Source organism: Streptomyces sp. NPDC111507, assembly GCF_055638955.1.
The window spans coordinates 110,421-161,618 of sequence record NZ_JBVKBU010000021.1; the positions used below are offsets into that span (position 1 = coordinate 110,421).

Here is a 51,198-nt window from a genome sequence, read left to right on the forward strand (position 1 = left end):
GTCAGATTCGTGGTCGCGTCGCTCGGCGCCCTGTCCTTGGTCCTGGCCATCAGCGCCTCCTCGCGCCCGGCCCCTTCTTGATCGTACGTTCGAGGGTTGCGGATAGCATCCGGCATATGGAGCCGCAGCTGCTGCACAGCGTGGGCGACGGGGTCGCCACCGTCGTCATTCACCACCCGGCCAAGCGCAACGCCATGACGGCCGACATGTGGAGGGCACTGCCGCCCCTGCTCGACCGGCTCGCCACCGACCCGGATGTCCGCGTCCTCGTGCTCACCGGCGAGGGCGGCACCTTCTGCGCGGGGGCCGACATCTCGACGCTGCGGGGCTCCTCGGACGAGGCGCAGGGGCTCGCCGTGAACGCCGAGGAGGCGCTCGCCGCGTTCCCCAAACCGACGCTCGCGGCGATCCACGGGTACTGCGTCGGCGGTGGATCCCAGCTCGCGGCGGCCTGCGATCTGCGGTTCGCGGAGGAGGGCGCGCGGTTCGGAGTGACGCCGGCGAAGCTGGGGATCGTCTACGCGGCCTCGGCCACCCGGCGGCTGGTGTCGTTGGTGGGGCCGGCGACCGCCAAGTACCTGCTGTTCTCGGGCGAGCTGATCGACACCGAACGGGCGCTGCGCACGGGTCTGGTGGACGAGGTGCTGCCCGAGGGCGAACTCGACAAGCGGGTCGGGGAGTTCACCCGCGTCCTGGCCGCACGGTCGTTGCTGACGCAGGCGTCCGCCAAGGAATTCGCCCATGGACGGACCGACCGGGACGCGTACTGGGCCGAGCAGGCGCGCGGGAGCAACGACACCGCGGAGGGCGTCGCCGCGTTCCTGGAGCGCCGGCCGCCGCGCTTCACCTGGACCACACCGGCCTCCACCGCGACCACTCAGTCCTCCACCGCGACTACTCCATGATGAAGCGGCTCTTCGCCCGGAACTCCGCCACGAGATGTGCGGGAGCCTTCTGGGGGGACCCTGCATCGTAGGGCGGCTGCGGGTCGTACTCCGTCAGCAGTTGTACGGCCTGTGCGTGTTCGTCGCCCGCGATCCGTCCGAGCAGGGCGAGCCCCATGTCGATGCCGGACGACACGCCGGCCGCGGTGACGTACTTCCCGTCGAACACCACTCGCTCTCCGGTCGGCTCGGCACCGAAGCGCTTGAGGTGGTCGAGGGCCAGCCAGTGCGAGGTGGCGCGACGGCCTTCTAGCAGCCCCGCGGCGGCCAGCAGCAGGGAGCCGGTGCACACGGAGGTCGTCCAGGTGCTCGTGGCGTCGGCGGCGCGCAGCCAGTCCAGCAGGACCCGGTTGTCCATCTGCGGGGTCTGGCCCGGTCCGCCGGGGACCACGACGATGTCCGGGTGCGGCACCTCGGCCAGGGTCCTGTCGGCGGTCAGGGCCAGGTTGCCACTCTCGTTGCGGACGGGGCCGGTGTCCTCGGCGACGAAGACGGTCTCCGCGTCGGGCAGGCGGCCGAGGGTCTCGTAGGGGCCCACGGCGTCCAGGGCGGTGAAGCGGTCGAAGAGGACGATGGCGATCTGCATCGGGTTCCTTTCCACGGCTGGGTGGGGCAGGGGTGTCAGGTACGGGCCGGCCACCGGGTGGGGGCGGGGCGGAAGCGGCGCCGGTATTCCGCCGGTGCCGTGCCGAGCGTCTTCACGAAGGCACGGCGCATCGCCTCGGGGGTGCCGTAGCCACAGGCGCGGGAGATCTCCTCGACTCCGTCGGCGGTGTCCTCCAGGAGGCGCCGGGCGTGTTCGAGGCGGACGCGGTCGACGTACCGGCCCGGAGTCATGCCCGTCTCGGTCTGGAAGGCGCGGGCGAAGTGCCGGGGCGAGAGCCGGGCGCGGGCGGCGAGCGACTCGACGGACAGGTCGTCGCCGGGGTGCTCGGTGATCCACTGCTGGACCTCGCGGAGCGGTTCGCGCCGCGCCGTCTGCGCGGCCAGCTGGGCGCTGAACTGGGCCTGGTTGCCCGGGCGCCGCAGGAAGACGACGAGGTGGCGGGCGACCGTCAGGGCGGCCTCCCGGCCGAGGTCCTCCTCCACGAGCGCGAGGGCGAGGTCGATGCCGGAGGTGACGCCGGCCGAGGTGGACACCTGTCCGTCCCGCACGTAGATGGGGTCGGGGTCGACCTCGACGGCCGGGTGGTCGCGGGCGAGCTTGTCGCAGTACGCCCAATGGGTCGTCGCGCGGCGGCCGTCCAGGAGGCCCGCCTCGGCGAGCGGGATGGCACCGGTGCAGACGGACACCAGGCGCTCGGCGCGCGGCCCGTGCGCGCGCAGCCAGTCGGTCAGCCGGGGGTCGGGGCGCCGGGTGCCCCGGCCGCCCGGGACCAGCAGGGTGTGCGGGGCGGGCGCGTCGGCGAGGATGTGGTCCGGGATGAGGGAGAGGCCGCTGGTGGTACGCACGGGTGCGCCGTCCAGGGAGGCGGTGTGGATGCGGTACGAGCCGCCGCGGAAGGCCTCGGCGCCCGCGAAGACCTCCACGGGGCCCGTGACGTCGAGGCTCTGCACTTCGTCGAAGAGGACGACCAGGACGGTTCGCATGCTCTCGATTCTTGGCGAGCGGGGTGATGGCCGCAATGACGGGTACCCCACCTTTCCTGCCATCTCCTCTCCCACCTTCCCCGCGTACCGACCAGTCGGTAACCTTCGGTCATGAGCACACCTCTGCCGGAGCGCGCCGGGCGGCGCTGCCACAACGTCCTCAACCCGCTGCACTCGACGCACTACTTCTCGCCGGACCTGGGCCGGGAGCTGGCCGCCGTCGGGATCGAGGACAGCAGCGGCGCGTACTTCGCCGTGCGGGCCGCCGCCATGGGGCCGGTGGGTCCCGGCACGGTGACAGCGACGTTCTACAACTTCCGCCACGAGCTGGTGGCCCGGCATGTGCCCGGAGTGTGGAAGAAGGCGTCCCCGGAGACCGTCCTCGCGGCACGCGCGCGTGCCGTCGACGCGACCTGGCGCCGGCTCCTCGGCGAGGACGGCCTCGCCTCCAAGGAGATGGCCGAGGCCGCGGAGCTCGCCCTGCGGGCGGCCGAGGCCTGCGCCAGAACCGCGCGTCCGCTGTACTCCGCCCACGCTGACCTGCCCGTGCCCGACGCGCCGCACCTCGCCCTCTGGCACGGCGCCACCCTGCTGCGCGAGCACCGGGGCGACGGTCACCTCGCGGCGCTGCTCGACGCGGAACTCGACCCGGTCGAGGCTCTGGTGAGCCACACCGCGACCGGCAAGGGCATGGCCCCGAAGTGGGCACTGGGCACGCGCGGCTGGTCGCGGGCGCACTGGGACGCGGCGGTCGAACGGCTGCGCGAGCGCGGACTGCTCGACTCGGACGGAGAGTTGACCGAGGCAGGGGTGGCCCTGCGCCAGGAGATCGAGGACCGCACGGACCGGCTGGACCATGCCCCGTACGAGCATCTGGGCGCCGCGGGCGTGGAGCGCCTCACCGAGCTGGCACGGGGCATCCTGATGCGGGCGCTGGCGGCCGGCGCGTTCCCCGAGGGCATGACCGGCAAGGGCTGACAGCGCCGATCGGCGCCCTGATCCCCCGTTGTCGGTGCCACCTGCCACAATTGCCGCGCAACCTCAGTGGAGAAGGCGGTACGGGATCGTGACGACACCCCTCGTAGGGTCCATCGAAGGCAGGATCGCCGAGGAGCTCGGCGTACGGGAGCGGCAGGTCAAGGCCGCCGTCGACTTGCTCGACGGCGGGTCGACGGTGCCCTTCATCGCCCGCTACCGCAAGGAAGCGACCGAGATGCTCGACGATGCGCAGTTGCGCACCCTCGAGGAGCGGCTGCGCTATCTGCGGGAGCTGGAGGAGCGGCGCACGGCGATCCTCGAATCGGTGCGCGAGCAGGGCAAGCTCGCCGAGGAGGTCGAGGCGCAGATCCGTGGCGCCGAGACGAAGGCGCGGCTCGAGGACATCTATCTGCCGTTCAAGCCGAAGCGGCGCACGAAGGCGCAGATCGCACGCGAGGCGGGCCTGGAGCCGCTGGCCGAGGGCCTGCTCGGCGACCCGTCGGTCGACCCGCTCGCCGCGGCGACCGCGTTCGTCGACGCGGACAAGGGCGTCGCCGACCCGCAGGCCGCGCTGGACGGCGCCCGGTCGATCCTCACGGAGCGGTTCTCGGAGGACGCCGACCTGATCGGCGAGCTGCGCGAGCGCATGTGGGTGCGCGGGCACCTGGCCGCCAAGGTGCGGGACGGCAAGGCGGAGGCGGGCGCCAAGTTCGCCGACTACTTCGACTTCGCCGAGCCCTTCAAGGAGCTGCCCTCGCACCGCGTCCTCGCCATGCTGCGCGGTGAGAAGGAGGAGGTCCTCGACCTCGTCCTGGAGCCCGAGGAGCCCTCCGAGCAGCCCGGTCCCTCCTCGTACGAGGGAATCGTCGCCCACCGCTTCCAGATCGCCGAGCGCGGTCGTCCCGGCGACAAGTGGCTCACGGACACGGTCCGCTGGGCCTGGCGGACCCGCATCCTCGTGCACCTCGGCATCGACCTGCGCCTTCGGCTGCGCACGGCCGCCGAGGACGAGGCGGTGAACGTCTTCGCGGCGAACCTGCGGGACCTGCTGCTCGCCGCCCCGGCGGGCACCCGCGCGACGCTGGGCCTCGACCCCGGTTTCCGTACGGGTGTCAAGGTCGCCGTGGTCGACGCGACCGGCAAGGTCGTGGCCACGGACGTCATCTACCCGCACGTCCCGGCCAACAAGTGGGACGAGGCCATCGCCAAGCTCGCCCGCCTCGCCAAGGAGCACGCGGTCGAGCTGATCGCGATCGGCAACGGCACGGCGTCCCGCGAGACCGACAAGCTCGCCGGTGAACTCATCACCAAGCACCCGGAGTTGAACCTCACCAAGGTGATGGTGTCCGAGGCGGGGGCGTCGGTGTACTCGGCGTCCGCGTTCGCCTCGCAGGAGCTGCCCGACATGGACGTGTCGCTGCGCGGCGCCGTCTCCATCGCGCGCCGCCTCCAGGACCCGCTGGCCGAGCTGGTGAAGATCGACCCGAAGTCCATCGGCGTCGGGCAGTACCAGCACGACCTGTCCGAGGTGAAGCTCTCCCGGTCCCTGGACGCGGTGGTCGAGGACTGTGTGAACGGCGTGGGCGTGGACGTGAACACGGCCTCCGCCCCGCTGCTCGCCCGCGTCTCCGGCATCACCTCCGGGCTCGCGGAGAACATCGTGGCGCACCGCGACGCCAACGGCCCCTTCACGTCCCGTACCACCCTCAAGAAGGTCGCCCGGCTAGGTCCGAAGGCGTACGAGCAGTGCGCGGGCTTCCTGCGCATCCGGGGCGGGGATGACCCGCTGGACGCGTCCAGCGTGCACCCGGAGGCGTATCCGGTGGTGCGGAGGATGGTGAAGACGGCGGGCAGCGAGGTCGCCTCCCTGATCGGCAACACCGGTGTGCTGCGCTCGCTCAGGCCGACCGACTTCGTGGACGAGACGTTCGGTCTGCCGACCGTCACGGACATCCTGAAGGAGCTGGAGAAGCCCGGGCGCGACCCGCGCCCCGCCTTCAAGACGGCCACTTTCAAGGAGGGCGTCGAGAAGATCTCCGACCTGACCTCCGGGATGGTGCTCGAGGGGGTCGTCACGAACGTGGCCGCGTTCGGGGCCTTCGTGGACATCGGCGTCCACCAGGACGGTCTGGTGCATGTCTCGGCGATGTCGAAGACGTTCGTGAAGGACCCGCGTGATGTGGCGAAGCCGGGTGACATCGTCAAGGTGAAGGTGCTCGAGATCGACATCCCGCGCAAGCGGATCTCTCTCACGCTGCGGCTCGACGACGAGGCGACCGGGTCGGACGAGCAGGGTGGGGGTGGGCGTCCGCAGCGGGGCGGGCGGCCTCCGCAGCAGCGCCAGCAGCAGCGTCAGCAGCGGGGCGGGGCGGGCGGAGGCGGTGGTGGCGGCGGTTCGCGGCAGGCCGCTCCGCCGCCGGCCAACAGTGCGATGGCCGACGCGCTGCGGCGCGCGGGGCTTGTCGATCCGAAGAAGGGCAGGCGCTGAGCCACCGAGGGGGCGGGGGGAGCTGCGGGTGATCAGTGGCTGAGCGCGCCCACGCGGCGGAGCCGCATATATGTCACTGCCCCGCGCCCCTTTCGGGGCGCTGTAAGGGCCCCGGATCCTAAGGTGACCGTATGGTCGGCTCGCGTGTCATCACCTGGGAAGTCACTGAGAGCAAGGGGCTCGAGACCTCTTGGATCACGTCCGGCGCCCGTTCGTTGCGGGCGCGCGGGCGTGCGGTCGGGACGGTTCCCGAGCCGTACTGGATCTCTTACGAGCTCGACACCGTCGACGGGTTCGTGACCCGGCGGCTGTGTGTGAGCGCCGAGACGGCCTCGGGCACCCGCTCGCTGGACCTGCGGCACGACGGTGAGGGGCACTGGACGGCGGACGGTGACTGGCTGCCCGACCTCGGTGGAGCCCTCGACTGCGACCTGGGCCTGTGCCCGCTCACCAACACGATGCCGGTGCTGCGCCACGGGCTGCATCTCGGGCCGGGTGAGCGGGAGTTCCTGATGGCCTGGGTGTCGGTGCCGGACCTGGCCGTGCGGGCGTCGCAGCAGACGTACACGCATCTCGGGCGCACCGGGGACGGCGGGCGCGTGCGTTTCTCGTCCGGTGACGACCGCAGCGATCTGGAGTTCGACGCGGAGGGGTACGTCGTGGACTACCCCACGATGGCGCGACGGCTGGTCACGGCGTAGGTCAGCGCTCCGTCACCTTGCCCGCCGCCACTTCCAGTCGGCGCGTGGTGTGGACCGCGTCGAGCATGCGGCGGTCGTGGGTCACGAGGAGCAGGGTGCCCTCGTACGTCTCGAGCGCCGCCTCCAGCTGTTCGATCGCCGGGAGGTCGAGGTGGTTGGTCGGCTCGTCGAGGACGAGGAGGTTGACGCCACGGCCCTGGAGGAGGGCGAGGGCCGAGCGGGTGCGCTCGCCGGGAGAGAGGGTGGCCGCCGGGCGCAGGACGTGTTCCGCCTTGAGGCCGAACTTGGCCAGCAGGGTGCGGACCTCGGCCGGTTCGGTGTCGGGGACGGCGGCGCTGAACGCGTCGAGCAGGGACTCGGAGCCGTGGAAGAGTTTGCGGGCCTGGTCGACCTCGCCGACGACGACGCCGGAGCCGAGGGTCGCGTGACCGGCGTCCAGCGGGACCCTGCCGAGCAGGGCGCCGAGCAGGGTCGACTTGCCCGCGCCGTTGGCGCCCGTGACGGCGACCCGGTCCGCCCAGTCGATCTGGAGGGTCGCGGGGCCGAAGGTGAAGTCGCCGCGCCGCACCTCGGCGTCACGCAGGGTGGCGACGACGGCGCCGGAGCGCGGTGCGGCCGCGATCTCCATCCGCAGCTCCCACTCCTTGCGCGGCTCGTCGACGACGTCCAGGCGCTCGATCATGCGCTGGGTCTGCCGGGCCTTGGCGGCCTGCTTCTCGCTGGCCTCGCTGCGGAACTTGCGGCCGATCTTGTCGTTGTCGTTGTTCGCCTTGCGCCGGGCGTTCTTCACGCCCTTGTCCATCCAGGAGCGCTGCATCTGGGCGCGGCCTTCGAGGGCGGAGCGCTTGTCGGCGTACTCCTCGTAGTCGTCGCGGGCGTGCCGGCGGGCGGTGTCGCGCTCCTCCAGGTAGGCCTCGTAGCCGCCGCCGTAGAGGGTGATCTGCTGCTGGGCGAGGTCGAGTTCGAGCACCTTGGTGACCGTGCGGGTCAGGAACTCGCGGTCGTGGCTGACGACGACGGTGCCCGCGCGCAGCCCGGAGACGAAGCGTTCGAGCCGCTCCAGGCCCTCCAGGTCCAGGTCGTTGGTGGGCTCGTCGAGCAGGAAGACGTCGTAGCGGGACAGGAGCAGGGAGGCGAGTCCGGCGCGGGCCGCCTGGCCGCCGGACAGGGACGTCATCGGCTGGTCGAGGTCGACGCCGAGCCCGAGGGTGTCGGCGACCTCCTCGGCACGCTCGTCGAGGTCGGCGCCGCCCAGGTCGAGCCAGCGCTCCAGGCTCTCCGCGTACGCGTCGTCCGCGCCCGGCGCGCCGTCGACGAGTGCCTGCGTCGCCTCGTCCATGACACGCTGGGCCTCGGCCACACCGGTGCGCCGGGCCAGGAACGCCCGGACGCTCTCGCTCTCGCGCCGCTCCGGCTCCTGTGGCAGATGGCCGACGCTCGCCGACGGCGGGGACAGCCGCAGCTCCCCCTCCTCGGGCGTGAGCAGTCCGGCGAGCATCCGCAGCAGGGTGGACTTGCCCGCGCCGTTGGCACCGACGAGTCCGATCACATCGCCGGGCGCGACCACGAGGTCGAGCCCGGAGAAGAGCGAGCGGTCGCCGTGTCCGGCGGCGAGGTTCTTGGCGACGAGAGTGGCAGTCATCAGGAGGCCGATCCTAACGGCCCGGCCGCCCCGGCCGCGCCGCCCGATTCCGTGCGGGGCCACGTCCCGGTTTCCGTGCGGGGCCGCACCCCCGTGTCCGTGCGGCCCGCTCAGTGGGCCATCGCCTCCACCAGCACACTCCCCGAGGTCCGCGCCACGAGGAAGGACTCCCCCTTCACGGCCTTGGCGTCCAGGGCGATCCGGTGTCTGCCCGCCTCCAGGATCCCGTCGAAGACCTCCTGCGTGTGCGTGCGGTACAGCCGGTCGAGGCGGTACGCGGTGATCTGGACCCGGCAGGTGGAGGTGACCTCGATGCCCGCCTCGCCGTCGGCGGCGACCAGGCGGGTGAGGCGGCGCAGCTCGTGGGGACTGCGGTCCAGGGCATTCTCGATCTGCGCGACGAGGAGCGGAACGACGGGGGCCAGGCCGTCGACGTAGGCGACCTCGACCCCGGCCCGCTCGAAGGACCGCCGTACGGCCGCGCGCTCCTGTTCGCCGACGGCGCGCCCGAAGGCCACCGCGCCGTATCCGCGGAGTTCCTCGGCCGGGACGTCGGTGGCGTCGCGGGTGATGTCGGCGCCGATGCCGATGGTGCGCAGGGCAGCGGCGAGCTTGGCGAGCACGGCGACCCGGGCGCCGATGAGCAGGACCCGGCGGCGCGCCCCGGGGTCGCCGAGGAGCAGCGAGTTCAGGGCGCTGCGGTACTCGGCGCCCTGGAAGCGGAACGGCCCTATCCCGTGGTAGCCGTTGAGCTCCAGATCGGCGTGTTCGCCGGTCTGCCAGGCAAAGTCGCGCCACACGTAGTCGTCGCAGGAGTCGTCCTTCTCGATGACGGCGGTCACGGCACCGCATTCGATGCCCTCGCACTCGGGACAGCCGTAGATCACGTAGCGGCCGTCTTCGAGCGGCGCCTCGGCCTCCAGGAGGAGGCTTCGGACCTGGGCGGTGAAGATGGCGGGTGGTACGTCGGAGGCGAGCGGGGACACCGCGTCGAGGTCGGAGAGCTGGTACAGCAGCGGGCGGCCGTCGACGATGAAGTCGACGAAGTCCCGGTGCACTTGGTAGTCACCGTTGGCGAGGACTCCACCGGCACGCATCGCCGGTGCCAGGCCGAAGGTCGCGTACTCGGCAGACATGCTGTGAGTATCCCCAGACTGGGAGTGATGTGAGCACGGCATGACATATTCCGCTAACGTCCCTGCATGGACAACGCGCCCAGCGGTGACGTGATCGTGGTCGGAAGCGGTGTCGTCGGGTTGACGACGGCGATCGTCCTGGCCGAGCGCGGCCGGCGGGTACGGGTGTGGGCGCGGGAGTCCGGCGAGCTGACCACCTCGGCCGTTGCCGGCGCGCTGTGGTGGCCGTACCGCATCCGGCCGAAGGCGCTCGCGGGCGAATGGGCCCTGCGATCACTCTCCGTGTACGAGGAGTTGGCGAGCCGCCCGGACGAGACGGGCGTACGCGTGGTCGAGGGCGTACAGGGTGAGACGCGGCTGGACGAGCTGGAGCCGTGGGCCGCCAGGGTGCCGGGGCTGCGGGCGACGACGGCCGAGGAGTACGCGGGTACGGGGCTGTGGGCGCGGTTGCCGCTGATCGACATGCCGGTGCATCTGGGCTGGCTGCGCGAGCGGTTCCTGCGGGCGGGCGGAGCCGTCGAGACACGGACAGTGACGGATCTCGCGGAGGTCGAGGCGCCGGTCGTCGTCAACTGCACGGGGCTGGGTGCCCATACGCTCGTACCGGATCCGGCCGTACGGCCCGTGCGCGGGCAGCTCGTGATCGTGGAGAACCCCGGGGTCCATACCTGGCTCGTGTCGACGGACAGGGACGCCGGCACGACCACCTATGTCTTCCCGCACCCGGACCGGCTCGTGCTGGGTGGCACGACCGACGACGATGACTGGTCGCTCACGCCGGATCCGGCGGCGGCCGAAGCGATCGTGGAACGGTGTGTGGCGCTGCGGCCGGAGATCGCCGGGGCGCGCGTGCTGGGCCATCGGGTGGGGCTGCGGCCGGTGCGTGACACGGTCCGGCTGGAGCGTGAAGTACTGCCCGACGGGCAGGTGTTGGTGCACCACTACGGTCATGGCGGCGCGGGCGTCACGGTGGCCTGGGGCTGTGCGCGGGAGGCGGCCGGGCTCGCGCTGGGCGAGGAACCGGCCGCCGTGCGCCCTTGAGGGAGTCAGTGGGTCAGCGGGACTCCCCCGGGACCCGGAGGGCACTGCTCGGATCGCGTACGCCGTCGAGGCCGGCCGTGCTCGCGGCGGCGGTGGAGCCCGCCGTGGCCCTGGCGAAGGCACCGGCGCCGCCGACGAACGGCACACGGGCGGACGTACGGGACAGGTCCAGCGTGAGGGTCGGAGTGGTCGACGGGGGGTCGATGAGGTCCTTGTCGGTGCCCGCGACGATCAGGGCGAGCCGGTGTCCCGCCGGGACGACGTGGTCGGTGGCGGCCAGGTCGAGCGTGATCGTGTACGCCTTGCCCGGGGTGAGCGGGACGCCCTTGAGGTCGGAGGCGTAGTTGCCGAGGTCGGCCCAGCCGCGGCTGAAGACCGTGGCGGCGACGTCGGTCTTCTTCGCCTGGGTGACCTTGTAGCAGGAGCTGTCGCCGCTCGTGCTCGGACCCCAGCAGGTGCGGTCGGTGAGGGTGGTGATGCCCTCACCGCCGTCGGCGTAGTCGCGGATGGTGTCCGGGCCCAGGTCGACCAGGACCGCGGAGAGGTGGGCGGTCGAGGTGGTCGGCGTGGCCGTGACGATCACCTTGGAGGAGCCGGACAGACGCAGGTCCCTGGTCAGCGGCTTGGTGACGAACCCGGTCTTCTCGGAGGTGGACCGGTCGATGTGGGCCGCCCAGTCGGTCTCGCTCAGCTGCGGGTCGTCGGTGAAGGCCTCGGTTCCGGAACCCGTACGCAGGCCGAGGGTGCCGACGCCCGCCTGGGTGCCCGTGCCCGGACGCAGTGTCGTCGTCTGCGTCCCGCGGGGCGGCCAGATGCCGGAGGTGACCCACTGGTCGGGGTGGCGCTCGATGTCGGCCATGGGCTCGTCGTCGATGCCGTTGTCGTAGCCGAGGAGTTCGTGGTCGAACCAGCGGTGCAGGGTGTCGACCCAGGCGGCGCGGCGGAAGTCGAAGGGGTCGACATGGCCGGTCTGGGAGAGCCAGATCTTGCGCTCGACGCCGTTCTTGGCGAGGGCGCTCCACCACTGGCCGAAGTTCTTGGTGCGGACGTTGAGGTCCTGCATGCCGTGCACCAGGAAGACGCTCGCCCTGACCTTGCTCGCGTCCTTCACGTAGTCGCGCTCGGTCCAGAACTTGGTCCAGTCACCGGTGCGCGGCGCCCCGTCGACGAGCTTCTGCTGCACGGCGGCGCACTTGGCGGTGGCCTCGGGGCTGTCGACGTAGCCGGAGAGCCAGTCCGGGCCCGAGTCGTACAGCGGGGCGCCCTTGGCGAAGTAGTAGTCGTACCAGGAGGAGATGGCGCTGATCGGCACGATGGTCTTCAGGCCCTTGACGCCGGTCGCGGCGACACCGTTGGCGATGGTGCCGTCCCAGCTCTTGCCGATCATGCCGGTTCTGCCGTTGGTCCAGGTCGCCTTGGCCCGGTCGGCGCCGGTACGCGTCGTGTAGCCCTTGGCCCGGCCGTTGAGCCAGTCGACCACGGCCTTCGCGGACTGGACGTCGGAGCGGCCGCCGACGTCCACGCAGCCGTCGGAGCGATTGGTTCCGGCCAGGTCGACGCCGACGAAGGCGTAGCCGCGCGGCACGAAGTAGTTGTCGTAGAACAGCGGCATCTGGACGACGTCGCCGTTCGCGTCGTACGTCTTGAGCTGGCTCTCGTTGCCGCGCCCGCAGCAGGAGTAGTACGGGCTTGCGTCCATGATCACGGGAACCTTGCGGCCCTGCTGGGCGAGTTCACGGGGCCGGACGATGTCGACGGCGACGCGGTCACTCTTCCCGTCGCCGTCGCCGTCGAGGCCGGTGTCCACCCAGACGGCTTCGCGGATCGCGTTCTCGTACGAGTAGACCGGGGTGCTCTCCCGGGGCGCGCCGTGTGCGGCGGCGGGGGCGAGGAAGACGGCCATCAGGGCGGCGGTGACCGCCGTCGCGAGCGATCTCCAGGTCGTGAAGCGCATACGGCGCGCTGGTTTCGGCATGCGCGGAAGGTACCCCGGTCAACTCCGGTACAAAAGAGGGTCGGTGGAGGCAGCCGGGCCCGAATCGGTCATGTCGGCCGAATGGCGATCGTGTGACGGGAGGGGCGATGGACAGGGTGACGGCACAGGGAGTCAATAGGCTCCGAACTGTCCTCGTTCCCCCATGACTTGGAGCTCCTCGTGCACCGCAGACTCATCGCCCCGGGCGCCCTCGCCGCCTCCCTCCTGCTGGCGATCCCGGCATCGGCGGCGGACTACACCCCCGGGGCGCCCGGTATCGGCGACCCCTACTACCCGGCCTACGGCAACGGCGGATACGACGTCTCGCACTACGACCTGCGGCTCCAGTACCAGCCGGCCACCGACGAGTTGCAGGGAACGGCGACCCTCCTGGCCACCACCACGCAGGACCTCTCACGCTTCGACCTCGACTTCCTGCTCGATGTGAGCGAGGTGCGGGTCAACGGGGCGAAGGCCTCCTTCACCACCTCGGGCCAGCACGAGCTGGAGATCACCCCGGCGACTCCGCTGCCGAAGGGCACGCCCGTCACGGTCGTCGTCCGTTACAGCGGGGTGCCCTCGACGAAGAGCGCGTACGGCTTCTCGACCTGGCACCGCACTCCGGACGGGGCCGTCGCGGCGGACGAGCCCGAGTCGGCCTGGTGGTGGTTCCCCAGCAACGACCACCCGAGCGACAAGGCCACCTATGACGTCTCGGTGGCCGTGCCGGACGGTACGCAGGCGATCTCCAACGGCACGCTCCAGTCGACGAGTTCACGACTCGGCTGGACCCGCTACAGCTGGCGGTCCAACAAGCCGCAGGCGACCTATCTCGCCACGCTCGCCATCGGAAAGTTCGACATCACGACGGGCACGACGTCCGGTGGCGTCCCGGTCGTCAACGCGTACAGCAAGGACCTCGGCGACAACGACGGGGCCGCGCGGGCCAGCGTCGAGCGGACCGGGGAGATCGTCGACTGGCTGACCGGCTACTTCGGCCCGTACCCCTTCAGCTCGGTGGGCGGATACGTGCCGAACACCACCACCGGGTACGCGCTGGAGACCCAGACGCGCGTCTACTACAGCCCCCGGCAGTTCGCGAACGGCTCCAACACCTCGGTGGTCGTCCATGAGCTGGCGCATCAGTGGTACGGCGACGACGTGTCCCTGAAGGGCTGGAAGGACATCTGGATCAACGAGGGCTTCGCGCGGTACGCACAGTGGCTGTGGTCCGAGCACGAGGGCGAGGGGACGGCGCAGGAGCTCGCGGACTACGTGTACGCCTCGCATCCGGCGGACGACGCCTTCTGGAAGGTCGCGCCGGGTGACCCCGGTCCGGACAACCAGTTCGACACGGCGGTCTACGACCGGGGGGCGGTGGCGGTGCAGGCGCTGCGCAACGAGGTCGGGGACGACACGTTCTTCGCCATCCTGAAGGGATGGCCGCGGGAACACGCCTACGGGAACGCGTCCGTCGGGGACTTCCAGAAGTACGCGGAGAAGGTGTCGGGCAAGTCGCTCGCCACGCTCTTCGACACCTGGCTGTTCGAGCCGTCGAAGCCGGCGGCGCCCGCGGCGCGGGGTGCGTCGATCGCGGTGGCCCCGGCCACGGCGGGGGCCCCGGCGCAGCCCAGGTCGTGGAAGAAGATCGCGGCAACGGATTCCGTCCACTCCGGCTGAACCGGCACCGCGGGCCCCGCAACGGGGCCTCAGCCCACGCGCCCGCCCTTCCGTCTCTCAGGGCGGGCGCGTGGGGGCCGTTCGCGAACGGGCGTCAGTTGGCCTGCTCCACCGGGGCCGTGATCCGCTCGCCCACGATGCGGCTCGCCAGCTCCGAGGCCAACTCCGATACGGACATCCGGAGTTCGGCGTCGGCCGCCGCGCACTCGGACTCGATGCGGGCGCGGCCGTCGGCCACCACGGCGTCACGTTCGCGCTGCCCGTCCGCGCGGGCCTCGGCGATCAGGGCGGAGCCCTGTTCGAGGGCCTGCTGGCGGATGCGGGCGGCTTCGTGGCGGGCCTCGGCCAACAGGGCCTCGGTCCCGAGACGTTCACTCTCGGCGCGGGCGCGCACGGCTTCGGCGCGCTCCTTGGCGCCGTTGATCGCGTCGTCCCGCAGTTCGAGCGCCCGGTTCATCCGAGGGAGCACGCGGGCGACGAACAGGTAGATGAAGGCGAACAGCGCCAGGGCGTAGCCCAGGTCCTGAACCTTCGGGTTGAGTGGACCTATCGGGTAGGGGATGAGTTCCATGGCCGTGACTTACCCGCTCATGCGTGCGAACCAACGCGCATCTGCGCCAGAGTTGACCGAAAACAGCCCCTCTGAACGACCCCGGTGGGCCCACCATCGGCGCGAGAAGCCGCGCGCCCATCCCGCGGGCCCCGCTCATTCCCCGTAGTCGTACACCGTCACCGCCACCCCCCGCTCCACCAGCCGTCGCATGATCAGCGGCTCCACCCGGGACCAGTCGCCGCCGGCCAGACCGCAGCCGATGCGGGGCATGTGGACGGACGCGTCGAGTTCGGCGGCCTTGATCGCCACGTGGGCGAGGCCCGTGTCGATCGCCTCGTAGCGGACGGGGACCCCCTTGCTGCCCGTCCGAGTGCCCCGCTGACCTATCAGGTTCGCCACCCACACATACTTCTCGACCTGGACGAACCGGGTCGCGCCCAGCCCGAAGTCGTTGTGCGCCCGGTCCCGGTGCCACGCCCGGTACGCCGCCTCCGGCTCGGGCCAGCGGCGGGACAGGGCCAGGACGAACCCCTTCCCCCAGCCCCCGATGTCATTGCAGACATGAGCGATCAGCTTGACGCCCTTGACCGACGGAGCGGTGGCGTCACCCCGGACATATGTGATCTCCGACATGACGCCAGCGTAGGCACCACCACTGACAGCGGCGTGCGATCTGCTACTTCGTCAGCTCGCTCAGTTCCTGGTCCGTGGCCTTCGAGACCCGGTGGCGGATCGCGAACCAGCCGCCGACCAGCAGTGCCGCGATCACCGGGATGAGGAGCAGGGTCTTGCGGCCGACCTCGGGGTCGTTGCCCATCAGGCCGAGCACGGCCAGCAGGAAGGCGATGGTGACGATCTCGGTCACAGGGCTGCCGGGGAGCCGGAAGGACGGGCGGGTGACCAGGCCGTCCTTGGCACGGCGGACGAACACCAGGTGACAGACCATGATGATCACCCAGGTGCTGATGATGCCCAGGGACGCCACGTTCAGGACGATCTCGAAGGCCTGGCTGGGCATGAGGTAGTTCAGGCCGACGCCGAGCACGCACACCGCGCAGGTGAGCAGGATGCCGCCGTACGGGACCTGGTTGCGGTTCATCTTCGCGGTGAACCGGGGCGCGGAGCCCGCCGTCGCCATGGAGCGCAGGATGCGGCCGGTGGAGTACAGGCCGGAGTTCAGGGACGACATGGCCGCGGTGAGGACGACCAGGTTCATGACGTCACCGGCACCCTGAACGCCGATCTTCGACAGGACGGTGACGAAGGGGCTCTCGTCGGCCGAGTAGACCGAACCGGGCAGCAGCAGCGCGAGCAGCACGACCGAGCCGACGTAGAACAGGCCCACGCGCCACATGATCGAGTTCACCGCGCGCGGGACGACCTTCTCCGGCTCGGCGGTCTCGCCCGCGGCGACGCCGACCAGCTCCAGGGCCGCGTACGCGAAGACCACGCCCTGCATCACCAGGACGACCGGCATGATCCCGTGCGGGAGCAGACCGCCGTGGTCCGTGATGACGCTCAGGCCGGGCTTCTGGCCGCCCACGTCGTGGTGCGTGGCCAGCAGGAAGATGCCGACCAGCATGAAGGAGACGAGGGTGGCGACCTTGACGATCGCGAACCAGAACTCCATCTCGCCGAAGATCTTCACCGAGATCAGGTTGACGGCCAGGACCACCGCGAGGGCGATCAGCGCCAGCACCCACTGGGGGATGTCGGTGAAGAAGCTCCAGTAGTGCGTGTAGAGCGCGATCGCGGTGATGTCGGCGATGCCGGTCGTCGACCAGTTGAGGAAGTACATCCACCCGGCGACGTACGCGCCCTTCTCACCGAGGAATTCACGCGCGTACGACACGAAGGACCCGGAGGACGGCCGGTAGAGGACCAGCTCGCCGAGCGCCCGCACGACGAAGAAGGCGAAGACTCCGCAGACGAGGTAGGCGATCGCCAGCGCGGGTCCCGCGTTGTGGAGGCGGCCGCCGGCGCCGAGGAAGAGTCCGGTGCCGATCGCGCCGCCGATGGCGATCATGTTGACGTGGCGGGCCTTGAGGTCCTTGCTGTAACCGGCGTCGCCCGCGTCCGCGGGCGTGCGGGCCGCGTCGGTGCGGGATGCGGCCTTGGCCGTGTCTACGGCGTCCTTGCTCACGCGTGGATCTACTCTCTGGTGCGCCCACGCACCGAGTACGCGGGTTTCCGGATGTGCCTCGGCCCGCACCACCCCTGACGCGGCGCAGACCAAGGAGCCACCTTCCCCGAGGGATCCCCCTGATGCGATGGCACAGCTCACACCGCGGAACATCTCACATGGTGATCAAAGGGGCAGAACTCGTCGACAGCGCTTTCACAGAACTGGTGAGACAGCAATACTGTTGCACCTGATCGCTGCACCATCGAAGAGGCGAGGACCTGCCATGACGACGGACACCGAGGAGCCGACGCTCACGGTCGACGAGCTGGCGGCACGCGCGGGCGTCACGGTCCGTACGGTCCGTTTCTACAGTTCCAAGGGGCTGCTCCCGCCGCCCGTGATCGGACCCCGCCGGGTGGGGCACTACAGCCAGGAGCATCTGGCCCGGCTCGCGCTCATCGAGGAGCTGCAGCGCCAGGGCATGACGCTGGCCGCGATCGAGCGCCATCTTCAGCAGCTGCCGGCCGACCTGAGCGCCCAGGATCTCGCCCTTCACCGTGCCGTGGTCGCCTCCTGGGCGCCGGACGCGGCGGAGGACGTGACACGCGAGGAACTGGAACGACGGGCCGGCCGCCCGCTGGGCGAGGAGGCCCTGGAGCGGCTGGTCGCGATGAACGTCATCGAGCGGGCCGAGGGCACATCCGACAGCCCGGACAGCTCGGACTCCCCCGGCTCCTTCCGCGTGGACCCGGCGCTGCTGGCGCTCGGCATCCAGCTCCTCGACGTACCGCTCGCGCACGAGTCGATCCTCGCCGCGCGCGGCGTCCTGCTGGAGCACTCCCGCGCGGCGGCACGCGAGCTGTCCGCGTTGCTGCGCGAGGCGGTGGGCGAGCACGAGTCGGTGGCCGCGGTGAAGTCCCTGTCCGCCCACATGCAGCCGCTGGTGGTGCAGGCGCTGCTGACCACGTTCCAGCGCTCCCTGAAGGCGGAGCTGCGGGAGTGGCTCAAGGAGTCCTGAGCCACTGAGGACTCCTTGAGCCACACCCGCGCGCCTCCCGCTCGGCGATACGTCAGCTGTCGCTGAACCTCTCGCCCTTCTCCGCCTTCTCGACGAGCAGCGCGGGCGGCGTGAACCGGTCCCCGTAGCGCTCGGCGAGTTCACGCGCGCGTGCCACGAATCCGGCCGGACCTCCGTCGTAGCCGTTGATGTACTGGAGCACGCCGCCGGTCCAGCCCGGGAAGCCGATCCCGAAGATGGATCCGATGTTGGCGTCGGCGACGGACGTCAGCACGCCCTCCTCCAGGAGCCGGACGGTGTCCAGCGCCTCGGAGAAGAGCATGCGCTCCTGCATGTCCTTGAACGGGATCTCGTGGCCGGGCTTGGTGTAGTGCTCGCGCAGGCCGGGCCAGAGCTTGCCGCGCTTGCCGTCCGCGCCGTACTCGTAGAAGCCCGCGCCGCCGCTGCGCCCGGTGCGGCCGAACTCGTCGACCATGCGGTCGATGACCGCCTCCGCCGGGTGCGTCTGCCAGGTGCCGCCCGCCTCCTCGACGGCCTGCCTGGACTCCTTGCGGATCTTGCGCGGCAGGGTGAGCGTCAGCTCGTCCATCAGGGAGAGGACCTTGGCCGGGTAGCCCGCCTGGGCCGCCGCCTGCTCGACGGAGGCGGGCTCGATGCCCTCGCCGACCATCGCGACGCCCTCGTTGATGAAGTGGCCGATGACGCGGGAGGTGAAGAAGCCGCGCGAGTCGTTGACGACGATCGGGGTCTTCTTGATCTGCCGTACGAGGTCGAAGGCGCGCGCCAGCGCCTCGTCGCCGCTTCGATCGCCCTTGATGATCTCGACGAGCGGCATCTTGTCCACGGGCGAGAAGAAGTGCAGCCCGATGAAGTCCTCCTGCCGCTCCACGCCCTCGGCGAGCACGGTGATCGGCAGGGTCGAGGTGTTGGAGCACAGCAGCGCGTCGGGCTCGACGACGTTCTGGATCTCCTGGAACACCTTGTGCTTGAGGGCCGTGTCCTCGAAGACGGCCTCGATCACGGCGTCGCAGCCGGCCAGGTCGTTCGGGTCGGCGGTGGGCGTGATGCGGGCGAGCAGCTCGTCGGCCTTCGCCTGGGTCGTACGGCCCCGGGAGACAGCCTTCGCGCAGAGCTTCTCGGAGTAGGCCTTGCCCTTGGCCGCCGCCTCCGCCGACACGTCCTTCAGGACGACGTCGATGCCCGCGCGGGCGCACGAGTAGGCGATGCCGGCGCCCATCATCCCGGCGCCGAGGACGGCGACCCTGCGGACCTGGCGCGGCTCGATGCCCTGGGGGCGGTTGGCGCCGGAGTTGACCGCCTGGAGGTCGAAGAAGAACGCCTGGATCATGTTCTTCGAGGTCTGCCCGGTGACCAGCTCGGTGAAGTAGCGGGCCTCGATGACCAGCGCGGTCTCGAAGTCGACCTGGGAGCCCTCGACGGCGGCCGCCATGATGTTGCGCGGGGCCGGGTAGGGGGCGCCGCCCAGCTGCTTCCTCAGGTTGGCCGGGAAGGCGGGCAGGTTGGCCGCGAACTTCGGGTTCGACGGCGTGCCGCCCGGGATCTTGTAGCCGGGCTTGTCCCAGGGCTGGTGCGACTCGGGGTTGGCGTCGATGAAGGCGCGCGCCTTGGCGAGCATCTCCTCTGAGGAGGCCGCCACTTCGTGGACGAGCCCGTTCTCCAGGGCCCGCTGCGGGGAGTACTGGGTGCCCTGGAGGAGCACCTTCAGCAGGGCGTCGGTGATGCCCATGAGCCGGACGGTGCGGGTGACGCCGCCGCCGGCGGGCAGCAGGCCGAGGGTGACCTCGGGCAGGCCGATCTTGGAGCCGGGGGCGTCCAGGGCGACACGGTGGTGGGAGGCGAGGGCGATCTCGTAGCCGCCGCCGAGGGCCGCGCCGTTGATGGCGGCGACGACCGGCTTGCCCAGGGTCTCGATGCGGCGCAGGGAGGACTTGATGGCCGTGCCGGTGTCGAAGGCCTCCTGGGCGTTCTCCGGGCCTGCCTTGATCATGTCCTTGAGGTCGCCGCCCGCGAAGAAGGTCTTCTTGGCGGAGGTGTAGATGATGCCCCGGATGGAGTCCTTCTCGGCCTCGGCGCGTTCGGCGATCGCCGCGATCGAGTCCTTGAAGGCCTGGTTCATGGTGTTGGCGGACTGGTTGGGGTCGTCGAGGACGAGGGTGACGACACCGGTCTCGTCCTGTTCCCAGCGGATGGTGGTGCTCTCGGTCATGAGGAGGGTCTCCGTAGAAGCCGTTTAAGCCGTGGAAGTCTGGGGGTCCCGCCGGGGGTTACAGTCGCTCGACGATGGTCGCGATGCCCATGCCGCCGCCCACGCACAGCGTGGCCAGGCCGTAGCGCTTGTCCTGGCGCTCCAGTTCGTCGACGAGGCTGCCGAGGATCATCGCGCCGGTGGCACCGAGCGGGTGACCGAGCGCGATCGCGCCGCCGTTGACGTTGACCTTGTCGAGGGACAGGCCCATGTCCTTCACGAAGCGCAGGACGACCGCGGCGAAGGCCTCGTTGATCTCCACGAGGTCGATGTCGTCGATGGTCAGCCCGGCCTTGGCGAGCGCCTTGCGGGTCGCGGGCGCGGGGCCGGTGAGCATGATCGTGGGCTCGGAGCCGGAGACGGCCGCGGCGACGATCCGGGCGCGCGGGGTGAGGCCGTGGCGCTCGCCGACCTCCTTGGAGCCGATGGCGACCAGGGAGGCGCCGTCGACGATGCCGGAGGAGTTGCCCGCGTGGTGGACGTGGTCGATCTCCTCGACCCAGTGGTACTTCTGCAGCGCCACGGCGTCGAAGCCGCCCAGCTCGCCGATGTCCGCGAACGAGGGCTTCAGCTTGCCGAGCGAGTCGGCGGTGGTGCCGGGGCGCATGTGCTCGTCGTGGTCGAGGACGACGAGCCCGCTGCGGTCCTTCACGGGGACGACGGACCGGTCGAAGCGGCCGTCCTTCCAGGCGGCCGCCGCGCGCTCCTGGGAGAGGGCCGCGTACTCGTCGACGTCCCGCCGTGAGAAGCCCTCGATGGTGGCGATGAGGTCGGCGCCGATGCCCTGGGGCGCGAAGTTGGTGGCGATGTTGGTCATCGGGTCGGCGAACCAGGCGCCGCCGTCCGAGGCCATGGGCACGCGGGACATCGACTCGACACCGCCCGCGAGCACCAGGTCCTCCCATCCGGAGCGGACCTTCATCGCGGCCAGGTTGACGGCTTCCAGGCCCGAGGCGCAGAAGCGGTTCTCCTGGACGCCGGCGACCGTGTCGGGCAGTCCGGCGGCGATCGCGGCGATCCGCGCGATGTCGGAGCCCTGGTCGCCGACCGGGCCCACCACACCGAGCACGATGTCGTCGATCGCGGCCGGGTCCAGGTCCGGCAAGCGGCGCTGGATCTCGTGGATGAGGCCGACGACCAGGTCGATGGGCTTGGTGCCGTGCAGGGCGCCGTTCGCCTTGCCGCGCCCGCGCGGGGTGCGGATCGCGTCGTACACGTACGCTTCGGTGCTCACTGATAAGCCTTTCGGGGAGGGTGCGGAGGATCAGCCGAGCAGGGAGCGGCCGATGATCTCCTTCATGATCTCTGTGGTCCCGCCGTAGATGGTCTGGATGCGGCCGTCGGTGAAGGCCCTGGCGACGCGGTACTCCGTCATGTAGCCGTAGCCGCCGTGCAGCTGGAGGCAGCGGTCCGCGACGCGCTTTTGCAGTTCGGTGGCCCACCACTTGGCCATCGAGGCGTCCACGGCGTCGAGTTCGCCGTTCGTGTGGTCGACGATGCAGCGGTCGAGGAACGTACGGGTCACGGCGCACTCGGTCGCCATCTCGGCTATCTCGAAGCGGATGTGCTGGAGCTTGGCCAGCGGCCGTCCGAAGACCTCGCGCTCCTTGACGTACTGGGTGGTGATCTCCAGCAGGTGCTCGGCCGCCGCGATCCCGGCGACGGCGATGCCCATGCGTTCCTGCGCGAGGTTCGTCATGAGGTGCACGAAGGCGCCGTTGAGCTCCCCGAGCAGGTTCTCCTTGGGGACGCGTACGTCGTGGAAGAACAGCTCGGCCGTGTCCTGCGCCTTCTGCCCGATCTTGTCGAGATTGCGGCCACGTTCGAAGCCTGCCATGCCGCGCTCGACGACGAGCAGAGACAGACCGTGGGCGCCGCCCTCCGGGGTCGTCTTCGCGACTACGATTACCAGGTCGGCGAGGATCCCGTTCGAGATGAAGGTCTTGGAGCCGTTGAGCAGCCAGTGGTCGCCCCGGTCCTCGGCGTGCGTCCTGATGCCCTGGAGGTCGGATCCGGCGCCGGGCTCGGTCATCGCGATCGCCGTGATGAGCGAACCGTCGCAGAACCCGGGCAGCCAGCGCCGCTTCTGCTCCTCGGTGGCCAGGTCCGTCAGATACGGCCCGATGATGTCGTTGTGCAGCCCGAGGGCGAGACCGGCGGCCCCCGCGCGCGTGAACTCCTCGGCGAGCACGGCGCTGTAGCGGAAGTCGGCGTTGCCGCCGCCTCCGTACGCCTCCGGTACGGCGAGGCCGAGCAGCCCCTGTTTCCCGGCGGCGCGCCAGGCCTCGCGCGAGACGATGCCGTCCTTCTCCCACTGTTCGTAGTACGGCGTCACCTCCTTGGCGAGGAAGGTGCGCACGGTCTCCCGGAACGCGTCGTGCTCGGCGCCGAAAATCTGCCGCTTCATGCGCGGATACCCTCCTGGAGCCAGCTCTTGACGGTCTCGACCAGCCGGGCCGGCTCCGGCCCCACGGGAGTGATGTTGAGCATGTCGACCCCGGCTTCCCGGAAGGCCTCGACACGCTCGCGCACATAGCTCTCCGGCCCGCACAGCGAGATCAGCTCGCAGAACTCGGCCGGTACGGCGGCCTCGGCCTCCTTCTTCCGGCCGGAGAGGTACAGCTCCTGGATGAGCCGGGCTTCCTTCTCGTAGCCGTAGGCCACGGCGAGGTCGTTGTAGAAGTTCTTGCCGGGGGCGCCCATGCCGCCTACGTAGAGGGCGATCTTGGGTCGCGCGAGCTCCCGTACGGCGGCCGCGTCCTCGCCGATGGCGAGCAGGCCGCCCGCGACGGTCCGCAGCGGGCCGAGCGCCGGGTCCCGCAGCGCGGCGCCCTCCGCGAGGGGGCCGCCCCACACCTGGTGGGCCTTCTCCGGGATGAAGAGGGTGGGCAGCCAGCCGTCGGCGAGTTCGGCGGTCATCCGGACGTTGGCGGGGCCCAGGGAGGCCACGTACAGCGGGATGTCGGGGCGCACCGGCTTGGTGAGGAGCTTCAGGGGCTTGCCCAGGCCGCCGGGGCGGGGCATGTCGGTGATGCCGTGGTGGTCGATGACCTCGCGGCGCAGGATGCGGCGGGTCAGTTCGATGGCCTCGCGGGTGCGGCCCAGGGGTTTGTCGTACGCCTTCCCGTGCCAGCCCTCGACGACCTGCGGGCCCGAGGCACCGAGCCCCAGCATGGCGCGGCCGCCCGAGATCGCGTCGAGTCCGGCGGCGGTCTGCGCGAGGAGCGCCGGGGTGCGCGAGTAGACATTGAGGATCCCGGAGCCGATCTTCATACGCTCGGTGCGGGCGGCCAGATAGCCCATGATCGTGGGCGCGTCGAAGCCGTAGGCCTCCGCGACCCAGACGGCGTCCAGACCCGCGGACTCCAGGGCGGCGACCTCGTCGGCGGCCTGCCGGGGGTCGCCCGCGTAGTCGAGCGGGAGGGAGAGCTCCATCAGTCGCCGTCCTTCATCGAGTCGTCCTTCATGAGGTCGTGCCGCGTCAGCCGTGGTACGTCCCAGTCGCGGGCCACGTCCACGGTGTCGGCCCCCGGCAGCGCGGGACCGGTGCGGACGGCGGTGCGGGTCAGGGAGAAGCGGGGCGCGGGGGCGGGCTGGGTGATGCCGCCGTGGTCGGTGAAGGTGCCGCGGGCGGCGAGGTGGGGGTGGGCCGGGGCCTCCCGCAGCGACAGGACGGGGGCCACGCAGGCGTCGGAGCCCTCGAAGACCGCGGTCCACTCGTCCCTGGTGCGGGTCTTGAAGCGGGCGGCGACCGCCTCGCGCAGCTCGCCCCAGCGTGTCAGGTCCTTTCGGGCATCGGCGTACTCCTCGATGCCGAGCAGTTCCACGAACTCGGCGTAGAACTGCTGCTCCAGGGCGCCCACCGCCATGTACTTCCCGTCGGCCGTCTCGTACGTTCCGTAGTACGGACAGCCGCCGTCCAGGAGGTTGGCGCCGCGCGTGTCCTGCCAGCCGCCCGCGGCGAGCATGCCGTGGATCATCGAGGCGAGGTGCGCGGCGCCGTCGACGATCGCCGTGTCCACGACCTGCCCGGCGCCGGTGGCGCGCGCGTGGTGGAGCGCGGCGAGGACGCCGACGACGAGGTAGAGCGAGCCGCCCGCGTAGTCGCCCACGAGGTTCGCGGGGACCGCGGGCGGCTCGTCCGGCCTGCCGATCATGCCGAGGGTGCCGGTGAGCGCGATGTACGCGATGTCGTGTCCGGCACGCGGGGCGAGCGGGCCCTGCTGGCCCCACCCGGTCATCCGGCCGTAGACGAGCCGAGGGTTGCGGGCGTGACAGGTCTCGGGGCCGACGCCGAGGCGCTCGGCGACGCCGGGGCGGTAGCCCTCGACGAGGATGTCCGCGCGCTCGACCAGATCGAGGACGCGGGCGGGGCCGTCCTCGGCCTTCAGATCGATCACGACCGACCGCTTGTTGCGGTTGGTGATGTCGTACTCCGGGTTGACGGCGAGCCCCGTGCCGCCGGGCCGGTCCACGCGGACGACGTCCGCGCCGAGATCGGCGAGGAGCATGGCGGCGAACGGGCCGGGGCCGATGCCCGCCAGCTCCACCACACGCACTCCGGCCAGCGGGCCGTACGCCGGCGTCCCTGCCACTGCCATCGAGCCCCCAGCACTGTGACACCACTGATGTGACATCAGAGATGTTAAGAACGTGTTCCACGCCGGGCAAGCCCCCAGCGAGCAAGCGCTTAGTTAAATCCAGGGTGGCAGATCATGCCGAAAGGTCACAAAACAGGGCACGTCAGCGACGTATGCCGCCGCACGGCCGGCGCGCGTTCCCCTGCACAGCCACGGCCACCTCCGACCTCTATGCCGACCTCATCGTTCGGCTGCTCGTACCTCACGCTAGCCTCAGCCACCGACAACGGCGCTTCGCGCACGACAGATGGGGTGTCATGAGCAGGCTGAACGGGACGGATCGCACGTACGACATCGTGCTCTTCGGAGCCACCGGGTTCGTCGGAGCCCTCACCGCGGAGTACCTCGCCGCGCACGCGCCCGAGGGGCTGCGCTGGGCGATCGCGGGCCGCGACGAGGAAAAGCTGGCACGGCTGCGGGAGCGGCTGTCCGGCGCCCCCGACGTGCTCTTGGCGGATGTCGCCGATCCGGCGTCGCTGCGCGCACTCGCCCGCGGCGCGCGCGTGGTGGCGACGACCGTCGGGCCGTACATCCTGCACGGCGAGGAGCTGGTCGCCGCCTGCGCCGACGCGGGCACCGACTATCTGGACCTCACCGGCGAGCCGGAGTTCGTGGACCTGATGTACGTCCGGCACGACGCACGCGCGCGGGAGACCGGGGCCCGCCTGGTGCACGCCTGCGGCTTCGACTCGATTCCGCACGACCTGGGCGCCTACTTCACGGTGCGGCAACTGCCCGAGGACGTGCCGCTGCGGGTCGACGGTTTCGTCCGCGCCCAGGCGATGTTCTCGGGCGGCACGTTCGCCTCCGCGCTCACCCAGTTCGCGCGCGGGCGGCACATCCTGGCCGCGGCGCGGGATCGCGGGCGGCACGAACCACGGCTGGTCGGACGGCGGGCACACGCGCCGCTGAGCACTCCGCGGTTCGCCAAGGAGGTCGGGGCATGGGCGCTGCCGCTGCCCACCATCGACGCCCAGATCGTGCAGCGTTCGGCGCGGGCGCTGGAGCGCTACGGGCCCGACTTCCGCTACCGCCACTACGCGGCCGTCGAACGGCTGCCGGTCGCGCTGGGCGGGGTCACGGCCGTCGGCGCGGTGTTCGCGGCGGCCCAGGTGCCGCCCGCGCGACGCTGGCTGTCCGACCGGATCAAGCCGGGCGAGGGCCCCAGTGCCTCGCGGCGGGCGAAGAGCTGGTTCTCGGTGCGATTCGTGGGCGAGGGCGGCGGGCGCCGCGTGTTCACGGAGGTCGCGGGTGGCGACCCCGGCTACGGCGAGACCGCCAAGATGTTCGCGGAGTCCGCGCTGTCGCTCGCCTTCGACGACCTGCCGGAAACGGCCGGACAGGTCACGACGGCGGTGGCGATGGGCGACGCGCTCATCGAACGGCTGCGCGCGGCGGGGATCACCTTCCGGGTGGCCGCGTCCCGGTAGGACCGTCCGGAACGTCCCTCTAGAGCGGCCAGCCCAGCACCGTGTAGATCATCCCGCCGATCCAGCCGACCCCGGCGAGGACGGAGAGGACCAGCGCGGCCATCACGGTGCGCTCGACGGGCTGGGTGGCTCCGGTGGCGGGCTTCGGGGAACGGTGCGTCGTCATGCGCAACAGCCTGCCGATCATGACGGCGCTCGCACATCCGTACAGGTACTCAGAACACGTACTCAGGGCACCTGCTCAGTCAACGGGTGAGGCTCCTGAGGGAGTTGCCTCCTTCAGGGCCCGTCGGCACAGGGAGTCCGCGCTTCGGGTGGTCTCAGGGAGGCGGTATTCCGGGGTGAGCGCGAGGGTGTGCGCGCAGGCGTTGTCAAGGCTCACCCGGTGGCCGACCGAGACGAAGACCGGCTTGACGCCGTCCTGGGTGCGCAGGGCGCGACCGACCTCCTCCGGGCCCGTCGGTTCGCCCGCGAGCAGCGGGGAGGCGCTGCCGCGCCGGGCGCCGGGCTCCTCGTAGGAGAAGGTGAACGGGTTCTTGGCCACCCCGATCGTGGGGAGCCCGGTGAGGACGCCGAGGTGGCTGGCGAGGCCGAAGCGGCGGGGGTGGGCGAGCCCGTAGCCGTCGCAGACCACGAGACCCGGCGGGCACGGCAGCGCGTCGAGCACGGCCAGCACGGTCGGGATCTCGCGGAAGGCGAGCAGCCCGGGGACGTAGGGGAAGGAGACCTGTCCGACGGCGGTGGCCTCGGCGACGACGGCGAGGGTCGCCGCGTCGAGCACGACGGCCGCGGCCACGACGACGTCCCGCTCGTCGTCGTACGCCACGTCCACGCCCGTCACTCTGCCGGTGCCGGGCGGCGGCCCGGGCTCGTCGAGCACCACGCGCCCCCGCAGTTCGTCCTGCACGGCGCGGGCCTGCTCCTCGGTCGCGGGCCAACCCGCGGGAATCGGTACGGTGTTCAACGAGGTGTTCATGGTGCCGCCGAGCCTAGGCCCACAGCGTCGGAAGAGGCCTTGGGGTGGTCACTTGTCGCCCAGCGCGCGCCTCAGCTCCTCCTTGTTCATGTCCGACCGGCCGTGGATGTCACGGCGCTTGGCCTCCTCGTACAGCTGGTCGTACGTGGGTCCCTGGGCGCCCTGGTGGGAGCGCAGGCCGCCGCGCCTGCCGGAGGAGATGTCCTCGGTGGACGTGCGGCTCGCGGTCTTCGACTCGCCGGCCCGGGCGCGCTCCTTGTTGACGGTGCGCGCGGCGATCTCCTCGGCGCGCTCCCTGCTCTCTCCCCGGTCGAGAGCACTCTCCTTGATGTGCTCGTACTGGCGTTCCCGCTTGGGGCTGGAACCACGGGGCATGGCGGCTCACTTCCTTCCGTGTCGCCGATCGCTCGCTTGCGCGTCGGCGACACGGGTACCCCGCTCGCCTCGGGGCACGCGACGGTCAGCGTTCCAGACGTGCCACCCGGCCTTTCTCGCCGGACGCCCAGCAGCCCAGGTCGGGGGTGCAGTCCACGGTGTCGTACGAGCCGGTGTCCAGGGTGCGCCAGCTGCGGCCGCCGTCGGTCGTGAGGTCGGTGCCGGTCGGGCCGACCGCGAGCGCGGAGGTGCGGCTGTGCGGGAGCCAGGCGACACCGGAGCGGTAGGCCGGCGGCGGCTGGGCGGCGGGGGTCCAGGTGCGCCCGCCGTCGGGGGTGAGTGCGGCCGCCTGGGGCGAGGGCTGGTCGGCGCGGTAGTCGCCGCCGACCGCGAGGCCGTGGGCGCGGTCCTGGAAGGCGAGGGCGAAGACGCCACGCGCCGGGTCGCCCGCCGGGATCGGCGTCTCGGCCGCCTTCCAGGTCAGACCGCGGTCGGTGGAATGCAGCACACGCGCGTGTGCGCCCCCGCCGGTGGCCAGCCAGGCATCGTGCGATCCCGCGCTCACGAGGCACTGTCCACTGGCGGCGAAGCCCGCCTCGCCGTCCTGCGCGGCGGGCATGCCGTCGCTGGGCAGCACCTTCCAGGACCGTCCGCCGTCGCTGGTGGACAGGATGCGGAACCTGCCGTCCACGGGGTCGCTCATCGCGAGGCCGTGGCGCCGGTCGAAGAAGGTCAGGCAGTCGTAGAAGGCCTTCGCGTCGGTGTTGCGGAAGGACTCGGTCCAGGTCGCGCCGCCGTCGTCGGTCCTGAAGACCCGGGAGGCCTCGCCCTCACCGATGGCGAGGACCACCGCGCGCCGCGCGTCGAACGCCTCGATGTCGCGGAACTCCAGGTCGGCGGCGCCCGGCGGCGAGACGTTCCGCCAGCTCGCACCGCCGTCGGTGGTGCGCAGGACGGTGCCCTTGGCGCCGGCCACCCAGGCGGTGTCCCGGCTGACGGCCGACAGTCCGCGGAAACGAACCTCGCTGCCGCTGTCCTTGAGCGCCCAGTGGGCCGCCTTCCCCGCCTCGTGTGCCTGCGCGGGCGCCGCCGTCAGCGCGGCGGCGAACGCCGCCGCGCACAGTCCCACGGTGACCGCCCGACTCGTACGTCTCGACTTCCCCAAGCCCCTCATGGCGGGCGAAGCTAGCCCACTCCCCGGGCGCCGTCCAGATGCCCTCGGTGGGAACCCGGGGGCCCCGGTTGGTGTCCTCTCCGGTATCGCGGGCATGTCGGAACGAGAAATGGATCACTACGTGTCACCGAGGTGAATGAACTCGGTGACAGAGGTCACTTGGGTTTCAGGTGCACTGAATGACTCATTCCGTCGTCTCATACATTGCCCGGCCTCATCCGCCCGGAGTTCGTCCAGCCGTCACAAGGGAGCAAGGCGTTGTCCACCGTCATCGAGCAGCCCGTAGAGGCCCGCCTCGTCGCCGCCGCCCCGCGGATGCCGAGCATTCCCGCCACGCTCCACTACGACCGGAGCGACCCCTTCGCCGTCCGTATGACCTTCCCCGCCCCGGCCACACTGGAGGGCGTGGAGGTCTGCTGGACATTCGCGCGCGAGCTGCTCGCGTCCGGGCTGGAGGACTCCGTGGGGTACGGCGACGTACGGGTGCGGCCGTACGGCTACGACCGCACCGTTCTGGAGTTCCACGCCCCCGAGGGCACCGCCGTGGTGCATGTGCGCTCGGGCGAGGTGCGGAAGTTCCTCCAGCGGACGACCGAACTGGTGCCCGTCGGACTCGAGCATCTCCAGGTCGACCTGGACCACGACCTGGAGGAGCTGATGCGGGGCACCTGCTGAGCGACGCCCCCGCCCTCAGCGAGCGCCGCCCAGCAGGGTGTTGAGCTCGGCGTAGTCGAGTCCACCGGTCAGCGAGTCGTAGGTCCCCGCGCTCAGCAGCTCCCGCGCGGCACGGCGGACCACGGCGTGCGCGGCCTCAGCGATGCTCGAGCCCGTGCTGATCCGGGCGACCCCGAGCGCGGCCAGCTCCGCGACGGACGGTGCGCCGGGACCGACCAGCACATTGAGCGGGCCCTCGACACCCGCCACGAGCGACTTGACCGTCCCCGGGTCGACGGCCCCGGGAACGAAGATCCCGTCGGCTCCGGCGGCGAGGAAGGCGGCGGCTCGCTCCAGGGTCTCCTCGACCCCTCCCGCTCTCCTCAGAACGGTGTCGATGCGCGCGTTGATGAACAGCGGGACACCCGCCGCATCGGCTGCGGCACGGGCCGCGGCGATACGCTCCGCCTGCTCGGCGACCGGACGCAGCGGGCCACGGCCTCCGTCGCCGACACCCTCACCATCGTCACCTTCGCCGTCGTACAGCGCGTCCTCGATGTTCACGCCCACGGCGCCGGCCGCGAGCACCGCGCGGATCGTGTCCCCGACGCCAGCGGCGTCCTTCGCGTAGCCGCTCTCGATGTCCGCGCTCACCGGGACCCGGACCGCGGCAGCGATGCGAGCGACCGCGCCGAGGGCCCGGTCCCTGTCCAGCCTGTCCCCGTCGGCCGTTCCCAGGCCCCAGGCGAGCCCCGCACTGGTCGTCGCCACGGCGGCGGTCCCCGCCTCCTCGACCAGGCGCGCACTCGCCGTGTCCCAGGCGTTCGGGAGGACGAGGGGGCGGCCGGGGATGTGCAGGGCGCGGAAGGCGAGGGCGGTTTCGTGGGTGGGGTTCTGGTTCGTCATGGGGACGATCCCATCACCGGGGGCGGGGCGAGGGCTGGCAGGAATGCGACATGTGCGTGGGGAGGGGGAGCACGGCCGGGTACGGGCCGCCGGGGGGTTGCTCACGTGTCCCCCGCGCCCCTTCCCCGCCCGTTCCCCGCCTCTTCCCGCGCGCCTCAGCCCCCCGTTGCCGCGCCCGACGTCGATGCCGCCGTGGCCGCCACGACGATCGCGGTGCGCACCTCCTGGATGACCTTCTTCAGCGCCGGTGCCGCGGCTCCGCTGCGGTCGGTCAGCTCCTCGATGCGCTGCTTGTACAGCTTGCGGTCCTTGCCCGACGCCAGCGTGCGCAATTCGGCCGCGGCGGCGAGGGCGACAAGGGCCGCGTCGCGGTCGGAGACCTCCTCGACGGGCACGGGCCCCTCCAGCACGATCCGCGCCTCCTCCCGCAGCGCCTCCACCGCGGACACCCGCTCCAGCTCGTACTCCACGGACGGGAAGAGCCCGAGCACCCGTTTCTTCTCGGCCCGCAGGTATCCCTCGGCGGCGAGCTGCGCGCGGACCGCGTCCAGGGTGACGCGCGCCCGCAGGGTCACCCACGCCTTCCACTTCCGGGGCCGGGACTCCTCCACCAGTTCCAGGAGTCCGTCGAGCACGAGGTCCCCCGTGTGGGCGTCGGCGTCGACCGGTGTGGCGATGCCGTCCACGTCGGCGAGCAGTCCGCGCTGGGCGAGCTCCGTGAGGGCGCCGGCCCGCACCAGGTGGTGGAGGTGGGTCGCCCCCGTGACCTTGAGCCTCGTGGTGTCCCAGGCCAGCAGATAGAGCCGGGCGGGCAGCGACAGCGAGCCGTTGGGCACGGCGTCTCCTTCGGGGTCGAGGTCGGGGCCACGTTAATGCGTTGACAGCGTTCAGGACCGTTCCTACGGTGTAGAGCGGTCCTGTTGTCGTCGATCGGAGAAGGACGTTGCTCGTCTGAGGTCTGAGACACCGCGTCACACAGTGGGCTTTCGTCGCCCCCGTGTGCGCAGCGTGCGACCTCGGCGTATGAGCCGTCCTCCGGATCACGGGGCCTTCTTTCCACCCTCCTGACCGGATCGTCGTCACCTCGCGGTGTCCCGAACGCGTGCCCCTGACCGCACCCAGTAATCGCGAGGCCCTCATGTCATCTTTCCCCACCTCCCTCAGCTGCACCTCCCTCTCCTTCGCCTGGCCTGACGGAACCACCGTCTTCGACGACCTTCAGATCGCCTTCGGCCCCGGCAGGACCGGGCTCGTCGGCGTCAACGGATCAGGGAAATCCACCCTGTTGAAGCTGATCGCGGGCGAACTGGCCCCGGCCGACGGCACGATCCGCGTCACCGGCGAGGTCGGCCATCTGCCGCAGAACGTCACGCTCGACACCGCCCTGCGGGTCGACGAGGCGCTCGGCATCGCCGCCACGCGTGCCGCGCTGCACGCCATCGAGGCGGGCGACGCGGCCGAGGAGCACTTCGACGTCGTCGGCGACGACTGGGACGTCGAGGAGCGGGCGCTCGCCATGCTCGGCGAACTCGGACTCGGGCACGTCGAGCTGGACCGCACCATCGGCGAGGTCTCGGGCGGCGAGTCGGTACTGCTGCGCCTGGCCGCGCTGCTGCTGCGCCGGCCGGACATCCTGCTGCTGGACGAGCCCACCAACAACCTCGACCTGTATGCGCGCAGGCGGCTGTACGCGGCCGTCGAGGCCTGGTCCGGGGTCATGGTCGTGGTCAGCCACGACCGCGAACTGCTGGATCTGGTCGACCAGATCGCCGATCTGCGGTCGGGCGAGGTCACCTGGTACGGGGGCAACTTCTCCGCGTACGAGGAGGTCCTCGCCGGCGAGCAGGAGGCGGCGGAGCGCATGGTGCGCGTCGCCGAGTCCGATCTGAAGAAGCAGAAGCGCGAGCTGGTCGACGCGCAGGTCAAGCTCGCACGTCGCAAGCGCTACGGGCAGAAGATGTTCGAGCAGAAGCGCGAGCCGAAGATCGTCATGGGTGCGCGCAAACGGGCCGCCCAGGAGTCGGCGGGCAAGCACCGCATCATGCATGAGGAGAAGCTCGCCGAGGCGAAGGACCGGCTCGACGACGCGGTGGAGGCCGTACGGGACGACGACGAGATCCGTGTCGACCTGCCGTACACGGCCGTACCGCCGGGCCGCACCGTGCTCACGCTGGAGAACCTGGAGCTGAGGTACGGCGCGCGCGTGGACGGTGTGTTCGATCTGCGCGGGCCCGAGCGGATCGCGCTGATCGGGCGCAACGGCGCGGGCAAGACGACGCTGCTGCGGACGATCGCCGGGGAGCTGGAGGCCGTGTCCGGCCAGGCGCTGGCCCATGTGCCGCTCCGGTTCCTGCCCCAGCGACTCGATGTGCTCGACGGGGAGCTGACCGTGGCCGAGAACGTGGCCCGCTTCGCGCCCGCCGCCACGAACAACCGGGTCCGGGCGCGGCTCGCCCGCTTCCTGTTCAAGGGGGCGAAGGCCGACCAGCGGGCGGCGACGCTCTCCGGCGGCGAACGCTTCCGGGCGGCGCTCGCGGCGCTGATGCTCGCCGAGCCCGCGCCGCAGCTCCTGATGCTCGACGAGCCGACCAACAACCTCGACCTGGCGAGCGTCCGCCAGCTCACCACGGCGCTCGAGTCCTACGAGGGCGCGCTGATCGTCGCCAGCCATGACCTGCCGTTCCTGGAGTCGATCGGAATCACACGCCGGCTGTTGCTGGAAGGAGGAGAACTGAAAGAAACCACGGCGGAAGCTGTCGGGTATCCGACATAGCGCCGGGCCCGGAGGCTGACTAACGTCGCCTCCGGGCACCGCTCCGCGTCCCATGCGGACGCGGGTCCGCCCGCCGTCCGGTCCGGGGGTGCCGAGTCGGGGGCTGTTGTGCGCGCGAACGGCGCTGCATGATGTGCGCCGATGCACCCTGCCGATTCGGAGACCGCACGTGCCCAGCCAGAAAGCCCTCATCCGCAGGCCCAGTCCCCGTCTCGCCGAGGGACTGGTGACGCACATCGAGCGCGAGAAGGTGGACGTCGACCTGGCCGTCGAGCAGTGGGAGGCGTACGCCGAGGCGTTGCGCACGCACGGCTGGGAGACCGTCGAGGTCGATCCGGCCGACGACTGCCCCGACTCGGTGTTCATCGAGGACGCTGTGGTCGTCTTCCGCAATGTCGCGCTGATCTCCCGCCCCGGCGCCGAGTCCCGCCGCGCCGAGACCGCCGGGGTCGAGGAGGCCGTGGCCCGGCTGGGCTGCTCGGTGAACTGGATCTGGGAACCGGGCACCCTGGACGGCGGCGACGTCCTGAAGGTCGGCGACACGGTGTACGTGGGCCGCGGCGGGCGCACCAACGCGGCCGGGGTCCAGCAACTGCGGGCGGCCCTCGAACCGCTCGGGGCGCGAGTCGTGGCCGTACCCGTGAACAAGGTGCTGCATCTGAAGTCGGCGGTCACCGCGCTGCCCGACGGGACGGTCATCGGCCATGAGCCCCTGGTGGACACGCCTTCGCTGTTCCCGCGCTTCCTGCCGGTACCGGAGGAGTCCGGGGCGCACGTCGTGCTGCTCGGCGGCGGGAAGCTGCTGATGGCGGCGAGCGCCCCGAAGACGGCGGAGCTGCTCGCGGGCCTCGGTCTCGAGCCGGTTGTCGTGGACATCAGCGAGTTCGAGAAGCTCGAGGGGTGTGTGACATGCCTCTCGGTACGGCTTCGGGAGTTGTACGTCTGAGCACGCCCGCTCGCTGCTGAGACCCCCACTGATCAGGCACTCTTTACAGCGAACTTAACCTACGGTTTCGTAACCTACGGATACGTAGCCTACGATGCCGTAGGTTTCGTCTCCCGCTCGGTGACCCGCCGAGCAACACGCTCGGCGACACCCTCGGTAACACACCCGGCAACACCCTCGGTAACTCGCTCGGTATTTTCACGTCCCCCTGGAGCACCCGTGACGATCACTTCTCCCCACCTTGGCAGCCCGTCCACCGCCTGGACCGACGCTCGGCTGCTCTACGCGTTGGAAGAAGTCGTCGAGACCGAGCTCAACCGCCACCTCAAGGTGGCCAAGGACTGGATGCCGCACGAGTACGTGCCGTTCGGCGACGCCCGGAACTTCCCCGGCTTCTTCGAGGACGGCGAGGCCTGGGACAAGGGGCAGTCCAAGGTCACGGAGATCGGCCGGATCGCGCTGGTCGTCAACCTCCTGACCGAGGACAACCTGCCGAGCTACCACCACGAGATCGCCGCGCTCTTCGGCCGTGACGGCGCCTGGGGCACCTGGGTGCACCGCTGGACCGCCGAGGAGGGCCGACACGGCATCGTGATGCGCGACTACCTGCTCGCCTCGCGCGCCGTCGACCCCGACAAGCTCGAGGCGTTCCGCATGGCGCACATGAACGAGGGCTTCGAGTCGGACAACCGCCACTCGATGCTGCACACGGTCGCGTACGTCGCCTTCCAGGAGCTCGCGACCCGCGTCTCGCACCGCAACACCGGTCACCAGTCGGGCGACCCGGTCTGCGACCGCATGCTGGCGCGCATCGCGACCGACGAGAACCTGCACATGGTCTTCTACCGGAACCTTCTCAAGGCCGCGTTCGAGCTGGCCCCCGACCTGGCCATGCAGTCCGTCCGCGACGTCATCGTCGACTTCCGGATGCCCGGTCACGGCATGCCCGGCTTCGAGCGCGCCGCCGCGCAGATGGCCATCGGCGAGGTCTACAACATGCGCATCCACCACGACGACGTGCTGCAGCCGGTGCTGCGCCACCTGAAGGTCCTGGAGATGGACGGCCTCGGCCCCGAGGGCCTGCAGGCCCAGGAGGAGCTCGGCTTCTTCATGGGCGGCCTGGACGCGGAGGCCTCGAAGTTCGACGAGAAGCTCGCGGCCCGCAAGGCGCGGATGGCCGCGCGCGCCGCCGGCTGACCCCTTCTCCGGTCGAAGCCGCATCACTCGTACGCCGTCACCTGGTCCAGCGCCGCGTCCCGCACGTCGGCCACCGGGTGACGGCGCAGTGCTCTCAGCCGCTCCCGCCAGGGCGCGGCCCAGCCCGTGCGGGCGCCGATCGCGCCGGTGACGGCCGCCGCGAGCAGCCCCTCGCCGTGTCCGCCGTGCGCACCCAGCCGCCGCGCCACCTCCAGCAGGACGTCGGGATCCCCCTCGTGTGCCTGCCGCCGCAGTCGCTCCCCGAGCTCCCGGGCCGTCCGTGCGGCCAGCGCCGGGCGTCCCTCGGTGAGGGCGGCCAGGCGCTCCAGGTCCCCCGGTTCCCCGTCCAGGTCCAGGTGGAACGCCGTGATCGCGGCCGCCTGCGGTACGAAGGCGTCGTACCCGGCGAGCAGCTCGCCCGCGGCGAGGGCCGCCGGCCGGATGGGTCCCGGGGCCGTTCTGGCCTGCTGGGCGAGGCGTACGACGAGGTGGTCGACACGCTGCCTGGCCGGTCGGTCGCGCCGCTCGTCGGCATCGGCGCGGCCGATCTCCTCCGTCGCCGCGGCCGTCTCCGCCTCCGCCAACGCCCGCAGCGCCTGTTGCAGGCCCCGGCCGCCGCGTGGTGAGCCCGTCGCCGCGGTCACCAGACCATGGGCCGCCGCGCGCCAGCTGACGCGCCCCGTCAGATCGGTGACGGCGTCGGCGAGGACCGTCGGCGACTCGGGGGACCACGGCGCCCAGCGGGCCAGGGCGTCAAAGGCCAGGGTGGCGGTCTCGGGATCGTCGGTGGACGACACCTCGCGGACCAGTCCGGCGTACCGCTCGCGGTGAGGCTCTGGCAGGTCCAGCGGGGTGACGCGCAGGATCGCGGTGCGCAGGACCGGCTCGGCGCCCGCGGCGTCGCGCAGCAGTCCCCAGACCGGTTCCTCGGCGAGCAGGCCGCCCGCGAAGGCCACGATGGCGGCGCGGACGTCGACATGGGTGCCCGGCGCCGCGTACGCCTCGGTCAGCAGCGCCGCCGCCCGTGGCATCGGGAGCCGTACGGCGGCGAGCCGGGCGGCCTCCTTGCGGCTGGTCACCTTGGCGCGCGGCGCGAAGAGCACCGCGCGCAGTTGCGCGGCCAGGAGCGAGGGTGCCGCGTACCGGGAGGCCTGCGTGGCTGCGTAGACGGCGACCCGGGCCCGCTCGCCATCCGCGTGCGCCAGCAGCTCGGGCAGCGCGTCGGCGGGCCGGTCCGTACGGGCGAGTGCGGCGAGCGCCGCCTCGGCGAGCAGTACGTCCGGGGACCCGGTCCAATGGCGTACGAGATCGGTGCCGCTGCCGGGAACGAGGGCGCCCTGCGCGACGGCGGCGGACCGCTCGAAGAGCGGCAGCGCGGCGTCCTCGGTCTTGTCCGCCAACTGTCGTGCCACCGCGCGCTGTTGGCGTGGCACCCAGCGCCGTACGTCGCGGTCCACCGGTACGGTCCAGGGGGTGCCCTTGGTCAGAAAGCGGCCGTACGGAGGGGTCTCGGCGAGCAGCGGGTCGAGCAGGTCGGTGCGGTGCCGGGTGACGACCCCCAGGACCGGCCACAGCGCGCCCGCGGACGGTTCGAACGCGAGGATGCGGGCCACCCGTTCGTCGCGGGTCGCGGGCGGCTCGAGCCACAGTTCGACCGCGTGGCGCATGGTCGCGTCATTGCCGTACCGGATGGCCTGCCAGAGGAGTTCCTGAAGTTCGGGCATGCCGGCGGCTCGCCGCCCGACCGCGCGGGCGAGCGTGAAGGCGAGGCTGTAGTCGGCCTTTTCGGCACCCGCCTCGATCCAGGGGCGCAGGGCCTCGTACACCTGGTGCTCCTGGCCGCGCCGCAGCGTCGTGTCGAGACGGCCGAGGTCGGCGCCACCGGTGTTGCCGGAGATCCGGACCAGGGTGCGCAGGGCCCAGTTCACCAGCTCGCGCTGTCCGCCCGCCGCGTGCTCGCGCAGTACGGACAGGGCGAGGTCGCTGAGGTTCTCCCGGGTGGCGGGCGAGGAGTCGCGGGCCTCGACGGCGTCCGCGGTGATGCGGTCGAGGTGCGGCTCGGCGTCCTCGGTGAACAGCGCGGGCCGCACCCTGGACAGTGCGTCGAGCGCGGCCGAGCGCACCGGGTCGTGTTCGTTGCGCAGCCGGCCCATCTCCTCCAGGACGGAGGTGACGGCCGTGTGGTCGCCGGAGCGGGCGGCGTTGCGGATGAGCAACGGCCAGGCCTCGGCGCGGTCTTCGGCGGCCGGGCGGCGGGTGGCCTGGACCAGCCGTTCGCGTGCTTCCTCGACGGGCAGGAAGGACTCGGCGAGCAGCAGGGAGTTCCAGGGGGCGCCGTGCTCGCGTGCGACGGCCGCCATGCGTCGGGCCTCTTCGGCGACACTGCTGCGTGGCAGCATCGCGAGGATCATCGGGTCGATGGTGACGTGTCCGGCTCCTCGGCCTTCCTGTGCGGCCTGGTAGAAGGCGTGGCGTCGCGCCGGCGGCAGCGCCTTCACGAGCGGCGCGAGATCACCCCAGTCGGCCAAGGCCCTGCTGAATGCCAGGAGTTCGGGCGCGTCGGAACGGGCCAGCCTGCGCAGCACGGCGGGGCGCAGGGCGCGGTAGCGGCGCGCGGCGAAACCGGTGGGGGTGAGCAGCAGGCGCAGCAGCCGGCTCGGGTCGGCCGCCGCGAACCGCGGGAAGTGGTCGTGCAGCGGGAGGGGCAGGGTGGCGGGCCCGAAGCGTACGAGAAGGTCGAGCACGCGCAGGGGCTCCGTCGCGACCGTGGCGGCCACGCCCGGGACGTACCGGCCCCACCAGGTGCCCCGCAGGGCCTCGGGGAGCGCCGCCAGCTCGCCTTCGGCGACATCGAGAAGGGTGCCGGGATGCCGCCTGGCGAGGGTCTTCCAGCCGGTGACGGCGTGGAAGAGTCCGGGCAGCAGCCGGGCGACCGTCTCCGGCGCGCAGCCCGGCAGCAGACGGGCCGCCTCGGCGTCGCCCCAGTCCCGCCGCAGCCCCGGCAGCAGCCGGTCGGCCAGTGCCGTGCGCCGTCCCGCGACGATCGCGCGCAACAGCTCCCTGCGGACCGCCTCCGGGGCGTCGTCGAGCGCCGACTCGTAGGCGGAGTCGGGCACTTGGAGGCTGTCCGCGACCCGGAGGGCGTGTCCGCGCACGAAGGCGTCCGGGTCGGCGATGCGGTCCGCGATCCACTCGGCGTCGCGGCCGACGGCGGCCGCGACGACGGCGATCCCCCGTTCGTAGGGTCCGCGGGATTCGAGTTCTTCCAGCACGGGTCGCAGCGGGGCCTGCTCCTTCACCCGCAGGGCGAGTTCACGCATGCGCTGGGGGAAGGGCAGCGGGTCGAGGGCGTTGAGCAGACTGTCGGCGTGCCGCTGCGGGGTGCGATCCATGCGGGGATTGTGCCTGCCGGAGCGCGCGTGGCGTACTGGTTTCCGGGTGTGCTCCGGCGGGCCGGGGTGATCGTCGGGAAACCTGAGGGGCAGGGGGCGGGGCGGCTGGATTCGAACCGGCGTATCCGCCTTGCCAAGGCGGCGAGTCCGCCTCTGCTCTACGCCCGGGTGCGCCGCGGCGATCCCAGCCACCGCCACCGGATCGCCCCACCGAATGACGGCAGGGCTCCGGACCGGGGCAAGGCGCCGCCCGGACGCGGCTGTTCACGGCGTCCGGCGCGGGGCCCGGCGTCGTCGGGGGCCGTTTCGGCGTCGTAGGGGTCAGTTCTGGTCCGCGCGCCGGAGGCTCAGCCGTTCCTTCTCGGACAGGCCGCCCCAGACGCCGAAGCGTTCGTCGTTGTTCAGCGCGTACTCGAGGCAGGCGGAGCGCATCTCGCACATCCCGCAGATGCGCTTTGCCTCACGCACCGAGCTGCCCGGCTCGGGAAAGAAGAAATCGGCCCCGGTCTGCGCGCACAACGCCTGCTCCTGCCAGGCGGAGTCGGCCGGGGTCATGGTGTCGGTGTGCATGACGAGAATCGTGCCGCGCCGCGAAAAACGTTCGATCAACGCGAGATCAACGCCACGTACCGAGGTACCAGGCGGCTCGCCGCACAGTATGAAAACAAAACAACCATAACTGATCACCCAGCGTAATCACCATGGTCTCTCCTGCCCGCGGTGGGAGTCCTGGCAGCGATTGTCAGTGGGCGGTGCCAGACTCGGCACTACAGGCAACGGGACCCCTCAAAAGGAGGGCACAACATGCTCACCACCCGTTTTGTCACCGGCGCTCCGAACTGGCTCGATGTCGGCACCCCCGACATCGAAGGCGCCTCATCCTTCTATGGCGGCCTCTTCGGCTGGCAGTTCCAGTCGGCAGGCCCCGACGCCGGCGGCTACGGTTTCTTCCAGCTCGCCGGAAAGACCGCCGCGGGCGGTATGCAGACCACCGAGGAACAGGGCCCGCCCTCCTGGACGGTGTACTTCCAGAGCCCCGACGCGCAGGCCACGGCCAAGGCGGCCGAGCAGGCCGGCGGCAGCGTGCTCTTCCAGCCCATGGACGTCATGGGCCAGGGCCACATGGCGATTCTCGCGGACGAGGCGGGTGTGTCCTTCGGCATCTGGCAGCCGGGCCTGAACAAGGGCATCGACGTGGCGGGTGACCCGGGTTCGCTGTGCTGGGTCGAGCTCTACACCCCGGACGAGCCGGCGGCCGCCGCGTTCTACAACTCCGTGTTCGGCTGGGAGACCTCGGCCGCTGCGTTCCCCGGCGGCACGTACACCTGCATCAACCCCGCCGGGGCGGAGGAGACGGACATGTTCGGCGGCGTCGTCCCGCTGGCCGACGACCCGACCGAGGCCCAGTCGGGCGCGTACTGGCTGCCGTACTTCGAGGTCACCGACACGGACGCCACCGTCAGCAAGGCCCAGGAGCTGGGCGGCACGGTCCGTATGCCCGCCACGGACCTGGAGGGCGTCGGCCGCATGGCGAAGCTCGCCGACCCGTACGGGGCGCGCTTCGCGGTCATCAAGAGCGCGACGCGGGAGAGCTGAGCGTACGAGCGGGGCCGGTGAGACTCCTGCACGTGGGCCCCACCGGCCCCCTCTTCACTCCTGCCCTGGTCCGCCTTCAGCCGCGCCCTGGTCCGCTGCCCTCCGCCCGGAAATCCGCTGCACTCCGCCCGAAAAACGGGGATCACTCCCCATTTCTCGGTTCGACGCTACCATCAGTTCCGGGGAGCGCTCCCCGGAACTTCCGAGAGGCGACATGATGAAGGTCGACGTGAACGGGCCCGATCCGGTGCGGCGTCGCGACGCGCGGCGCAACCGCGAGCTGCTGGTCGAGGCGGCTCGCGAGGTGTTCGCCGCGCAGGGCCTGGACGCGCCGCTCGATGTGATCGCACGCCGGGCCGGTGTCGGAAACGCCACGCTCTACCGGCACTTCCCCAGCCGCGCCGCGCTGGTCGACGCGGTCTTCAGCGACTCGCTCACGCAGACCATGGACGCCGGAGACCGGGCCCGGACCGCCGAGGACGCCTGGGCGGGTCTGCTGGGATATGTCGAAGAGGTCTTCGAGGGCCTCGCCACCGACCGCGGCGCCAACGATCTGATGACCACCCATCTGGAGGGCGTCCACTCCCTCGACTCCGTGCACGCCCACAACCGGGAGACGGTGGAGGTGCTCCTGCGCCGCGGCCGCGAACAGGGCACGGTCCGCGACGATCTCACCACCGAGGACCTCCTCGTGGCGCTTGCCGTACTCGGCCGCGCCGTCCCGGCCCTCACGAGCACCGCCCCGGACGCCTGGCGCCGCCCCCTCGCCCTCCTCCTCGACGGACTGCGCGCCTCCCCCGCCGCCGCCCCACTGCCCGAGCCGTCGTTCACCCCGCCCCAACTCGGCACGTTCCTCGGCAACTTGGGCCCGCACCGGGACTGAAGTAGGCGAAGGGACGCGAACCGGAGCGGGCGGGCGCACCACGGGAACGGTCCTACGCGGAAACCCGTCGCACCAACGTCGTCGGCAGCACCACGCCGGCCGGGCCACCGTCCGCCCCCTGCCTGCCCGCCCGGCGATCGAGGTCCCGCAGCAGCAGTCGGGCCATCAACCGGCCCATTTCCTCTATGTCCTGACGGACCGTCGTGAGGGGTGGGTCCGTCTGTTCAGCGACCGGCAGCATGTCGTCGAACCCGATCACGGCGACGTCGTCCGGCACCCGCCGCCCCCGCTCGCGCAGCACCCGCAGGGCTCCCGAGGCCGTCAGGTCGTTCGCCGCGAACACCGCGTCGACGTCCGGGCAGCGCTCCAGCAGCTCCCGCATCGCACGCTCGCCGCCCGCGGGCGTGAAGTCGCCCTCGACGACGAGCCCCGGATCGGCGTCGCCCATGACGTCCCGGAAGCCGTCGAGCCGGTCGACGGCGGAGGTCTGGTCGAGGGCGCCGGTGATGTGCGCGACGCGGGTGCGGCCGAGTCCGACGAGATGGCGTACGGCCTCGCGAGCGCCGCCCCGGTTGTCGCTGTCGACGTAGACGGCCCGCCGCGCGCCGTCGCCCCAGCCGGGTCGCCCGCCGAACACGGTCGGCATGCCCGCGCCGTGGATGAGCTCCGGCAGCGGGTCGTCGAGGTGCAGCGAGAAGACGAGCGCGCCGTCGACATGGCCGCCGGCGAGATACCGGCCGACGCGCGCGTGGTCGTCGCGGCCCTCGGTGAGCAGCAGGACGAGCTGCGAGTCGTGTGCGGTCAGCTCCTTGCTGATGCCACGGAGCTGGAGGGCGAAGAAGGGGTCGGCGAAAACCCTGGTCTCCGGTTCGGCGATGACGACGGCGACGGCGTCGTGGCGCCGGGTGACCAGGCTGCGGGCGGCCTGGTTGGGGACGTAACCGAGCTCCTCGACGGCCCGTCTGACGCGCTCGACGAGCGGTTCGCGCACTCCGTCGCCGCCGTTGACGACGCGTGAGGCGGTGGCCCGTGAGACCCCGGCTCGCGCGGCCACGGCCTCCAGCGTGGGGCGCGACGCTGTCTCGGTCACCTCAGGGCTCCTCCTCGGCGGTTGCCAAGAAGGATAGCCCCGGGCAGCACGCGTTGAGAGCGCTCCCCGACCGACGTCCACCCCGTCGCTGCGGGACCGCCGGCGTGATCAGGAGGCCCTAAGCGGGTCGGGCGAAGTCCGCTGCGGTTCGGCGGCGCCCTGAGGGGGCGCGGGGAACTGCGCGACCGGCCACGATGGAGCCGCAGACGATCGACGGCACCTCCCCGCACTTCCAGCCGAGCGCTTAGCCGTCCTCGCGCTTGGCCCGGCTCGGTTGTACCCGTTTGGGCTCGCCCGGCATCTTCGGGTACTCGGGGGGATACGGCAGGTCCCCGAGGCCGTGGTCGTGTTCGTCACGGCTGGCCAGCTCCAGGAGCGCTTCGAGGGAGAAGGCGTGGTCGTCCATGTCGGCGTGCACGTCGCCGAGTTCGGCGAAGCGCTTGGGCATGGTCGCCAGGTCGAAGTCCCGGGGGCGCGCTTCGGCCACCTCGTCCCAGCGCAGGGGCGCGGAGACGGGGGCGTACGGGCGTGGCCGTACCGAATAGGCGGAGGCGATCGTGCGGTCCCGCGCGGTCTGGTTGTAGTCGACGAAGATCTTCTCGCCGCGTTCCTCCTTCCACCAGGCGGTGGTCACCTGGTCGGGCATCCGGCGTTCGAGTTCGCGCCCGGCGGCGATCGCGGCCCGGCGGACCTGGGTGAAGGTCCAGCGCGGCGCGATCGGGACGAAGACGTGCAGCCCTCGGCCGCCGGAGGTCTTGGGCCAGCCGCGCAGATCGCCGTACTCGTGCAGGACCTCGCGCAGCTCATGGGCGGCGCGCACGGCGTCCTCGTAGTCCGTGCCGGGCTGTGGGTCGAGGTCGATGCGGAGCTCGTCGGGGTGGTCGACGTCGTCGCGGCGCACCGGCCACGGGTGGAAGGTGAGGGTGCCGTACTGCGCGGCCCACACCACGGCCGCGACCTCGGTGGGGCACATCTCGTCGGCGGTGCGCCCGCTGGGGAAGGTGATGTGCGCGGTCGGGATCCAGTCGGGCATGTTCTTGGGCGCCCGCTTCTGGAAGAAGTTCTCGCCCGTGACACCCTCCGGGTACCGCTCCAGGGTGGTGGGGCGGTCGCGCAGGGCGCGCAGGATGCCCTCGCCGACGGACAGGTAGTACTGGGCGAGGTCCAGCTTCGTGAAGCCGCGCTCCGGAAAGAAGATCCTGCCCGGGCTGGACAGACGTACGGTCCTCCCGGTTGCGTCGAGTTCCACCGCATCGGCCATGCGAGCCACGGTAGGCCCAGCCCGCACAGCTCGCACACCGGGCGAAAGACATCGTGTCGCCGCAGAATCGAAGCATGGATCTGCCGGTGATGCCGCCTGTGAAGCCGATGCTCGCCAAGTCCGTGGCGAAGATCCCGCCGGACATGCAGTACGAGGCGAAGTGGGACGGGTTCCGCGCGATCGTGTTCCGCGACGGCGACGAGGTCGAGCTCGGCAGTCGTACCGGCAAGACGCTGACCAGGTACTTTCCCGAGCTGGTGGCGGCGTTGCGGGAGCGGCTGCCGGAGCGCTGTGTGATGGACGGCGAGATCGTGATCGCCAGGGAGGGACGGCTCGACTTCGACGCGCTCACCGAGCGTATCCATCCCGCGGACTCCCGGGTGCGGATGCTGGCGGAGAAGACTCCCGCCTCCTTCGTGGCCTTCGATCTGCTGGCACTGGCCGACGAGTCTCTGCTCGACGTGACCCTCGGCGACCGGCGGGCCCTGCTGACGATGGCGCTGTCGGGGGTGACGGCCCCGGTTCACGTGGCACCGGCGACCACGGACCGCGAGGTGGCGGAGCGGTGGTTCGAGCAGTACGAGGGCGCGGGCCTCGACGGGGTCATCGCCAAGCCGCTCAACCTGCGCTACCGGCAGGACGAGCGGGCCATGTTCAAGATCAAGCACGAGCGCACCGCGGACGTCGTCGTCGCGGGGTACCGCCTCCACAAGAGCGGGCCCGTCGTCGGTTCCCTGCTGCTCGGTCTGTACGACGACGAGGGCATCCTCCAGCACGTGGGGGTGAGCGCCGCCTTCCCGATGAAACAGCGGGCAGAGCTGGTGGAGGAGCTGGAGCCGCTGCGCATGGAGGACGTCGAGCGGCATCCCTGGGCGGCCTGGTCGCAGGAATCGGCGCACGAGTCCGCGCGGCTGCCGGGCGCGCCCAGCCGGTGGTCGACGACGAAGGACTTCTCCTGGGTGCCGCTGCGGCCCGAGCGCGTGGCGGAGGTGGCGTACGACCACATGGAGAACGGCGTGCGGTTCCGTCACACGGCCCGCTTCCGCCGCTGGCGCCCGGACCGGACCGCGGAGAGCTGCACGTACAGCCAGTTGGACGAGCCGGTCGGGTACGACCTCGCGGAGATCCTCGGCCCGCAGAACTGACGCTGTCACCCGCACAACCGACCCGCGGCCCGATCGGTCCAACAAGGGGGCTGATCCGCCCAACTCGACGCGCGCGAACAGAAGTGAGCGGGTATGGCCACCGATGAACCTATGAGCGCACAATCGATGGCACGGGACAGGGTGGCACGTTGAGCATGCGACAGATGGCGCGGACGCGGTGCGGCGCGATGACGGCGGCACTGCTGACCGTCGTCGCGGCGGGCTCTTTGATGACGGGCTGCTCCTCGGGCAGCAGCGCCACCGACGACGGACGCGCCCCGGCACCGAGCCACAGCCAAGGGCAGGAGACGGGGCCGACGCAGAGTCCTTCCAGTACCGTCGGCGCCGGTCCCGTGCTCGCCGTGAAGATCGACAATGTGAGCGCGGCGCGCCCTCAGACGGGTCTCGACGCGGCGGATGTCGTCTACGCGGAGCAGGTCGAGGGTGGTCTGAGCCGGCTGATGGCCATCTACGCGAGCAAGTTGCCCCAGGCTGTCGGGCCGGTGCGCAGTGCGCGCGAGTCGGACCTGGAGCTGCTGCGCCAGTTCGACATGCCGACGCTCGCCTTCTCGGGTGCCCAGCACAAGCTGCTGCCGGTCATCGCCAAGGCACCCGTGCATGCGGTGTCGGCCGATCAGGGCTCCAGCGCGTACTACCGCAGTGCCTCCAAGGTCGCCCCCCACAACCTCTTTCTGCACCCGAAGCAGCTCATGCGCTCCGCGCCGGGGGCCGCCGCCCTCACCACCGGGTTCCACTTCGGTGCCGCCCCGGCGGGCGGCAGCCCGGAGACCTCGCGCACGGTGCGCTTCCCCTCGGCCCGCTTCACCTTCGCCTGGTCGGCGAGCAAGCACCGCTGGCTCGTGTCGATGGGCGGGACACCGACGGTGACTTCGGACGGGAAGCGGGTGGCGCCCGCGACCGTGGTCGTGCAGTACGTGAAGGTGCGCAACTCCAAGTACCACGACGTCCTCGGCAACAACACGCCGTACACGGAGACGGTGGGCTCGGGGACGGCGAAGGTACTGCGCGACGGCAAGGTCTTCGACGTCGACTGGAAGCGCCCGACCGCCGGCGACGGCACGGACTTCACGACCACCGACGGCGCGCCGATGAACTTCGCGAAAGGGCAGGTGTGGGTGGTCCTCGCCAAGGCATGACGACGAAGCCATGACGGCTGAGCCGTGACGACGAATCCGTGACCGCGGCGGGGCTACCCGATGACTACCACTCGTGCCCACGGGGGCGGTGCGTCCGGTGCGTAGTCGGGATCGTCCTCGTCCCCCGACCCGGCTGCCCGCTCCCGGGGGAACAGACCCACCACCGTCCGGCATGGTGGCCGGTCCGGCCACGGCGTCTGCCCGTCCGTCAGGACCACGACGACGTCCGGCCGGGGCTGCACCCTGAGCGCCTTGGCGAAGCCCGTGCGCAGGTCCGTACCCCCGCCGCCCACCAGCGGTATCCCCTCGGCACGGCACAACGGGTGCGCGATCGGGGCCGCCGCGTCGCAGGGCACCACGGTGACCAGGTCGCGGCGGCCGCCCACGGCGCGGGAGATGGCGGTGACCTCGAGGAGCGCGCTGCCCAGTTCGGCGTCACTGACCGACCCGGAGGTGTCGATGACCACGCAGACCCGTGGCGGCCTGCGTCGCAGGCTCGGCAGCACGGCGCGGGGCACCCCGGCCGAGCGCCGCGACGGCCGGCCGTACGTGTAGTCCTCTCCCACGCCGGAGCTGGAGGCCGCCGAGCGGACCGCCGCGCCCAGCAACTCGCGCCAAGGCTGCGGCGGGTGGAACGCTTCGTCCGCCCACCGCCGCCACCCGTTCGGGGTGTCTCCCGGGCGGGCGGTGATGCCCTGCGCCACCCGGAACCGCACCGCGTCCCGTTCCTGCGGGCTGAGGCCGTGCGCGCCGTCCGGGCCGAGGTCCCACTCCCGTTCGAGTCCGTCGGCGCCGCTTCCGCAGTCCAGCCAGGCCAGGCTCTGGGTGAGCGCCCCGAGTCGGAACTGGCGCAGGTAGTCCTCCATGAGCTGTCCCTCGGGCAGCTTCAAGAACCCTGGCGTGACGACGCCTTCGGGCCGGAGCAGTCCGTCGCCGAACGCGTCGTCGTTGATCTCGCAGTCCGCGGCGATGTTCATCCGCAGCCGTTCCCCCGGGCCGGTCAGTCCGCGCTCCCGCGCGACCCTGTCCCCGCGCCCGTGGTGGTCGCGCAGGAGGTGCGACACCTCGTGCACCCACACCCCGGCCAGTTCCTCCACCGGGGTCCGGTCCACGAACGCCGGCGAGGCGTAACAGCGCCAGTGCCGGTCGACGGCCATCGTCGGCACGCGCCGCGACTCCACGGTGTGCAGGGCGAACAGTGCTGTGGCCAGGTAGGGCCGGACCCGGGCGGCGTGCAGCCGGGCGGCGAAGAGCTTGTCGAGGTCCAGTGTCCCCGGTGCGGGCGCGGTCATCGTCCGGCCTTCGCGGCGGCCGTCCGGACCGCCGCCCGGTCCGCCCGCCGGGACAGGGACACCGCGCCGGCAAGCCGCTCGATCGCTGCCGGAACGTCCCAGTCCTCCTGGCGCAGCGAGGCGAGTGTGGTCGCCGGGACGACCACCAGGTCCGGGGCTCCGGTCTCCAGCGCCCGCACCAGGAGCGCCCATGCCGCGTCCCAACGGGACTTCTCCGGACGCCCGCGGACCGCGGCCACCACACCGTCGAGCACGGCTTGGCGGAGATCCCCCCGCTCGGGCAGGTCGGCACCCGCCGGGTCGGCGAGCAGTGTCTCGGGGTCCGGGAGGTCCATCCGGTCCAGGCTTGCCAGCAGTTCCAGCCCGGGACCGTCCCCCACCGTGCCCCTGACCAGCAGGGAAAGCACTTCTCGGGAGGAGCCGGCCGCGGTGGCGAAGGCGACGAGACCCAGGGTCATCTCCCAGCTCCGGGGCGACGGCCAGGGACCGCCCCGGCGTGTTTCGTTGCTCGGCAGCCGGTGCACGAGTGCGGGGCGGGCGGAGAGGAGCCCGCACACCGCGCGCCGGGCGAAGTCCACGGCTTCCGGCAACCGCCCCGGGTCGAGCCGGGGCAGTGTCGCCCGCGGCCATGTCCCCCCGAGGCCGCGCACCACGACCTCGTGGTCGTGGGTCCACTGAAGATGCACGAACCGGTTGGCCAGCGGCGGGCTCAGCTCCCAGCCGTCGGCGGCCGAGGACCGCGGATTGGCGGCAGCCACGATCCGGACCTCGGGCGGCAGTTGAAGGGCGCCGATCCGCCGCTCCAGGACGAGGCGGAGCAGGGCGGCCTGGACGGCCGGTGGCGCGGTGGACAGCTCGTCCAGGAACAGCAGCCCGCGGCCCGCCCGTACCAGTCGCACCGCCCAGTCCGGCGGGGCCATCGGGACACCCTGCTGCGCGGGGTCGTCGCCGACGATGGGCAGTCCCGAGAAGTCGGACGGCTCGTGCACGCTGGCGATCACGGTGGTCAGCGGAAGGTCCAGGGCCGCGGCGAGCTGGGTCAGGGCCGCGGTCTTGCCGATCCCCGGCTCACCCCACAGGAGCACGGGCAGGTCGGCGGCCACGGCCAGCGTCAGTGCCTCCAGCTGGATGTCGGGGCGCGGTTCGGTGCCGGCGTCACGCAGCAGCGCCAGCAACGCGCCGGCTACGTCGATCTGAGAGGCGGGGGCCGGGTCGGCAGGAGTGTCGGTCGCAACGAATGGTGTACATGTGGGCATATCTCATCACCTTTAGGTCGTTGGGGAACGAGTGGGTGGGTGCGCTTGGCGGGTGCGCTGGGTGGCCAGGCGGGCGCAGGGGGGCGGACGCCCCCGGGTCAGCGAGCGGTCGTGTGGCGCGGGTGCGCTCGGTACCCACGGGGGCGGTCGGAGCCGGGGAGCAGGCGGCCGGATCCGGGGCCGGGGCCGGTCATGCCCGCCCTGAACAGGCCGTACGTGATCCGCCGTAGCGCGGCCGCCTCGAGTTCGTCCCGCAGTGGGCCGCTGCGCAGCACCGCGTCCGGACCCAGCAGGCCCTCGACGACGTCCAGCGCACCGGCGGTGTCACCATGGATCAGGCGTTCGCGGACACCGGTGAGGCAGTCCGGACGGCGGTGCGCCTCGTCGATGGCCCGCAGGCAGGGAAGCGGCGTACCGGTCAGCGCGACCAGCAGTTCCTCCCGGCGGATCTCGGCCGGATCATGGTCCAGCGGCGCCAGCACCCCGTCGACCAGGCCGATACGGTGCTGGGCTCCCCGGCAGTCCACGAGGCGTGGCTGCCCGGCCCGGCCCGGTGTCCGGGAGGGACCGGCCGGGGCATACTCCCCCGCCGAGGAGGAAGCGGTCGGCGAGTGATCCGGTACCAGTGCCGAGGCGACCAGCGGATGCAGCCGATCGACCTCGATCGAACCGGTGCGGATCAGTTCCAGGTCGGGCAGCAGCCAGGTGGCCGCGTCGGGCAGAACGGGCAGCGCGCAGACGCTGCCGTCCGTGGGCGCCGCCGCGATCCGCACACCCGGCGGCCCGACGCCGTCCCCGTCCGCGACCACGTCCAGGACCAGCCGGTCCCGGGCCCCGAGCCGCACGACGACGGTACCGGCCGTCCGCCCCTGGGCCTGGGCCTGGGCCTGGGCCTGGAGCACCATCCCCGCCTCGGCCGCCCAGCGATCCACTGCACACCCGCGCCCCCGCAGCCCGATTCCCGGCGGATCCGGGTTCTCGGGGCGGACGTCGTCGGGCGCCAGGTCGGCCCCGGACCGCACGCGCAGCTCATCGGTCCTGCGCGCGTCCCACAGATGGCGGTGCAGGTCGAGGCGGAAGCGGCGGCTGGGACGGGGGTGCGGATGCCGGCGGACACCGGCCTCGAAGGGGGATCCGTCGTGCGATCCGTCGCGGAGTCCGGCCTGCGGCGCCGCCCACAGGGCGAGGCTGATCCGCTGACCGCCGTCCGCCCAGGCCGGTGGAGTCCGCACGACGAGGTGCACCGGGCCTACGCCGTCACGCCCTTGGGCGTCGTACCGAGCCAGGGCGATGGTCAGACCCGGGCGCAGCAGTCCGTGCGGAGCGATCCTCGGCATGTGCCAGCGCAGCAGGTCGGGAGCCAGATGGCGGAGATCGCCCCGGACCCTGGCGGCGAGGTCGTGGCCGTAAGTGCGCGCCACGGAACGCAGGTTGAGATCGACATCGATGCCTGCGGCGGCGCACGCCCCCGCCCAGTCCCCGGCACGGCGGCGGGCGGTCGCAGTCTCGATCATGGCGGGCGGCACGGCGAACTCTCGCACGGGCAGCCAGAAGGAAAGGCGGGAATCCCCATTCGCGGTCCGAGTGAGCATCAGCACTCACCTTGCGCGGACGGGACCCCCATTCTGCCGACAGAGTGAGTCATCATCGCGGGGAGCCTAGCGCTCCTGACCGTGATCTGTCAGATGTTTTCGCCCGGCGTCGCCTGGCGAAGGACCCCCTGGCGTTGCGTGGTGAGGGGTTCCGTCGGGTTGCGCAGCCCCTCCGCGGCGTCCGAGACACGCTGGATGAGGTCGAAGAAGACGGACTGCTCCTCGGCGGAGAGCGGGGCCAGGAAGACTTGGTTCATACGCGCCGTGCGCACGGTCAGCTTGCGGTGCGTACGCGTCCCCTCGTCGGTGAGACGCAGCAGGAAGCGGCGGCCGTCCTGCGGATCGCGCACCTTGTCGAGCAGGCCCCGGCGACTGAGCCGGCTGATGACCTCGGCGATGGTCGACCGGTCCAGGCCCACTCGCTCCCCCACCGTGCGTTGATCCAGTCCCGGCTCCGCGACCAGCGCGTTCAGGACCGCGAACTGCGGTGAGGTGATCTCCTCGGAGACCATCGTGTTCCACAGCAGATAGTGAGCCTGCTGGAGTCGCCGGGCGAGGTGCCCGGGGTGGGTGGTGAGGTCCACCGCAGCCATGTGCGCTCCCCCTGGGTGAGTCCGTCATTTCGTTGGTGCACTGAACGATACCGCGCATCACCGGGATGCGTACCAGCGCGCTAACGGCCTCGCACCCGCCAATCTCATGGAAGTCTTGACGACACGGGCCACTGGTGGCAGCGTAAGTGAAACCTCGCAGAAATAATCAGTGCCCTGAGTAATTGAGGGTCTGGACGCTTGGAAGAGATGGGGCTTCACGGATGGACAAGGTGGTCGCCACAGCCCTGGAGGCGGTGGCCGATGTGCCGGACGGCGCGACCCTGGCGGTCGGCGGTTTCGGGCTGAGCGGTGTGCCGAACGTGCTGATCGAGGCGCTGTACGCGCGCGGAGTCGGCGGTCTGGGCGTGGTGTCCAACAACTGCGGGGCGATGGAGTCCGGGCTCGCGGTGCTGCTGTCCGCCGGGCGGATCGCGCGGGTGACCGGCTCCTACATCGGGGCGAACAAGGAGTTCGCGCGGCAGTATCTGGCGGGTGAGCTGGAGGTGGAGATGATCCCGCAGGGCACGCTCGCGGAGCGGTTGCGTGCGGGTGGTGCGGGGATCCCCGCCTTCTTCACCCCGGCCGGGGTCGGCACCCAGGTCGCGGACGGCGGCCTGCCCTGGCGCTACGACGGCTCGGGCGGGGTGGCGCTGGCGTCGCCGCCGAAGGAGGTGCGCGAGTTCGACGGCACCGAGTACGTGCTGGAACACGGGATCCGTACCGACTTCGCGCT

Annotated in this window: 45 protein-coding genes and 1 tRNA gene (1 of these 46 cut by a window edge); 17 read left to right on the top strand and 29 right to left on the bottom strand. The window is 71.5% G+C overall.

The genetic code is table 11. The features are described from left to right. Positions 1–50: the start of an HdeD family acid-resistance protein gene (locus ACZ7M2_RS46250; protein WP_352047735.1), read on the bottom strand. Its footprint begins 535 nt before the window's first position; 50 of the gene's 585 nt are visible here — the first part of the coding sequence; it begins with the start codon at positions 48–50; its stop codon lies off the left edge, out of view. Between the two features lie 66 nt (positions 51–116). On the opposite strand from ACZ7M2_RS46250, the gene ACZ7M2_RS46255 reads away from it, so the two are divergent. Then, complete coding sequence (locus tag ACZ7M2_RS46255; RefSeq protein ID WP_471600383.1) at positions 117–905, top strand: enoyl-CoA hydratase/isomerase family protein; 789 nt, start codon at positions 117–119, stop codon at positions 903–905. On the opposite strand, the gene ACZ7M2_RS46260 is transcribed toward ACZ7M2_RS46255, so the two are convergent. Both ACZ7M2_RS46260 and ACZ7M2_RS46265 read right to left on the bottom strand, forming a co-directional pair. Next, positions 895–1,530 carry a DJ-1/PfpI family protein gene (locus ACZ7M2_RS46260; RefSeq protein ID WP_471600384.1) on the bottom strand — a complete coding sequence of 212 codons (636 nt, stop codon included), beginning with the start codon at positions 1,528–1,530 and terminating at the stop codon, positions 895–897. The genes ACZ7M2_RS46255 and ACZ7M2_RS46260 overlap by 11 nt on opposite strands. A gap of 35 nt (positions 1,531–1,565) precedes the next feature. Continuing rightward, positions 1,566–2,534 (bottom strand): GlxA family transcriptional regulator, encoded by a 969-nt coding sequence (locus tag ACZ7M2_RS46265; protein ID WP_471600385.1) that lies wholly within the window; start codon positions 2,532–2,534, stop codon positions 1,566–1,568. A 111-nt stretch (positions 2,535–2,645) separates the two neighbouring features. Here ACZ7M2_RS46265 and ACZ7M2_RS46270 point away from each other — a divergent pair, with 111 nt between their 5' ends. From ACZ7M2_RS46270 to ACZ7M2_RS46280, 3 genes are all read left to right on the top strand, one after another. After that, the gene (locus ACZ7M2_RS46270) at positions 2,646–3,512 is read left to right on the top strand and encodes an SCO6745 family protein (protein WP_471600386.1); all 867 of its coding nucleotides are present in this window, start codon (positions 2,646–2,648) and stop codon (positions 3,510–3,512) included. 88 nt (positions 3,513–3,600) lie between these two features. Beyond that, a complete protein-coding gene (locus tag ACZ7M2_RS46275) occupies positions 3,601–6,000 on the top strand; it encodes a Tex family protein (protein ID WP_471600387.1) in 2,400 nt (799 codons plus the stop codon). Positions 6,001–6,131: 131 nt separating this feature from the next. Then, complete coding sequence (locus ACZ7M2_RS46280) at positions 6,132–6,701, top strand: putative glycolipid-binding domain-containing protein (RefSeq protein ID WP_471600388.1); 570 nt, start codon at positions 6,132–6,134, stop codon at positions 6,699–6,701. Between the two features lies 1 nt (position 6,702). Here the strand turns inward: ACZ7M2_RS46280 and ACZ7M2_RS46285 are convergent, their stop codons facing one another. Together ACZ7M2_RS46285 and ACZ7M2_RS46290 are read right to left on the bottom strand one after the other, a co-directional pair. Then, entirely contained in the window at positions 6,703–8,343 is a 1,641-nt protein-coding gene (locus ACZ7M2_RS46285) for an ABC-F family ATP-binding cassette domain-containing protein (RefSeq protein WP_471600389.1), read from the bottom strand. Positions 8,344–8,453: 110 nt separating this feature from the next. Next, positions 8,454–9,479 carry an oxidoreductase gene (locus ACZ7M2_RS46290; RefSeq protein WP_471600390.1) on the bottom strand — a complete coding sequence of 342 codons (1,026 nt, stop codon included), beginning with the start codon at positions 9,477–9,479 and terminating at the stop codon, positions 8,454–8,456. A gap of 66 nt (positions 9,480–9,545) precedes the next feature. On the opposite strand from ACZ7M2_RS46290, the gene ACZ7M2_RS46295 reads away from it, so the two are divergent. Further along, positions 9,546–10,520, top strand: a complete 975-nt coding sequence (locus tag ACZ7M2_RS46295; protein ID WP_471600391.1) for an FAD-dependent oxidoreductase — start codon at positions 9,546–9,548, stop codon at positions 10,518–10,520. Between the two features lie 13 nt (positions 10,521–10,533). Here the strand turns inward: ACZ7M2_RS46295 and ACZ7M2_RS46300 are convergent, their stop codons facing one another. Beyond that, positions 10,534–12,495 carry a Xaa-Pro dipeptidyl-peptidase gene (locus ACZ7M2_RS46300; RefSeq protein WP_471600392.1) on the bottom strand — a complete coding sequence of 654 codons (1,962 nt, stop codon included), beginning with the start codon at positions 12,493–12,495 and terminating at the stop codon, positions 10,534–10,536. A gap of 180 nt (positions 12,496–12,675) precedes the next feature. On the opposite strand from ACZ7M2_RS46300, the gene ACZ7M2_RS46305 reads away from it, so the two are divergent. Then, entirely contained in the window at positions 12,676–14,175 is a 1,500-nt protein-coding gene (locus tag ACZ7M2_RS46305) for a M1 family metallopeptidase (protein WP_352047725.1), read from the top strand. A 94-nt stretch (positions 14,176–14,269) separates the two neighbouring features. Here ACZ7M2_RS46305 and ACZ7M2_RS46310 read toward each other — a convergent pair whose 3' ends face one another. From ACZ7M2_RS46310 to ACZ7M2_RS46320, 3 genes are all read right to left on the bottom strand, one after another. After that, positions 14,270–14,746 (bottom strand): F0F1 ATP synthase subunit B family protein, encoded by a 477-nt coding sequence (locus tag ACZ7M2_RS46310; protein ID WP_471600393.1) that lies wholly within the window; start codon positions 14,744–14,746, stop codon positions 14,270–14,272. Positions 14,747–14,881: 135 nt separating this feature from the next. Beyond that, complete coding sequence (locus ACZ7M2_RS46315; RefSeq protein WP_471600394.1) at positions 14,882–15,361, bottom strand: macro domain-containing protein; 480 nt, start codon at positions 15,359–15,361, stop codon at positions 14,882–14,884. 43 nt (positions 15,362–15,404) lie between these two features. Beyond that, positions 15,405–16,871, bottom strand: coding sequence for an amino acid permease (locus ACZ7M2_RS46320; protein ID WP_471600395.1), 1,467 nt, complete (start codon positions 16,869–16,871; stop codon positions 15,405–15,407). A 265-nt stretch (positions 16,872–17,136) separates the two neighbouring features. Here ACZ7M2_RS46320 and ACZ7M2_RS46325 point away from each other — a divergent pair, with 265 nt between their 5' ends. Next, the gene (locus ACZ7M2_RS46325) at positions 17,137–17,871 is read left to right on the top strand and encodes a MerR family transcriptional regulator (RefSeq protein ID WP_471600396.1); all 735 of its coding nucleotides are present in this window, start codon (positions 17,137–17,139) and stop codon (positions 17,869–17,871) included. 52 nt (positions 17,872–17,923) lie between these two features. Here ACZ7M2_RS46325 and ACZ7M2_RS46330 read toward each other — a convergent pair whose 3' ends face one another. The 5 genes from ACZ7M2_RS46330 to ACZ7M2_RS46350 are packed head-to-tail and all read right to left on the bottom strand — an operon-like array spanning position 17,924 to position 24,738. After that, complete coding sequence (locus ACZ7M2_RS46330) at positions 17,924–20,098, bottom strand: 3-hydroxyacyl-CoA dehydrogenase NAD-binding domain-containing protein (RefSeq protein WP_471600397.1); 2,175 nt, start codon at positions 20,096–20,098, stop codon at positions 17,924–17,926. Positions 20,099–20,156: 58 nt separating this feature from the next. After that, a complete protein-coding gene (locus ACZ7M2_RS46335) occupies positions 20,157–21,371 on the bottom strand; it encodes an acetyl-CoA C-acetyltransferase (RefSeq protein ID WP_352047719.1) in 1,215 nt (404 codons plus the stop codon). A 30-nt stretch (positions 21,372–21,401) separates the two neighbouring features. Further along, on the bottom strand, positions 21,402–22,544 hold the full coding sequence (locus ACZ7M2_RS46340) for an acyl-CoA dehydrogenase family protein (RefSeq protein WP_471600398.1): 1,143 nt from the start codon (positions 22,542–22,544) through the stop codon (positions 21,402–21,404). Continuing rightward, positions 22,541–23,572, bottom strand: coding sequence for an LLM class F420-dependent oxidoreductase (locus ACZ7M2_RS46345; RefSeq protein WP_352047717.1), 1,032 nt, complete (start codon positions 23,570–23,572; stop codon positions 22,541–22,543). Before ACZ7M2_RS46345 ends, ACZ7M2_RS46340 begins: the two co-directional genes overlap by 4 nt. Further along, positions 23,572–24,738, bottom strand: coding sequence for a CaiB/BaiF CoA transferase family protein (locus ACZ7M2_RS46350; protein WP_471600399.1), 1,167 nt, complete (start codon positions 24,736–24,738; stop codon positions 23,572–23,574). The genes ACZ7M2_RS46345 and ACZ7M2_RS46350 overlap by 1 nt, the downstream gene beginning before the upstream one ends. Before the next feature lie 296 nt (positions 24,739–25,034). Here ACZ7M2_RS46350 and ACZ7M2_RS46355 point away from each other — a divergent pair, with 296 nt between their 5' ends. Beyond that, complete coding sequence (locus ACZ7M2_RS46355; RefSeq protein WP_471600400.1) at positions 25,035–26,207, top strand: saccharopine dehydrogenase family protein; 1,173 nt, start codon at positions 25,035–25,037, stop codon at positions 26,205–26,207. A gap of 19 nt (positions 26,208–26,226) precedes the next feature. Here ACZ7M2_RS46355 and mmpA read toward each other — a convergent pair whose 3' ends face one another. The 4 genes from mmpA to ACZ7M2_RS46375 form a co-directional block, all read right to left on the bottom strand. After that, complete coding sequence (gene mmpA, locus ACZ7M2_RS46360) at positions 26,227–26,373, bottom strand: morphogenic membrane protein MmpA (protein ID WP_162489330.1); 147 nt, start codon at positions 26,371–26,373, stop codon at positions 26,227–26,229. A gap of 75 nt (positions 26,374–26,448) precedes the next feature. Further along, positions 26,449–27,183, bottom strand: a complete 735-nt coding sequence (locus tag ACZ7M2_RS46365) for an endonuclease V (RefSeq protein WP_471600401.1) — start codon at positions 27,181–27,183, stop codon at positions 26,449–26,451. Positions 27,184–27,231: 48 nt separating this feature from the next. After that, a complete protein-coding gene (locus ACZ7M2_RS46370; protein ID WP_067361390.1) occupies positions 27,232–27,558 on the bottom strand; it encodes a plasmid stabilization protein in 327 nt (108 codons plus the stop codon). Positions 27,559–27,643: 85 nt separating this feature from the next. Continuing rightward, a complete protein-coding gene (locus ACZ7M2_RS46375) occupies positions 27,644–28,732 on the bottom strand; it encodes a WD40/YVTN/BNR-like repeat-containing protein (protein WP_471600402.1) in 1,089 nt (362 codons plus the stop codon). Between the two features lie 258 nt (positions 28,733–28,990). Between ACZ7M2_RS46375 and ssgD the strand changes: the two genes are divergently transcribed. After that, positions 28,991–29,407, top strand: coding sequence for a spore wall synthesis regulator SsgD (gene ssgD / locus ACZ7M2_RS46380; protein ID WP_471600403.1), 417 nt, complete (start codon positions 28,991–28,993; stop codon positions 29,405–29,407). Positions 29,408–29,422: 15 nt separating this feature from the next. On the opposite strand, the gene ACZ7M2_RS46385 is transcribed toward ssgD, so the two are convergent. Both ACZ7M2_RS46385 and ACZ7M2_RS46390 read right to left on the bottom strand, forming a co-directional pair. Then, the gene (locus ACZ7M2_RS46385; RefSeq protein WP_471600404.1) at positions 29,423–30,292 is read right to left on the bottom strand and encodes an isocitrate lyase/PEP mutase family protein; all 870 of its coding nucleotides are present in this window, start codon (positions 30,290–30,292) and stop codon (positions 29,423–29,425) included. Positions 30,293–30,447: 155 nt separating this feature from the next. Beyond that, positions 30,448–31,128 (bottom strand): GOLPH3/VPS74 family protein, encoded by a 681-nt coding sequence (locus ACZ7M2_RS46390; RefSeq protein WP_471600405.1) that lies wholly within the window; start codon positions 31,126–31,128, stop codon positions 30,448–30,450. 302 nt (positions 31,129–31,430) lie between these two features. Here ACZ7M2_RS46390 and ACZ7M2_RS46395 point away from each other — a divergent pair, with 302 nt between their 5' ends. The 3 genes from ACZ7M2_RS46395 to ACZ7M2_RS46405 all read left to right on the top strand — a co-directional run bounded on the left by ACZ7M2_RS46395 (position 31,431) and on the right by ACZ7M2_RS46405 (position 35,208). Beyond that, entirely contained in the window at positions 31,431–33,065 is a 1,635-nt protein-coding gene (locus tag ACZ7M2_RS46395) for an ABC-F family ATP-binding cassette domain-containing protein (RefSeq protein ID WP_471600406.1), read from the top strand. A gap of 169 nt (positions 33,066–33,234) precedes the next feature. Next, positions 33,235–34,011 carry a dimethylargininase gene (gene ddaH, locus ACZ7M2_RS46400; protein ID WP_471600407.1) on the top strand — a complete coding sequence of 259 codons (777 nt, stop codon included), beginning with the start codon at positions 33,235–33,237 and terminating at the stop codon, positions 34,009–34,011. A 219-nt stretch (positions 34,012–34,230) separates the two neighbouring features. Next, positions 34,231–35,208 (top strand): acyl-ACP desaturase, encoded by a 978-nt coding sequence (locus ACZ7M2_RS46405; protein WP_471600408.1) that lies wholly within the window; start codon positions 34,231–34,233, stop codon positions 35,206–35,208. A gap of 23 nt (positions 35,209–35,231) precedes the next feature. Here ACZ7M2_RS46405 and ACZ7M2_RS46410 read toward each other — a convergent pair whose 3' ends face one another. From ACZ7M2_RS46410 to ACZ7M2_RS46420, 3 genes are all read right to left on the bottom strand, one after another. After that, complete coding sequence (locus tag ACZ7M2_RS46410; RefSeq protein ID WP_471600409.1) at positions 35,232–38,600, bottom strand: hypothetical protein; 3,369 nt, start codon at positions 38,598–38,600, stop codon at positions 35,232–35,234. 95 nt (positions 38,601–38,695) lie between these two features. Next, positions 38,696–38,767: transfer RNA gene (locus ACZ7M2_RS46415), tRNA-Ala, on the bottom strand. Between the two features lie 154 nt (positions 38,768–38,921). Beyond that, the gene (locus tag ACZ7M2_RS46420; protein WP_177324188.1) at positions 38,922–39,170 is read right to left on the bottom strand and encodes a WhiB family transcriptional regulator; all 249 of its coding nucleotides are present in this window, start codon (positions 39,168–39,170) and stop codon (positions 38,922–38,924) included. 234 nt (positions 39,171–39,404) lie between these two features. On the opposite strand from ACZ7M2_RS46420, the gene ACZ7M2_RS46425 reads away from it, so the two are divergent. Both ACZ7M2_RS46425 and ACZ7M2_RS46430 read left to right on the top strand, forming a co-directional pair. Beyond that, positions 39,405–40,196, top strand: coding sequence for a VOC family protein (locus tag ACZ7M2_RS46425; protein WP_471600410.1), 792 nt, complete (start codon positions 39,405–39,407; stop codon positions 40,194–40,196). A 214-nt stretch (positions 40,197–40,410) separates the two neighbouring features. Continuing rightward, on the top strand, positions 40,411–41,079 hold the full coding sequence (locus tag ACZ7M2_RS46430; protein WP_471600411.1) for a TetR/AcrR family transcriptional regulator: 669 nt from the start codon (positions 40,411–40,413) through the stop codon (positions 41,077–41,079). A gap of 52 nt (positions 41,080–41,131) precedes the next feature. Here the strand turns inward: ACZ7M2_RS46430 and ACZ7M2_RS46435 are convergent, their stop codons facing one another. Both ACZ7M2_RS46435 and ligD read right to left on the bottom strand, forming a co-directional pair. Next, positions 41,132–42,169, bottom strand: coding sequence for a LacI family DNA-binding transcriptional regulator (locus ACZ7M2_RS46435; protein ID WP_471600412.1), 1,038 nt, complete (start codon positions 42,167–42,169; stop codon positions 41,132–41,134). Positions 42,170–42,413: 244 nt separating this feature from the next. After that, positions 42,414–43,430: a non-homologous end-joining DNA ligase gene (ligD, locus tag ACZ7M2_RS46440; RefSeq protein WP_471600413.1), complete on the bottom strand. Its 1,017-nt coding sequence runs from the start codon at positions 43,428–43,430 to the stop codon at positions 42,414–42,416. A 74-nt stretch (positions 43,431–43,504) separates the two neighbouring features. On the opposite strand from ligD, the gene ACZ7M2_RS46445 reads away from it, so the two are divergent. Together ACZ7M2_RS46445 and ACZ7M2_RS46450 are read left to right on the top strand one after the other, a co-directional pair. After that, positions 43,505–44,575, top strand: a complete 1,071-nt coding sequence (locus ACZ7M2_RS46445; protein WP_471600414.1) for an ATP-dependent DNA ligase — start codon at positions 43,505–43,507, stop codon at positions 44,573–44,575. A 155-nt stretch (positions 44,576–44,730) separates the two neighbouring features. Further along, positions 44,731–45,732, top strand: a complete 1,002-nt coding sequence (locus ACZ7M2_RS46450; RefSeq protein WP_471600424.1) for a DUF3048 domain-containing protein — start codon at positions 44,731–44,733, stop codon at positions 45,730–45,732. 53 nt (positions 45,733–45,785) lie between these two features. Here ACZ7M2_RS46450 and ACZ7M2_RS46455 read toward each other — a convergent pair whose 3' ends face one another. The 4 genes from ACZ7M2_RS46455 to ACZ7M2_RS46470 form a co-directional block, all read right to left on the bottom strand. Further along, the gene (locus ACZ7M2_RS46455) at positions 45,786–47,024 is read right to left on the bottom strand and encodes a vWA domain-containing protein (protein WP_471600415.1); all 1,239 of its coding nucleotides are present in this window, start codon (positions 47,022–47,024) and stop codon (positions 45,786–45,788) included. After that, the gene (locus tag ACZ7M2_RS46460) at positions 47,021–48,280 is read right to left on the bottom strand and encodes an AAA family ATPase (RefSeq protein ID WP_352047701.1); all 1,260 of its coding nucleotides are present in this window, start codon (positions 48,278–48,280) and stop codon (positions 47,021–47,023) included. Before ACZ7M2_RS46460 ends, ACZ7M2_RS46455 begins: the two co-directional genes overlap by 4 nt. A 98-nt stretch (positions 48,281–48,378) precedes the next feature. Then, positions 48,379–49,872 carry a hypothetical protein gene (locus ACZ7M2_RS46465; protein ID WP_471600416.1) on the bottom strand — a complete coding sequence of 498 codons (1,494 nt, stop codon included), beginning with the start codon at positions 49,870–49,872 and terminating at the stop codon, positions 48,379–48,381. A gap of 89 nt (positions 49,873–49,961) precedes the next feature. After that, positions 49,962–50,465, bottom strand: a complete 504-nt coding sequence (locus ACZ7M2_RS46470) for a MarR family winged helix-turn-helix transcriptional regulator (protein ID WP_471600417.1) — start codon at positions 50,463–50,465, stop codon at positions 49,962–49,964. A 221-nt stretch (positions 50,466–50,686) separates the two neighbouring features. Here ACZ7M2_RS46470 and ACZ7M2_RS46475 point away from each other — a divergent pair. Beyond that, on the top strand, positions 50,687–51,198 hold a 512-nt coding region (locus ACZ7M2_RS46475), incomplete at its 3' end, for a CoA transferase subunit A (protein ID WP_471600418.1).

Coding starts and splice junctions, on each gene's coding strand:
- ACZ7M2_RS46265 (WP_471600385.1), bottom strand. CDS start 2,534: ATGCGAACCGTCCTGGTCGTCCTCTTCGACGAAGTGCAGAGCCTCGAC.
- ACZ7M2_RS46460 (WP_352047701.1), bottom strand. CDS start 48,280: ATGCCCACATGTACACCATTCGTTGCGACCGACACTCCTGCCGACCCG.
- ACZ7M2_RS46280 (WP_471600388.1), top strand. CDS start 6,132: ATGGTCGGCTCGCGTGTCATCACCTGGGAAGTCACTGAGAGCAAGGGG.
- ACZ7M2_RS46375 (WP_471600402.1), bottom strand. CDS start 28,732: ATGAGGGGCTTGGGGAAGTCGAGACGTACGAGTCGGGCGGTCACCGTG.
- ACZ7M2_RS46330 (WP_471600397.1), bottom strand. CDS start 20,098: ATGACCGAGAGCACCACCATCCGCTGGGAACAGGACGAGACCGGTGTC.
- ACZ7M2_RS46315 (WP_471600394.1), bottom strand. CDS start 15,361: ATGTCGGAGATCACATATGTCCGGGGTGACGCCACCGCTCCGTCGGTC.
- ACZ7M2_RS46395 (WP_471600406.1), top strand. CDS start 31,431: ATGTCATCTTTCCCCACCTCCCTCAGCTGCACCTCCCTCTCCTTCGCC.
- ACZ7M2_RS46430 (WP_471600411.1), top strand. CDS start 40,411: ATGATGAAGGTCGACGTGAACGGGCCCGATCCGGTGCGGCGTCGCGAC.
- ACZ7M2_RS46425 (WP_471600410.1), top strand. CDS start 39,405: ATGCTCACCACCCGTTTTGTCACCGGCGCTCCGAACTGGCTCGATGTC.
- ACZ7M2_RS46350 (WP_471600399.1), bottom strand. CDS start 24,738: ATGGCAGTGGCAGGGACGCCGGCGTACGGCCCGCTGGCCGGAGTGCGT.
- ACZ7M2_RS46325 (WP_471600396.1), top strand. CDS start 17,137: ATGACGACGGACACCGAGGAGCCGACGCTCACGGTCGACGAGCTGGCG.
- ACZ7M2_RS46370 (WP_067361390.1), bottom strand. CDS start 27,558: ATGCCCCGTGGTTCCAGCCCCAAGCGGGAACGCCAGTACGAGCACATC.
- ACZ7M2_RS46260 (WP_471600384.1), bottom strand. CDS start 1,530: ATGCAGATCGCCATCGTCCTCTTCGACCGCTTCACCGCCCTGGACGCC.
- ACZ7M2_RS46310 (WP_471600393.1), bottom strand. CDS start 14,746: ATGGAACTCATCCCCTACCCGATAGGTCCACTCAACCCGAAGGTTCAG.
- ACZ7M2_RS46445 (WP_471600414.1), top strand. CDS start 43,505: ATGGATCTGCCGGTGATGCCGCCTGTGAAGCCGATGCTCGCCAAGTCC.
- ACZ7M2_RS46410 (WP_471600409.1), bottom strand. CDS start 38,600: ATGGATCGCACCCCGCAGCGGCACGCCGACAGTCTGCTCAACGCCCTC.
- ACZ7M2_RS46385 (WP_471600404.1), bottom strand. CDS start 30,292: ATGACGAACCAGAACCCCACCCACGAAACCGCCCTCGCCTTCCGCGCC.
- ACZ7M2_RS46465 (WP_471600416.1), bottom strand. CDS start 49,872: ATGCTCACTCGGACCGCGAATGGGGATTCCCGCCTTTCCTTCTGGCTG.
- ACZ7M2_RS46290 (WP_471600390.1), bottom strand. CDS start 9,479: ATGTCTGCCGAGTACGCGACCTTCGGCCTGGCACCGGCGATGCGTGCC.
- ACZ7M2_RS46420 (WP_177324188.1), bottom strand. CDS start 39,170: ATGCACACCGACACCATGACCCCGGCCGACTCCGCCTGGCAGGAGCAG.
- ACZ7M2_RS46270 (WP_471600386.1), top strand. CDS start 2,646: ATGAGCACACCTCTGCCGGAGCGCGCCGGGCGGCGCTGCCACAACGTC.
- ACZ7M2_RS46255 (WP_471600383.1), top strand. CDS start 117: ATGGAGCCGCAGCTGCTGCACAGCGTGGGCGACGGGGTCGCCACCGTC.
- ligD (WP_471600413.1), bottom strand. CDS start 43,430: ATGGCCGATGCGGTGGAACTCGACGCAACCGGGAGGACCGTACGTCTG.
- ACZ7M2_RS46455 (WP_471600415.1), bottom strand. CDS start 47,024: ATGACCGCGCCCGCACCGGGGACACTGGACCTCGACAAGCTCTTCGCC.
- ACZ7M2_RS46365 (WP_471600401.1), bottom strand. CDS start 27,183: ATGAACACCTCGTTGAACACCGTACCGATTCCCGCGGGTTGGCCCGCG.
- ACZ7M2_RS46345 (WP_352047717.1), bottom strand. CDS start 23,572: ATGGAGCTCTCCCTCCCGCTCGACTACGCGGGCGACCCCCGGCAGGCC.
- ACZ7M2_RS46470 (WP_471600417.1), bottom strand. CDS start 50,465: ATGGCTGCGGTGGACCTCACCACCCACCCCGGGCACCTCGCCCGGCGA.
- ACZ7M2_RS46300 (WP_471600392.1), bottom strand. CDS start 12,495: ATGCCGAAACCAGCGCGCCGTATGCGCTTCACGACCTGGAGATCGCTC.
- ACZ7M2_RS46355 (WP_471600400.1), top strand. CDS start 25,035: ATGAGCAGGCTGAACGGGACGGATCGCACGTACGACATCGTGCTCTTC.
- ACZ7M2_RS46295 (WP_471600391.1), top strand. CDS start 9,546: ATGGACAACGCGCCCAGCGGTGACGTGATCGTGGTCGGAAGCGGTGTC.
- ACZ7M2_RS46450 (WP_471600424.1), top strand. CDS start 44,731: ATGCGACAGATGGCGCGGACGCGGTGCGGCGCGATGACGGCGGCACTG.
- ACZ7M2_RS46340 (WP_471600398.1), bottom strand. CDS start 22,544: ATGAAGCGGCAGATTTTCGGCGCCGAGCACGACGCGTTCCGGGAGACC.
- ACZ7M2_RS46285 (WP_471600389.1), bottom strand. CDS start 8,343: ATGACTGCCACTCTCGTCGCCAAGAACCTCGCCGCCGGACACGGCGAC.
- mmpA (WP_162489330.1), bottom strand. CDS start 26,373: ATGACGACGCACCGTTCCCCGAAGCCCGCCACCGGAGCCACCCAGCCC.